Annotated in this window: 53 protein-coding genes and 1 tRNA gene (2 of these 54 running past the window's edge); 50 read left to right on the forward strand and 4 right to left on the reverse strand. The window is 43.4% G+C overall.

Annotation, left to right across the window (positions count from 1 at the left end; translation table 11 throughout):
* From RCH61_RS00530 to RCH61_RS00650, 25 genes are all read left to right on the forward strand, one after another.
* A protein-coding gene (locus RCH61_RS00530; protein ID WP_306479556.1) for a DNA internalization-related competence protein ComEC/Rec2 crosses the window boundary here: on the forward strand, nucleotides 1-550 show its end. 1,772 nt of this gene lie to the left of the window's left edge; the window shows 550 of its 2,322 coding nt (coding positions 1,773-2,322); its start codon lies beyond the left edge, outside the window; its stop codon occupies nucleotides 548-550.
* Between the two features lie 27 nt (nucleotides 551-577).
* A complete protein-coding gene (holA, locus tag RCH61_RS00535) occupies nucleotides 578-1,570 on the forward strand; it encodes a DNA polymerase III subunit delta (RefSeq protein WP_178006213.1) in 993 nt (330 codons plus the stop codon).
* A gap of 108 nt (nucleotides 1,571-1,678) precedes the next feature.
* On the forward strand, nucleotides 1,679-3,493 hold the full coding sequence (gene lepA, locus RCH61_RS00540) for a translation elongation factor 4 (RefSeq protein ID WP_306479557.1): 1,815 nt from the start codon (nucleotides 1,679-1,681) through the stop codon (nucleotides 3,491-3,493).
* An 18-nt stretch (nucleotides 3,494-3,511) separates the two neighbouring features.
* A complete protein-coding gene (hemW, locus tag RCH61_RS00545) occupies nucleotides 3,512-4,663 on the forward strand; it encodes a radical SAM family heme chaperone HemW (RefSeq protein ID WP_306479558.1) in 1,152 nt (383 codons plus the stop codon).
* 130 nt (nucleotides 4,664-4,793) lie between these two features.
* The gene (gene hrcA / locus RCH61_RS00550; protein WP_306479559.1) at nucleotides 4,794-5,843 is read left to right on the forward strand and encodes a heat-inducible transcriptional repressor HrcA; all 1,050 of its coding nucleotides are present in this window, start codon (nucleotides 4,794-4,796) and stop codon (nucleotides 5,841-5,843) included.
* 15 nt (nucleotides 5,844-5,858) lie between these two features.
* Nucleotides 5,859-6,530 (forward strand): nucleotide exchange factor GrpE, encoded by a 672-nt coding sequence (gene grpE / locus RCH61_RS00555; RefSeq protein ID WP_306479560.1) that lies wholly within the window; start codon nucleotides 5,859-5,861, stop codon nucleotides 6,528-6,530.
* A gap of 49 nt (nucleotides 6,531-6,579) precedes the next feature.
* Complete coding sequence (gene dnaK, locus RCH61_RS00560) at nucleotides 6,580-8,454, forward strand: molecular chaperone DnaK (protein WP_306479561.1); 1,875 nt, start codon at nucleotides 6,580-6,582, stop codon at nucleotides 8,452-8,454.
* Nucleotides 8,455-8,579: 125 nt separating this feature from the next.
* On the forward strand, nucleotides 8,580-9,764 hold the full coding sequence (gene dnaJ / locus RCH61_RS00565) for a molecular chaperone DnaJ (protein WP_306479562.1): 1,185 nt from the start codon (nucleotides 8,580-8,582) through the stop codon (nucleotides 9,762-9,764).
* Between the two features lie 209 nt (nucleotides 9,765-9,973).
* Entirely contained in the window at nucleotides 9,974-11,386 is a 1,413-nt protein-coding gene (locus RCH61_RS00570) for an amidophosphoribosyltransferase (protein WP_306479563.1), read from the forward strand.
* Between the two features lie 50 nt (nucleotides 11,387-11,436).
* Nucleotides 11,437-12,804 (forward strand): MATE family efflux transporter, encoded by a 1,368-nt coding sequence (locus RCH61_RS00575; protein WP_306479564.1) that lies wholly within the window; start codon nucleotides 11,437-11,439, stop codon nucleotides 12,802-12,804.
* Nucleotides 12,805-12,908: 104 nt separating this feature from the next.
* Entirely contained in the window at nucleotides 12,909-13,739 is an 831-nt protein-coding gene (locus RCH61_RS00580) for an Mrp/NBP35 family ATP-binding protein (protein WP_306479565.1), read from the forward strand.
* 75 nt (nucleotides 13,740-13,814) lie between these two features.
* Complete coding sequence (locus RCH61_RS00585) at nucleotides 13,815-14,762, forward strand: alpha/beta hydrolase (RefSeq protein WP_306479566.1); 948 nt, start codon at nucleotides 13,815-13,817, stop codon at nucleotides 14,760-14,762.
* Nucleotides 14,716-15,489: a histidine phosphatase family protein gene (locus tag RCH61_RS00590; RefSeq protein WP_178006907.1), complete on the forward strand. Its 774-nt coding sequence runs from the start codon at nucleotides 14,716-14,718 to the stop codon at nucleotides 15,487-15,489. Before RCH61_RS00585 ends, RCH61_RS00590 begins: the two co-directional genes overlap by 47 nt.
* Nucleotides 15,490-15,660: 171 nt before the next feature.
* A complete protein-coding gene (locus tag RCH61_RS00595) occupies nucleotides 15,661-17,295 on the forward strand; it encodes an ABC-F family ATP-binding cassette domain-containing protein (RefSeq protein ID WP_306479567.1) in 1,635 nt (544 codons plus the stop codon).
* Nucleotides 17,296-17,378: 83 nt separating this feature from the next.
* Nucleotides 17,379-17,464: transfer RNA gene (locus RCH61_RS00600), tRNA-Ser, on the forward strand.
* A 217-nt stretch (nucleotides 17,465-17,681) separates the two neighbouring features.
* Nucleotides 17,682-18,545 (forward strand): patatin-like phospholipase family protein, encoded by an 864-nt coding sequence (locus RCH61_RS00605; protein WP_306479568.1) that lies wholly within the window; start codon nucleotides 17,682-17,684, stop codon nucleotides 18,543-18,545.
* Between the two features lie 75 nt (nucleotides 18,546-18,620).
* Nucleotides 18,621-20,753, forward strand: a complete 2,133-nt coding sequence (gene ppk1 / locus RCH61_RS00610) for a polyphosphate kinase 1 (RefSeq protein WP_306479569.1) — start codon at nucleotides 18,621-18,623, stop codon at nucleotides 20,751-20,753.
* A 37-nt stretch (nucleotides 20,754-20,790) separates the two neighbouring features.
* A complete protein-coding gene (locus RCH61_RS00615) occupies nucleotides 20,791-22,803 on the forward strand; it encodes a DNA topoisomerase (RefSeq protein ID WP_178006474.1) in 2,013 nt (670 codons plus the stop codon).
* Nucleotides 22,804-22,826: 23 nt separating this feature from the next.
* Nucleotides 22,827-23,492 carry an acyltransferase gene (locus tag RCH61_RS00620; RefSeq protein WP_306479570.1) on the forward strand — a complete coding sequence of 222 codons (666 nt, stop codon included), beginning with the start codon at nucleotides 22,827-22,829 and terminating at the stop codon, nucleotides 23,490-23,492.
* A gap of 73 nt (nucleotides 23,493-23,565) precedes the next feature.
* A complete protein-coding gene (locus RCH61_RS00625; RefSeq protein WP_178006388.1) occupies nucleotides 23,566-24,426 on the forward strand; it encodes an NAD(P)-dependent oxidoreductase in 861 nt (286 codons plus the stop codon).
* Nucleotides 24,427-24,464: 38 nt separating this feature from the next.
* Nucleotides 24,465-25,163 (forward strand): ABC transporter ATP-binding protein, encoded by a 699-nt coding sequence (locus RCH61_RS00630; protein WP_178006387.1) that lies wholly within the window; start codon nucleotides 24,465-24,467, stop codon nucleotides 25,161-25,163.
* The gene (locus RCH61_RS00635) at nucleotides 25,160-26,734 is read left to right on the forward strand and encodes a putative ABC exporter domain-containing protein (RefSeq protein ID WP_178006386.1); all 1,575 of its coding nucleotides are present in this window, start codon (nucleotides 25,160-25,162) and stop codon (nucleotides 26,732-26,734) included. Before RCH61_RS00630 ends, RCH61_RS00635 begins: the two co-directional genes overlap by 4 nt.
* Nucleotides 26,735-26,773: 39 nt before the next feature.
* Nucleotides 26,774-27,253, forward strand: a complete 480-nt coding sequence (locus RCH61_RS00640; RefSeq protein WP_178006385.1) for a methylglyoxal synthase — start codon at nucleotides 26,774-26,776, stop codon at nucleotides 27,251-27,253.
* A gap of 141 nt (nucleotides 27,254-27,394) precedes the next feature.
* Nucleotides 27,395-28,924 (forward strand): sodium:solute symporter family protein, encoded by a 1,530-nt coding sequence (locus tag RCH61_RS00645; RefSeq protein ID WP_306479571.1) that lies wholly within the window; start codon nucleotides 27,395-27,397, stop codon nucleotides 28,922-28,924.
* A gap of 258 nt (nucleotides 28,925-29,182) precedes the next feature.
* A complete protein-coding gene (locus tag RCH61_RS00650; protein WP_178006383.1) occupies nucleotides 29,183-30,136 on the forward strand; it encodes an L-lactate dehydrogenase in 954 nt (317 codons plus the stop codon).
* A 6-nt stretch (nucleotides 30,137-30,142) separates the two neighbouring features.
* Here RCH61_RS00650 and RCH61_RS00655 read toward each other — a convergent pair whose 3' ends face one another.
* Nucleotides 30,143-30,502, reverse strand: coding sequence for a metal-dependent transcriptional regulator (locus RCH61_RS00655; RefSeq protein WP_178006382.1), 360 nt, complete (start codon nucleotides 30,500-30,502; stop codon nucleotides 30,143-30,145).
* Between the two features lie 367 nt (nucleotides 30,503-30,869).
* Between RCH61_RS00655 and RCH61_RS00660 the strand changes: the two genes are divergently transcribed.
* From RCH61_RS00660 to RCH61_RS00680, 5 genes are all read left to right on the forward strand, one after another.
* Nucleotides 30,870-31,079 carry a FeoA family protein gene (locus RCH61_RS00660; RefSeq protein ID WP_178006204.1) on the forward strand — a complete coding sequence of 70 codons (210 nt, stop codon included), beginning with the start codon at nucleotides 30,870-30,872 and terminating at the stop codon, nucleotides 31,077-31,079.
* 52 nt (nucleotides 31,080-31,131) lie between these two features.
* On the forward strand, nucleotides 31,132-31,362 hold the full coding sequence (locus RCH61_RS00665; protein WP_178006203.1) for a FeoA family protein: 231 nt from the start codon (nucleotides 31,132-31,134) through the stop codon (nucleotides 31,360-31,362).
* A 16-nt stretch (nucleotides 31,363-31,378) separates the two neighbouring features.
* Nucleotides 31,379-33,562 (forward strand): ferrous iron transport protein B, encoded by a 2,184-nt coding sequence (gene feoB / locus RCH61_RS00670; protein ID WP_306479572.1) that lies wholly within the window; start codon nucleotides 31,379-31,381, stop codon nucleotides 33,560-33,562.
* Between the two features lie 31 nt (nucleotides 33,563-33,593).
* Complete coding sequence (locus tag RCH61_RS00675; RefSeq protein WP_306479573.1) at nucleotides 33,594-33,773, forward strand: FeoB-associated Cys-rich membrane protein; 180 nt, start codon at nucleotides 33,594-33,596, stop codon at nucleotides 33,771-33,773.
* A gap of 184 nt (nucleotides 33,774-33,957) precedes the next feature.
* Nucleotides 33,958-35,268: an L-cysteine desulfidase family protein gene (locus RCH61_RS00680; protein WP_178006936.1), complete on the forward strand. Its 1,311-nt coding sequence runs from the start codon at nucleotides 33,958-33,960 to the stop codon at nucleotides 35,266-35,268.
* 133 nt (nucleotides 35,269-35,401) lie between these two features.
* Here RCH61_RS00680 and RCH61_RS00685 read toward each other — a convergent pair whose 3' ends face one another.
* Entirely contained in the window at nucleotides 35,402-35,941 is a 540-nt protein-coding gene (locus RCH61_RS00685; protein WP_178006938.1) for a DUF4854 domain-containing protein, read from the reverse strand.
* A gap of 274 nt (nucleotides 35,942-36,215) precedes the next feature.
* Between RCH61_RS00685 and RCH61_RS00690 the strand changes: the two genes are divergently transcribed.
* A complete protein-coding gene (locus RCH61_RS00690) occupies nucleotides 36,216-37,586 on the forward strand; it encodes an MATE family efflux transporter (RefSeq protein WP_306479574.1) in 1,371 nt (456 codons plus the stop codon).
* Between the two features lie 183 nt (nucleotides 37,587-37,769).
* Complete coding sequence (locus RCH61_RS00695) at nucleotides 37,770-38,057, forward strand: DUF2325 domain-containing protein (RefSeq protein ID WP_178006940.1); 288 nt, start codon at nucleotides 37,770-37,772, stop codon at nucleotides 38,055-38,057.
* A gap of 74 nt (nucleotides 38,058-38,131) precedes the next feature.
* Here the strand turns inward: RCH61_RS00695 and RCH61_RS00700 are convergent, their stop codons facing one another.
* On the reverse strand, nucleotides 38,132-38,851 hold the full coding sequence (locus RCH61_RS00700; RefSeq protein ID WP_178006942.1) for a S1 RNA-binding domain-containing protein: 720 nt from the start codon (nucleotides 38,849-38,851) through the stop codon (nucleotides 38,132-38,134).
* A gap of 245 nt (nucleotides 38,852-39,096) precedes the next feature.
* Between RCH61_RS00700 and RCH61_RS00705 the strand changes: the two genes are divergently transcribed.
* The 4 genes from RCH61_RS00705 to galE all read left to right on the forward strand — a co-directional run bounded on the left by RCH61_RS00705 (nucleotide 39,097) and on the right by galE (nucleotide 43,700).
* Nucleotides 39,097-40,743: a putative manganese-dependent inorganic diphosphatase gene (locus RCH61_RS00705; protein ID WP_178006944.1), complete on the forward strand. Its 1,647-nt coding sequence runs from the start codon at nucleotides 39,097-39,099 to the stop codon at nucleotides 40,741-40,743.
* A gap of 29 nt (nucleotides 40,744-40,772) precedes the next feature.
* Nucleotides 40,773-41,465 (forward strand): flavin reductase family protein, encoded by a 693-nt coding sequence (locus tag RCH61_RS00710; RefSeq protein WP_178006946.1) that lies wholly within the window; start codon nucleotides 40,773-40,775, stop codon nucleotides 41,463-41,465.
* A gap of 120 nt (nucleotides 41,466-41,585) precedes the next feature.
* The gene (locus tag RCH61_RS00715) at nucleotides 41,586-42,506 is read left to right on the forward strand and encodes a nucleotidyltransferase family protein (protein ID WP_178006948.1); all 921 of its coding nucleotides are present in this window, start codon (nucleotides 41,586-41,588) and stop codon (nucleotides 42,504-42,506) included.
* Between the two features lie 177 nt (nucleotides 42,507-42,683).
* On the forward strand, nucleotides 42,684-43,700 hold the full coding sequence (galE, locus tag RCH61_RS00720) for a UDP-glucose 4-epimerase GalE (RefSeq protein WP_178006950.1): 1,017 nt from the start codon (nucleotides 42,684-42,686) through the stop codon (nucleotides 43,698-43,700).
* Nucleotides 43,701-43,788: 88 nt separating this feature from the next.
* Here the strand turns inward: galE and RCH61_RS00725 are convergent, their stop codons facing one another.
* Nucleotides 43,789-44,436, reverse strand: coding sequence for a VanZ family protein (locus tag RCH61_RS00725; protein ID WP_178006952.1), 648 nt, complete (start codon nucleotides 44,434-44,436; stop codon nucleotides 43,789-43,791).
* Nucleotides 44,437-44,787: 351 nt separating this feature from the next.
* Here RCH61_RS00725 and brnQ point away from each other — a divergent pair, with 351 nt between their 5' ends.
* The 14 genes from brnQ to RCH61_RS00795 all read left to right on the forward strand — a co-directional run.
* Nucleotides 44,788-46,146 carry a branched-chain amino acid transport system II carrier protein gene (brnQ, locus tag RCH61_RS00730; RefSeq protein WP_178006954.1) on the forward strand — a complete coding sequence of 453 codons (1,359 nt, stop codon included), beginning with the start codon at nucleotides 44,788-44,790 and terminating at the stop codon, nucleotides 46,144-46,146.
* 172 nt (nucleotides 46,147-46,318) lie between these two features.
* On the forward strand, nucleotides 46,319-47,338 hold the full coding sequence (locus RCH61_RS00735) for a LacI family DNA-binding transcriptional regulator (protein ID WP_306479575.1): 1,020 nt from the start codon (nucleotides 46,319-46,321) through the stop codon (nucleotides 47,336-47,338).
* Between the two features lie 137 nt (nucleotides 47,339-47,475).
* Nucleotides 47,476-47,934: a PTS sugar transporter subunit IIB gene (locus RCH61_RS00740; RefSeq protein ID WP_306479576.1), complete on the forward strand. Its 459-nt coding sequence runs from the start codon at nucleotides 47,476-47,478 to the stop codon at nucleotides 47,932-47,934.
* A 38-nt stretch (nucleotides 47,935-47,972) separates the two neighbouring features.
* Nucleotides 47,973-48,761 (forward strand): PTS mannose/fructose/sorbose/N-acetylgalactosamine transporter subunit IIC, encoded by a 789-nt coding sequence (locus RCH61_RS00745; RefSeq protein ID WP_306479577.1) that lies wholly within the window; start codon nucleotides 47,973-47,975, stop codon nucleotides 48,759-48,761.
* Nucleotides 48,754-49,608, forward strand: a complete 855-nt coding sequence (locus tag RCH61_RS00750; RefSeq protein ID WP_178007746.1) for a PTS system mannose/fructose/sorbose family transporter subunit IID — start codon at nucleotides 48,754-48,756, stop codon at nucleotides 49,606-49,608. The genes RCH61_RS00745 and RCH61_RS00750 overlap by 8 nt, the downstream gene beginning before the upstream one ends.
* 29 nt (nucleotides 49,609-49,637) lie before the next feature.
* Nucleotides 49,638-50,060 (forward strand): PTS sugar transporter subunit IIA, encoded by a 423-nt coding sequence (locus tag RCH61_RS00755; RefSeq protein WP_306479578.1) that lies wholly within the window; start codon nucleotides 49,638-49,640, stop codon nucleotides 50,058-50,060.
* Nucleotides 50,053-51,744 carry a glycoside hydrolase family 13 protein gene (locus RCH61_RS00760; RefSeq protein ID WP_178007732.1) on the forward strand — a complete coding sequence of 564 codons (1,692 nt, stop codon included), beginning with the start codon at nucleotides 50,053-50,055 and terminating at the stop codon, nucleotides 51,742-51,744. The genes RCH61_RS00755 and RCH61_RS00760 overlap by 8 nt, the downstream gene beginning before the upstream one ends.
* 116 nt (nucleotides 51,745-51,860) lie before the next feature.
* Nucleotides 51,861-53,150, forward strand: a complete 1,290-nt coding sequence (locus tag RCH61_RS00765; protein ID WP_178007734.1) for an O-acetylhomoserine aminocarboxypropyltransferase/cysteine synthase family protein — start codon at nucleotides 51,861-51,863, stop codon at nucleotides 53,148-53,150.
* 72 nt (nucleotides 53,151-53,222) lie between these two features.
* Nucleotides 53,223-54,155, forward strand: coding sequence for a cysteine synthase A (gene cysK / locus RCH61_RS00770; protein WP_178007736.1), 933 nt, complete (start codon nucleotides 53,223-53,225; stop codon nucleotides 54,153-54,155).
* Nucleotides 54,156-54,205: 50 nt separating this feature from the next.
* On the forward strand, nucleotides 54,206-54,631 hold the full coding sequence (locus tag RCH61_RS00775) for an RrF2 family transcriptional regulator (protein WP_178007738.1): 426 nt from the start codon (nucleotides 54,206-54,208) through the stop codon (nucleotides 54,629-54,631).
* A 5-nt stretch (nucleotides 54,632-54,636) separates the two neighbouring features.
* Entirely contained in the window at nucleotides 54,637-55,320 is a 684-nt protein-coding gene (locus tag RCH61_RS00780) for a YkgJ family cysteine cluster protein (RefSeq protein WP_178007740.1), read from the forward strand.
* 121 nt (nucleotides 55,321-55,441) lie between these two features.
* Nucleotides 55,442-55,816, forward strand: a complete 375-nt coding sequence (locus RCH61_RS00785) for a YbaN family protein (RefSeq protein ID WP_178007742.1) — start codon at nucleotides 55,442-55,444, stop codon at nucleotides 55,814-55,816.
* 61 nt (nucleotides 55,817-55,877) lie between these two features.
* Nucleotides 55,878-57,614 (forward strand): ABC transporter ATP-binding protein/permease, encoded by a 1,737-nt coding sequence (locus RCH61_RS00790; RefSeq protein WP_178007744.1) that lies wholly within the window; start codon nucleotides 55,878-55,880, stop codon nucleotides 57,612-57,614.
* A 1-nt stretch (nucleotide 57,615) separates the two neighbouring features.
* Nucleotides 57,616-57,671, forward strand: the start of a protein-coding gene (locus RCH61_RS00795; RefSeq protein WP_306479579.1) for an amino acid ABC transporter ATP-binding/permease protein. The gene runs 1,714 nt beyond the window's last position; only the first 56 of its 1,770 coding nucleotides appear in the window; it begins with the start codon at nucleotides 57,616-57,618; its stop codon lies off the right edge, out of view.

Below are 57,671 nucleotides of genomic sequence, written 5' to 3' on the forward strand. Positions count from 1 at the left end.
GTTGGAAGAGCTGGCGCGAACGGCAGTCGAAAACGAAACCCGTGTTATTGTGATGAAAGCCGGAGCGAAGATCTGCCAAAATCAGAATGCAGAAGAAAAAAAGGAAAAAACAGGAGGCGTGATATGGAAATGTGTCGGCCCGCCTTCAGAAGGTGTGCCGAATCAGAGGAAGCCGAAAGCAGGAAATGAGGCTTCTCTTGTGCTTGCACTGTCTTACGGGGATTTTGATATGCTTTTTACCGGAGATGCAGAAGGAAAAGGAGAAGAGCTCCTCATTGAAAGCGGAGTCTTAAGGGAAAGCGAAGTTTTAAAATGTGCTCATCACGGCTCGAAAAATTCAGGGGCAGATGCATTTTTGGATCAAGTCAATCCAAAAGCCGCCGTGATCTCTGCCGGTGTGAATAATCGGTATGGGCATCCCCATGAAGAGACGGTGAAGAAGTTGAAAGACCGGAATATAAAAGTGTACAATACGCAGATCGGCGGGGCTGTCTGCATTCATTCTGATGGAAGGAAGATGAGGATTGATAGTTTTCTCTTGTCAAACTGATCTTTTTTCCTTTATAATACAAGAGTTATGAAAAGTTTAAATGAAGATTTAAAAACAGGACAATTTAAACAGATTTATCTTTTATACGGAGAGGAATCTTATTTGAAGCGGCAGTATAAAGAACGTTTCGTTAAAGCGCTGCTTCCGGAAGGGGACACAATGAATTATGCTTCTTATGACGGGAAGAATATTGACGTCAGGGAAGTGATCGATTTGGCAGAGACAATGCCGTTTCTCGCACAGCGTCGTCTTCTTGTGTTTGAAGACACCGGATTTTTTAAAAGTTCGGGAAGCGCCGGAGGGGAGCTGGCAGATTATATCGCTGAGATGTCCCCGTCAGCCTATTTTCTTTTTATTGAAAAAGAAGTAGATAAAAGGAGCAGGCTGTATAAGGCTGTCAAGGCGAAAGGTCATATTGTCGAATTGACAATTCAGGATGAAAATACGCTTCGGCGCTGGGTTCTCGGGCTTGTAAAGAAAGAGAAGAAACAGATGGAAGGTGCGGATGCGGCGTATTTTTTGAATAAAGTCGGGACAAATATGGAAAATATCATGCAGGAATTGGAAAAGCTGTTTTGTTATACAGAGGACAGAGAGAAGATAACAAGAGCGGATATTGACGCAATTTGTGTGACGCAGATTACGAACCATATTTTCGAGATGGTAAATGCTGTTGCGAATAAAGATCAAAAGAAGGCGCTTGACTTATACTATGAACTGCTCGCATTGGATGAACCGCCTATGCGGATTTTGTTCCTGATGACGAGGGAATACCGTCTTCTCTTTCATGTGAAAGGACTGATGAATCACGGGTATGGAAAGAAAGAGATCGCATCAAAAGCAGGGATTCATCCGTATGCAGCGGGAAGATATATGGACGAGGCAAGAAGGTATGAATTAGGAGAGCTTCGCAATGTAATGGAAGAAGGGGCGCAGTTTGAGCAAAATGTTAAGACAGGGGTCATGACGGATTCATTGGCTGTGGAACTTTTCATCGTGAAGCACTCAGCGCGTCAATGAGGGAACGATTTGTGCCCGCCCAAAAGGGGGATAACCGCATTTTAAGGGAAACGGTTTTTTAATAAGAAAGTATATGAAGTAAAGTATGGAAATAATGGAGGAATCAAATTGTCAGTTATAGATCAGAGTAAAATAAGAAATTTTTGTATCATTGCGCACATTGATCATGGTAAATCTACATTGGCAGACAGGATCATTGAGCAGACCGGACTTTTGACAAGCAGAGAGATGCAGTCGCAGGTACTTGATAATATGGAACTTGAAAGAGAACGTGGAATTACGATCAAGGCACAGACTGTTCGTACCGTATATAAGGCGGACGATGGGGAAGAATATATGTTTAATTTGATCGATACCCCAGGACATGTGGATTTTAATTATGAAGTTTCCCGAAGCTTGGCTGCCTGTGACGGGGCGATCCTCGTTGTCGATGCTGCGCAGGGTGTGGAAGCACAGACACTGGCAAATGTTTATTTGGCGCTGGATCATGATCTTGATGTGATTCCGGTTATTAATAAGATCGATCTCCCAAGTGCAGATCCGGAGAGAGTCAAGGAAGAGATCGAGGATGTGATCGGTATTGAGGCGGAAGATGCGCCGTTGATTTCTGCGAAGACAGGGCAGAATATCCATGATGTGTTGGAACAGATTGTAAAAAAAGTTCCGGCGCCGCAAGGAGATCCGAAAGCTCCGTTAAAAGCGCTGATTTTTGATTCTGTTTATGATTCTTATAAAGGAGTTATTGTATTTTGCCGGATCAAAGAAGGAACAGTAAGGAAAGGGACTCCGATGCTTATGATGGCAACCGGAGCACAGGCTGATGTGGTAGAAGTCGGAACATTCGGGGCGGGAAGATTCATCCCCTGTGAAGAACTAAGTGCAGGAATGGTAGGCTATATTACGGCGAGTCTGAAAAATGTGAAAGAGACGCGGGTAGGAGATACTGTGACCGATGCATCAAGACCGTGTGAGACTCCGCTTCCCGGATATAAGAAGGTAAATCCAATGGTATATTGCGGATTATATCCTGCGGATGGTGCAAAATACCCGGATCTTCGTGACGCACTTGAAAAACTTCAGCTTAACGATGCGGCGCTTCAGTTTGAGGCAGAGACGTCAGTGGCTCTCGGTTTCGGATTCCGCTGCGGATTCCTCGGACTTCTTCATCTTGAGATTATTCAGGAACGTTTGGAAAGAGAATATAATTTGGATCTCGTGACAACTGCGCCGAGTGTAATTTATAAGATCTATAAAACGAACGGAGAAGTGATCGAATTGACAAATCCGACGAATATGCCGGATCCGGCAGAAATTGATTACATGGAAGAACCGATGGTAAAAGCAGAGATTATGGTTACGTCAGAGTATATTGGTGCGATCATGGATCTTTGTCAGGAACGCCGCGGCATCTATCAGGGCATGGAATATATAGAAGAAAAGCGTGCAGTTCTTCATTATCACCTGCCGTTAAATGAGATTATCTATGACTTTTTCGACGCATTAAAGTCAAGATCAAGAGGCTATGCATCATTCGATTACGAAATGATGGGATATCAGAAATCAGAGCTTGTGAAGCTGGATATCCTTATTAATAAAGAAGAAGTAGATGCATTGTCATTTATTGTGTTTGCAGGAAGCGCTTACGATCGGGGAAGAAAAATGTGTGCGAAGCTTAAGGAAGAAATTCCGCGTCAGCTTTTTGAAATTCCGATTCAGGCGGCAGTCGGAAGCAAGATCATTGCCCGTGAGACAGTGAAAGCGATGCGCAAGGACGTTTTGGCAAAATGTTACGGCGGGGATATTTCCCGTAAGAGAAAACTGCTTGAAAAGCAGAAAGAAGGAAAGAAACGGATGCGTCAGGTCGGAAGCGTAGAGATTCCGCAGAAAGCATTTATGAGTGTTCTCAAATTGGATGATGAGTAAAAAGAGGTAAGAGCGGCAATGAAAAAAGAGTTAGAGCTGTATGTGCATATCCCTTTTTGTGTAAGGAAATGTGCATACTGTGATTTTCTTTCATTTCCTGTACGGAAAGAAAATATTTCTGCGTATGTGAAGGCTCTTGTCAGAGAGATAGAAGAAAAGAAGGAACAGTTTTCGCAGTATCGTGTGACGACGGTGTTTTTAGGCGGTGGAACTCCCTCTATATTAGAGGGAGAATACACTGCCTCTATTTTTCACGCTTTGCGGGAAAACTTTGACATTGCGGACAATGCAGAAATAACAATGGAAGTGAATCCCGGGACTGTATCAGAAGAAAAAGTAACGATGTGGAAAAAGTGCGGGGTGAATCGATTAAGTATCGGGCTTCAATCCGTCAATGACGAAGAATTGAAAATGCTTGGCCGAATCCATACTTATAAAGAATTTCTTTGTACATGGGAGCTGGTAAGAAGAGCAGGATTTCATAATATAAATATAGATCTGATCTCGGCGATTCCGGGACAGACGGAAAAGAGTTGGGAGAAAACACTTTGTACGGTGGCAAAATTACAGCCGGAACATATTTCCGCATACAGTCTGATCATAGAAGAAGGAACGCCTTTTGGTGAAATATATGCAGAGGGAGCGGTGCAAAAAGAGAAAACAGCGCTTCCTCTGCCGGATGAAGATGCGGAGCGGGCGATTTATGAGGCGACAGGAGAGATCCTTCGAAGATATGGATATGAGAGATATGAGATTTCGAATTATGCCAAACCGGGATATGAATGCAGGCATAATCTTGGTTACTGGCAGCGGAAAGAATATCTTGGGTTAGGTCTTGGCGCGGCATCTCTGATCGCAGAACATCGGTTTTGCAATACAGATAAAATGGACGTTTATCTGGAAGGCGGAAAAGACCGGACAGGAGAATCTCACCGATTGACGATTCAAGAGCAAATGGAAGAATTTATGTTTCTTGGATTACGAGAAACGAAGGGAGTATCGAAAAAGCATTTTTTCGATGTGTTTGGAGTGAAGATGGATTTGGTTTATGGTGAGACGATCAGAAAACTTGTAAAACAACAGCTTCTTGTAATAGAAAAAGAAAGAGTTCGTCTGACGGAACACGGAATTGATATCAGCAATTACGTAATGAGCGAGTTCCTATTTTAAAATAGGAATTAAGAATATAAAAAAATCAGAAACACTGTTGACAAAAGGAAAATGCAGTGCTATCTTAATATACGAAAGGTGTTAGCACTCAAAAGAAAGGAGTGCTAATAGCGAGAGAGGAGGAAAGGCTGTGGCGGTCGATACATCGTTAAGTGAAAGAAAACTTATTATATTAAAAGCGATCATACAGAATTACCTTGAGACCGGAGAGCCGGTCGGCTCGCGGACACTTTCCAAATATACCGATCTGAACCTCAGTTCTGCAACGATTCGCAATGAGATGGCAGACCTTGAAGATTTGGGTTATATTTTTCAGCCTCATACATCGGCGGGAAGAATTCCTTCGGATAAAGGATATCGGCTTTATGTCGATCTTCTGATGGAAGAGAAAGAGCAGGATATTGCGAAGCGGGAAAACGCGATGCTGGAGAAGACGGATAAGGTTGAGAAAGTATTACAGCAGGCGGCCAGAGTTTTGGCGACGAATACGAATTATGCAACGATGGTATCATCTCCGATCAATAATCGGAATACATTGAAATTCATTCAGCTTTCTCAGGTTGATGCGGAGCAGATCGTAGCAGTTATCGTACTTGGCGGGAACGTGATCAAGAATAAGATCATTGAAGTCGGGGAAATGTTAAGTAATGAAAATCTTCTGAAGCTGAATATGCTTCTGAATACGACGCTGAACGGACTTCCGATTGATCAGATCACGCTTGGACTGATCGCAAGACTGAAAGAGCAGGCAGGTATTCACAGTGAAGTTGTCGGTCATGTATTGGATGCGGTGGCAGATACGATCCATGTGGAAGATGACATGAAGATCTACACAAGCGGAGCTACAAACATCTTCAAATATCCAGAGTTAAGCGATAAGCAGAGTGCTCAGGAGATCATTAGTGCATTTGAAGAAAAGCAGCAGCTTGCCGACCTTGTGACAGAGACGCTGGCAAGCGAGGATAATCACGGGATACAGGTATATATCGGAGATGAGACTCCGGTTAAGACAATGAAAGACTGCAGTGTCGTGACAGCGACGTACGAACTTGGCGAAGGTATGAAAGGGACGATCGGCATTATCGGACCGAAACGGATGGATTATGAGCATGTCATGAAGACGCTGAAAATTCTTCAGGGAGAGTTGGATGCGATTTATAATAAAGATCCGAAAGGATAGAAAGGTGGAAAGCCGATGGGTGACAAGATGAGCAAAGAAGATATGATAAAAGAAGCCGTCGAGGAAGCAAAGGCAGAAGCTGCAAAGATGCAGGAAGAAGGAGATGCGGCTGACTCGGAAGAAACAGCGGCAGAAGAGACAGAAAACACTGCAAACGAAGATGCTTCGGAAGAGGCGGAGGAATCGCAGGAAACAAAAGATACAGATCCAAAGGAAAAGAAAAAGTTTTTTGGAAAGAAAGAAAAGAAAGATAAAAAAGACGAGAAGATCGAAGAATTGACTGATCGTCTGACTCGTCAAATGGCAGAGTTTGATAACTTTCGTAAACGTACGGAAAGAGAAAAATCTCAGATGTACGAGATTGGCGCGAAAGATATCATAGAGAAGATACTTCCGGTTATTGATAACTTTGAGCGCGGTCTTGCCGCCGTGCCGGAAGAGGGCAAGGACGATCCTTTCGTAGAAGGGATGGAGAAGATTTACAAACAGATCATGACAACACTGGAAGGAGTCGGAGTAAAACCGATCGAAGCAGTGGGTCAGGAATTTGATCCGGATTTTCATAATGCGGTAATGCATGTGGAAGATGAGGAAGCAGGTGAGAACATCATCACGGAAGAGTTCCAAAAAGGCTATCTGTATCATGACAGCGTCGTGAGACACAGTATGGTAAAAGTAGCAAATTAGTCAGAAAGTAACTTTATTTCAGAATAATAAAAATCAGGAGGAAAAAATCATGGGAAAAATAATCGGTATTGACCTCGGTACAACAAACAGTTGTGTAGCTGTTATGGAAGGCGGACAGCCGACAGTAATTGCAAATACAGAAGGCGCAAGAACAACACCGTCTGTTGTTGCATTTACAAAGACAGGAGAGCGTCTCGTAGGAGAGCCTGCAAAGCGTCAGGCAGTTACAAACGCAGACAAAACAATTTCTTCAATTAAAAGAGAGATGGGAAGCGACTTTAAAGTATCCATCGATGAGAAAAAATATTCTCCGCAGGAGATTTCTGCAATGATCCTTCAGAAATTGAAAGCAGATGCAGAAGGATACCTGGGAGAAAAAGTGACAGAAGCTGTTATTACAGTTCCGGCATACTTCAATGACGCACAGCGCCAGGCAACAAAAGATGCAGGTAAGATTGCAGGACTTGATGTAAAACGTATCATCAACGAGCCTACGGCAGCAGCGCTTGCTTACGGACTTGACAATGAAAAAGAGCAGAAGATCATGGTCTACGACCTTGGAGGCGGTACATTCGACGTTTCTATCATCGAGATCGGTGACGGCGTGATCGAAGTTCTCTCAACAGCAGGAAATAACCGTCTCGGCGGTGATGACTTTGACCAGAAGATCACAGATTATATGCTGGCAGATTTCAAAGCAAAAGAAGGCGTTGATCTCTCTACAGATAAGATGGCGCTTCAGAGATTAAAAGAAGCGGCAGAGAAAGCGAAAAAGGAACTTTCTTCAGCGACAACGACAAATATTAATCTTCCGTTCATCACAGCGACAGCTGAAGGACCGAAGCACTTTGATATGAACCTGACAAGAGCAAAATTCGATGAACTGACAAGAGATCTTGTAGATAAAACAGCAGAGCCGGTAAGACGCGCACTTTCAGATGCAGGACTTACAGCCGCAGATCTTGGTCAGGTACTGTTGGTAGGCGGATCTACACGTATTCCGGCTGTACAGGAAGAAGTGAAGAGACTGACAGGAAAAGAGCCGAGCAAATCATTGAACCCGGATGAATGCGTTGCTCTCGGAGCATCTGTTCAGGGAGGAAAACTTGCCGGAGACGCAGGTGCAGGAGATATCCTTCTTCTTGATGTTACACCGCTTTCTCTTTCCATCGAAACAATGGGCGGCGTTGCTACAAGACTGATCGAAAGAAATACAACGATCCCGACAAAGAAGAGCCAGATCTTCTCTACGGCTGCAGACAATCAGACAGCGGTAGATATCAACGTTGTACAGGGAGAAAGACAGTTTGCAAAAGACAATAAATCACTCGGACAGTTCCGACTGGATGGAATCCCGCCGGCTCCGCGTGGAATCCCGCAGATCGAAGTTACATTCGATATTGATGCAAACGGTATTGTAAATGTATCTGCAAAAGATCTTGGAACAGGAAAAGAACAGCACATTACGATTACAGCAGGATCAAATATGTCTGACTCAGACATTGATAAAGCAGTAAAAGAAGCTGCTGAGTTTGAAGCGCAGGATAAGAAACGTAAAGAGGCGATCGATACAAGAAACGAAGCTGACGCAATGGTATTCCAGACAGAGAAAGCAATCAAAGAAGTAGGCGATAAGCTGGACGCAAACGATAAAGCTGCTGTAGAAGCTGATATGCAGGCATTGAAAGATGTGCTGGCAAAATCAACTCCGGAAAATACATCAGAGGCTGATGTGGCTGAGATTAAAGCTGCAAAAGAGAAACTGATGGAAAGCGCACAGAAACTTTTTACAAAGATGTATGAGCAGGCAGGCGCTGCGGCAGGAGCTGGCGCGGCAGGTCCGAATCCGGGTCAGGATGCAGGTCCGGCTCCGGAAGGATTTAACGGCGATGATGTCGTAGACGGAGATTATAAAGAAGTTTAAAAAATCAGACGAAACAGTGATAAAAAGTCTGAGAATGTCAGGCAATGTGTAAAATAAAAATTCTACGGGATCGTGTAAAAGCGGTTTCGTAGAATTTTCTTGAGGAAAGGTAGAGTATTCGTATTATGGCAGAGTCAAAGAGAGATTATTACGAGGTGCTCGGCGTCGGCAAAGATGCTGATGAGGCGGCAATAAAAAAGGCATACCGCGGACTGGCAAAGAAGTACCATCCCGATATGAACCCGGGGGATGCCGAAGCAGAGAAGAAATTTAAAGAGGCATCCGAAGCATATGCTGTTCTAAGTGATCCTGAAAAACGTCAAAAATATGATCAGTTCGGTCATGCGGCATTTGACGGCGGCGCAGGCGGCGCGGGAGGTTTCGGAGGCTTTGACTTTAGCGGTGCGGATTTCAGTGATATTTTCGGTGATATTTTCGGCGATCTGTTCGGCGGAGGAAGACGCGGCGGCAGAAGTAATGGTCCGATGAGGGGCGCGAATGTCCGAAAGAGCATAAGAATTACATTTGAAGAAGCTGTGTTTGGCTGCGAGAAAGAATTAGATCTCGTATTGAAAGATCCGTGTGAAACGTGTGGCGGAACAGGAGCAAAACCGGGAACTTCTCCTGAAACTTGTCCGAAGTGCGGCGGCAGGGGGCAGGTCGTTTATACCTCTCAGTCCTTTTTTGGAACGGTTCAAAACGTACAGACATGTCCGAATTGCGGCGGTTCCGGCAAGGTGATCAAAGAGAAGTGTTCAAAATGTGCGGGAAGTGGATATATTGCAAACCGAAAGAAGATCAAAGTTTCTATTCCGGCAGGAATCGATAATGGTCAGAGCGTTCGTATCCGAGACAAAGGAGAACCGGGCGTAAACGGAGGACCAAGGGGAGATCTTCTTGTAGAAGTGAATGTTTCGTCACATTCGTCGTTTAAGAGACAGGATATTCATATCTTCTCTACGATTCCGATCTCATTTGCAGTGGCGGTGCTCGGAGGGGATATCCGTATACCTACAGTAGACGGAGATGTGATCTATAATGTGAAGCCCGGAACGAAGACGGATACGAAAGTACGTCTTAAAGGAAAAGGTGTGCCATCTCTTCGTAATCCGCAGGCAAGGGGAGATCATTATGTGACGCTTGTAATCCAAACACCGGAAAAATTAAGTTCAGAGGCGAAAGAAGCGCTTCGTAAATTTGATGAATTAACAGGAAATACGCTCCATGAGCATGATGAAGCGACAGCAAAAGGCGAAAAGAAGAAAAAGAAAAGCTTTATGGAGAAAATGAAAGAGGCTTTGGAAGATTAATGTATAAGAGGATGTCAAAAAGGGCATCCTCTTGTTTTGTTGTCCAAAAGGATCGGAATAGAACTTCTGCTTATATATATCTATAATAAACGATAATAGTAAGCATGTGAAAGAAAGTATTGACTTATTGTGAGGAACTCCGTATCCTTTATAGGGTGAAAGATAAATAGCAGAATGAATTTGATAAATTTACAGGAGGCACATAGAAAATGGGTGGATTTTTCGGAGTTGCATCAAAAAGAGACTGTGTATTGGAGTTGTTTTACGGCGTGGATTACCATTCCCACCTCGGAACGAGAAGAGGAGGAATGGCTGCGTATGGTAACGGAGAGTTCTGCCGTGCGATCCATAATATAGAAAATGCTCCTTTTCGTACAAAATTTGAACGGGATGTAGACGAGATGAGAGGAAATCTCGGAATCGGATGTATTTCGGATTATGAGCCGCAGCCACTTCTTATACAGTCACATCACGGAAGTTTTGCAATCGTTACAGTAGGAAAGATCAATAATGAAGAGGAACTCCTGAAGAAAGTATTTGAAGAAGGGCATTCCCATTTTCAGGAGATGAGCGGTGGAAAGATCAATGCGACGGAATTGGTAGCTTCTTTGATCTGCAAGAAAGGAACTCTTATAGAAGGAATCCGTTATGCGCAGGAGACAGTGAACGGTTCTCTGACCTTGCTTCTTATGACGAAAGACGGAATTTATGCGGCGCGCGACAGATATGGAAGAACGCCGATTGTTGTCGGAAAGAAAGAGGATGCGTACTGCGTTTCATTTGAAAACTCGGCATATATTAATCTCGGTTATGAAGCGTATAAAGAACTGGGACCCGGGGAGATTGATCTGATTACCCCGGAAGGAGTAGAACAGCTTGTTGCGCCGGGAAAAGAAATGAAGATCTGTTCTTTCCTGTGGGTTTATTATGGGTATCCGACATCTTCTTATGAAGGAGTTAATGTGGAAGAGATGCGTTATAAATGCGGAAGCATGCTTGCAAAACGCGACGGGGATTCGGTGCATCCTGATATTGTGGCAGGAGTTCCCGATTCCGGTATCGCTCATGCGATCGGATATTCGAATGAATCCGGAATACCATATGCAAGACCGTTTATTAAATATACGCCGACATGGCCGAGGTCGTTTATGCCTACAAGTCAAAGTCAGAGAAACCTGATCGCGAAGATGAAACTGATCCCGGTACAGTCTTTGATAGAAGATAAGAAGCTGCTTTTGATTGACGATTCCATCGTGCGGGGAACACAGCTTCGGGAGACGACGGAATTTCTCTATAAGAGCGGTGCAAAAGAAGTACATGTGCGTCCGGCATGTCCTCCGCTCGTATATGGCTGTAAATTCCTGAACTTTTCAAGATCAAAGTCAGATCTTGATCTGATCACACGCAGGATCATTCAGCAGGAAGAAGGCGAAAACTGTCCGGCAGAGGTGCTTGCAGAATATGCAGACCCAGATAGCTGCCGCTATGCAAAAATGGTGGAGGAGATCAGAAGAATCCAGAATTTTACAACTTTGCGATTCCACCGGTTGGACGATTTGATTGCTTCCATCGGCATTGACCCATGCAAGGTGTGCACATATTGCTTCAACGGAAAAGAATGATCAAAAAGAGAGGCAAAAGAATAATTAAAAGGTAGTTTGGCAGAAATAGTATGCTTAAGAGAGAGAATCATGTAGAAATTGACAGGAGAAAGTTTTATAAGACTGTGCTGGCGCTTGTTGTGCCGATGGCGCTACAAAATCTTATTAACGTAGGAGTTACGGCGGCGGACGTTATTATGCTTGGCGCTGTCGGAGAGAAGGCGCTGTCCGGCGCATCGCTGGCTGGGCAGATTCAGTATATTATGACGTTATTCCTGTTTGGACTGACTTCCGGGGCGACGGTGCTTACCGCTCAGTATTGGGGAAAAGGCGATCATGATGCGATTGAAAAAATATTAGGGATGGCGGTAAAAGCGGCGGTTTGCGTGACGGCGCTTTTTACAGTGGCAGCCCTTGCGATACCGGAACTTTTAATGCAGATTTTTACGAGTGATCCGGTCGTTATCTCAGAGGGTGTCAAGTATCTTAGGATCGTGGCATTTACCTATGTGATGATGGGTGTTACGCAGGCATATTTGTATATTATGCGGAGTGTGGAACGGGTTGTTGTGGCGACGGTTGTTTATCTGTTGTCACTTATCTGCAATATTATTATGAATGCAATTTTCATTTTCGGGCTGCTCGGTCTTCCGAAGATGGGAGTTGCCGGAGCGGCGCTTGGAACACTTTGCGCAAGGATTTTGGAAGTAGTGCTTGTTGCGGTATATGCCCGCCTGTTTAATCGGGAGATCAGGCTGCGGTTTAAGTATGTACTTCATACCGATAAGATACTCTTCCGTGATTTTATGCAATATGCCCTTCCGGTTGTAGTTAATGAAGTTTTATGGGGACTTGGCACTGCGGCAAATACGGCGATCCTCGGTCATATGGGAAGCGCTGCCGTAGCGGCAAATTCAGTGGCACAGGTGGCAAGGCAGCTTGCGACAGTTGTCTCCTTTGGATTGTCCAGCGCGGCGGCAATCTATCTCGGAAAGACGATCGGCGAGAGAAAGACGGAATATGCGAAAGCCTATGCAAAAAGGTTTCTCATACTGAGTGTTATTATGGGTGCGCTGGGAGGAGCCGTAATTCTTGCGGTTTCGCCTTTGGCTGCTGCGGCACTGACACTGACAGGCACAGCGAAGGAATATTTAAAGATCATGTTTTTTGTCATGTCTTATTTTGTTGTCGGACAGGCAATTAACACAACGCTCGTTGTTGGAGTATTCCGATCCGGCGGTGATACAAGATTCGGATTGATCCTTGATATGACAACGATGTGGTGCTGTTCGATTTTATTCGGTTTCCTTGCCGCCTTTGTATTTAAGTTAAGTGTTCCGGTCGTTTATGTTATCCTTATGAGTGATGAAATTATAAAAATACCGATCACATATAAGCGATACCGCAGTTATAAATGGCTCAATGATGTGACAAGATAAATGAGAAGAAAGTGACGAACGATATTCGGGCAAAATCAGTACAAGATTTTGCCCGAATGTGTTATACTGAAAAAAGAGTAAATTATAGAAAGAGGTAGTAAATCATGCCAGAGGAACAAAATACAAATGGATGTACAGAGGAATCTTGCGCCGGATGCGCGCACGCAGATTCATGCAGCAGTAAGAAAGAAGATTTTCGTGAGCCGGAGAATCAGTACTCTTCTATTAAGAGAGTCATCGGTGTAGTCAGTGGAAAAGGCGGCGTCGGTAAATCGCTTGTCACGGCTTCACTTGCAAGGATGATGCGGGAAAAAGGATATACGGTCGGAATTTTGGATGCGGATATTACCGGTCCGTCCATTCCGAAAATGTATGGAATTCATGAGAAAGCAAGGGGAACAGAAGAGGGGATCCTCCCGTGTATTGCAAAAGATGAGACAAGAATTATGTCGGTCAATCTTCTTTTGGAAGATGAGTCAGCTCCGGTTATTTGGAGAGGACCGATCATTGCAGGCGTTGTAAAACAGTTTTGGACAGATGTTATGTGGGGGGATATCGATTATTTGTTTGTTGATATGCCGCCGGGAACAGGAGATGTTCCGCTGACAGTATTTCAGTCGCTTCCGGTAGATGGTGTTGTCATCGTGACATCTCCTCAGGATCTTGTACAGATGATTGTGAAGAAGGCGGCAAACATGGCAGAGCAGATGAACATTCCGGTGCTTGGAATCGTAGAAAACTACAGCTATGTAAAATGTCCTGACTGCGGAAAAGAAATAAAAGTATTCGGGGAAAGCCATGTGGAAGAGGCTGCGCAGGAAATGAATGTTCCGGTGCTCGGACGCATGCCGATTGATATGAAACTGGCAGAAGCAGTTGAAAATGAGAAATTTTATGAAACAAAGAATCCGTATCTGGCGGATGTAGAATTATAAGGCTGTCAGCGCGAAGAGATCAGGATGGAGTGATCTGTATAACGTTTTCGCCGATCGTCAGAAAGAGGTGGAAAAATGATAGGAAAGAGAACGGCAATTTGGAAAAAGGAAGAATACTTGTATGAAAGGGAAGGCGGAGAGATTCCTTATCTGATTAGTTATATGCATGAGGATGATCAGATCCGTCCGGCGATGATCGTAGTGCCGGGAGGCGCCTATCGTCAAGTGTCATCGTCAGAAGGCGATATTGTTGCAAGGATGTTCTATGGGCAGGGCTACAATGTATTTGTACTCACATACAGCGTGAATCCCGAAGATGCAGAACCTCTGCATCTTCAGCCTCTGAAAGATCTGGCGAGAGCGGTAAGGATCGTACGTTATTATGCGAAGCAATGTCAGATTGATGCGGATAAAGTTGCGGTGTGTGGATTTTCAGCAGGAGGACATCTGTGCGGAAGTCTCGGTGTCCATTTCAAAGATATAGAGGAGGAAAGCCCTCTTCTGAAAGAAATTTCATGCAGACCGGACGCAGAGATACTTGCATATCCGGTTGTCACATCAGGAAAGTATAAAAATGAAGAGTCTTTTTTGGCGCTTTTAGGAGAAGAGCCTGCAAAAGAGGAATTGGAGTATATGTCGATTGAAAAGCATGTGACAAAAGAGACGCCGCCGTGTTTTTTGTGGCACACTTTGGAGGATCGAACCGTTTCGGTAGAAAATAGTTATCTTTTTGCCGAGGCATGCAGGAAGGCAGGTGTTCCGTACGCACATCATGTATTTACGGAAGGAGTGCATGGAATGTCAACAGCAGAGAAAGAGTGGTTTGAACAGAAATTAAAAGAGCGTCCGGGAAAATGGACTGAGGAAGAGCAGCGGTATATTTATGATGCATTAGATGCGGTCGGAATGTGGACAGAACTTGCAAAACGCTGGCTGAAAAAAACGCTCGATATTAAGGAAAGGCAGGAGATAGACAGTGAGGATTTTATTTATCAGACATGGAGATCCGGATTATATAAATGACACGCTGACAGAGAAAGGGCATCGGGAAGCGGCGCTGCTTGCAAAAAGAGCGGCTTCTTTGAATCTTGGGACATGTTATGTCTCTCCGCTGGGACGGGCGAAAGACACAGCGCAGTATTGTCTGGACAAAGTCGGGAAGACCGCACAGACGTTAGAATGGCTGAGAGAATTTCCGGCAAGGATCGATCTGAATCAGGCGGTGCATCTTCAGAAGGCATATCCGACTGCGGATAAAAAGGATGGGAAGTATGTGCCGAGGATCGTGTGGGATATCACCCCTTCTTATTGGATAGAACACGGTGAATGTATGGATAAGATCAAGTGGCGGGAATCTGATATATGCCGGAATTCAGATGCGGTAGAAGTGTACGACAGAGTGACTTCTGAGTTTGACAAATTTCTTGCAGATCACGGATATGTTCGTGAAGGAAGTTCTTATAGAGTGGAAAAGGAATGCACAGAGACGGTGACATTTTTCTGTCATTTTGGAATCACATGTGCATTGCTGTCCCATTTGTGGAATATGTCTCCTTTTGCGGCGTGGCAGTATTTTGCGTTTGCGCCGACATCGGTGACAGAGATAGTGACAGAGGAACGTGAGCAGGGAATTGCCTGTTTCCGGGGATTGAAGCTGGGAGATGTTTCTCATCTCTATGCAGGGGATGAGCCGGTTTCTTTGGCTGCGCGTTTCTGTGAAGTGTATAGCGATGAGAACGGCAGACATTGAGTGATCTTTTTCATATCCGGATATTGGGGAGCAGAAGGCAGGGATATAGGAAACGTACAGGTTTCCTATAAGTCCTTGCCTTTTTTATGGATTGTATGTTAATATAAGCGTTGGTGCGTGTTAAGCATCACATATCCCAAAAAACGAAGTTTCAAAAAAGGAGATATTGTAATGATCAGTGCAAATAATGTAACTCTGCGTGTAGGGAAAAAAGCGCTTTTTGAAGATGTCAATATTAAATTTACAGAAGGAAACTGCTATGGTCTGATCGGCGCCAATGGAGCCGGAAAGTCTACGTTTCTGAAGATTTTATCAGGTCAGCTTGAACCGACAAACGGTGAAGTTGCGATCACTCCGGGAGAGCGTCTTTCCTTTTTGCAGCAGGATCATTTTAAATATGATGAATACCCGGTTCTCGACACAGTAATCATGGGAAATGCCCGCCTGTATGAGATCATGAAAGAGAAGGAAGAGATTTACGCGAAAGAGGATTTCACAGACGAAGACGGAATCAAGGCAAGCGAGCTTGAAGGAGAATTTGCCACAATGAATGGCTGGGAAGCAGAATCCGATGCGGCGTCACTTTTGAACGGTCTTGGAATCGAGACAGAGCTTCATTATAAAACGATGAAAGATATGACAGGTCCGCAGAAAGTGAAGGTACTTCTTGCACAGGCGCTGTTCGGCAATCCTGATATCCTTCTTCTTGACGAGCCGACAAACCACCTTGACCTTGACGCGATCGCATGGCTGGAGGAGTTTTTGATCAATTTTGAAAATACGGTGATCGTCGTATCCCATGACCGTTATTTTCTGAATAAAGTATGTACACAGATTGCGGATATTGATTATGGAAAGATACAGCTTTACGCAGGAAACTATGATTTTTGGTATGAGTCAAGTCAGCTTCTGATCCGTCAGATGAAAGAGGCGAATAAGAAAAAAGAAGAGAAGATCAAAGAACTTCAGGACTTCATTTCCCGTTTCAGCGCCAATGCTTCAAAATCAAAACAGGCGACATCGAGAAAACGTGCTCTTGAGAAGATCCAGCTTGACGAAATCAAACCGTCCAGCAGAAAGTATCCGTATATTGATTTCCGTCCGAACCGTGAGATCGGAAATGAAGTGCTTACGGTAGAAGGTCTTTCCAAAACGATCGACGGGGTGAAAGTACTTGACAATATCAGCTTTACTCTCGGTCATGATGATAAAGTTGCTTTTGTCGGAAGCAACGAAGTTGCCAAAACAGTTCTTTTTAAGATCCTGATCGGAGAGATGGAGCCGGATGAAGGTACTTACAAATGGGGAGTGACGACTTCACAGGCGTATTTCCCGAAAGATTTCGGCGGAGAATTTGACAGTGATTATAATATTACAGAATGGCTGACACAGTATTCTGAAGAAAAGGATGTGACTTATGTCCGTGGATTCCTTGGAAGAATGCTTTTCTCAGGGGAAGACGGGGTGAAGAAACTGAAAGTTCTTTCAGGAGGAGAAAAAGTACGCTGCCTTCTTTCTAAGATGATGATTTCCGGAGCGAACGTCCTTCTTCTTGATGAGCCTACGAACCATCTTGACATGGAATCGATCACGGCGCTCAATAATGGATTGATCAAGTTTCCGGGAGTACTGCTCTTCACATCACGAGATCATCAGATCGTGCAGACAACGGCAAACCGCATTATGGAAATCGTTCCGGGCGGACAGTTGATCGACAAGATTACGACGTATGATGAGTATCTTGAGAGCGATGAGATGGCGAGAAAGAGACAGACATATACTGTAACAACTGAGGAAGACGACTAAAATTAAAATATCCTCTTCCTTTTTGGAAATAATTCTGTTATAATGTAAAAGCTGTGTGTGAAGTTCCTGCACAGCTTTCATATGGAGACGTATCGAAGTGGTCATAACGGGGCGCACTCGAAATGCGTTTGCCCTCCGGGGCACGAGGGTTCGAATCCCTCCGTCTCCGTTTTAACAAAGATACCGAGAGTCTGAAAGAAAGAGAAGGCTCTCGGTATTTTGATTTTTTCCTCTTTGTTGTTTTCTGTCAGAAAAATGAAGAATTTGAAAAGAATATGAAAAGATTTGTTTAAAAATCAACTTCCGGTTTCACAATAAGAAAAAAAGTTATATAATGGAGAAGTTAAAAGAGGGAAGTAGATTGTAGCAGAAAAGAGGTTATCAATATGACAATAAAGAAGGCAACACTCGTCCTTGAAGGCGGCGCAACACGCGGAATTTTTACGTCGGGAGCGCTGGATTATCTGATGGAGAAAGACTTGTATTTCTCAGATGTGATCGGCGTTTCGGCAGGTTCCTGCAATGCGGTGGATTATGTTTCACGGCAGCCGGGAAGAACGAGAGATTGTATGATACCGGCTGATAAAGAAGGAAACTACTATTACGGGATTAAAGATTTCGTGAAAGAGAAAAGCCTGATGAATATGGACTTGATCTTTGATAAATATCCGAAGGAATTACTTCCGTTTGATTTTGAGACCTATTTTAATTCGGAGATTAACTGTCAGATCGTTACGACAAACTGTCTGACAGGAAAGGCAGAATATATGACCGAGGATCATGACAGTGACCGTCTGATGCGGCTTTGCAGGGCGTCGTCAAGTATGCCGCTGCTCACTCCCATCGTGAATATTGATGACGTTCCGTATCTTGACGGAGGACTGGCAGATTCTGTTCCGATCAGACGAGCGCAGCAGATGGAAAATGAAAAGATTGTTGTCATCCTTACGAAGAATTCAGGATATAGGAAATCAGTTCTTTCACCGGCTATGCAGAGAGTATACAAAAGGGCATACAAATCATATCCGAATTTGATCCGAACGATTTTCAGGAGAAGTTTTGAGTACAATAAAACGATGAATTATTTGGATCAGCTTGAAAAGAAAGGAGAGATATTTATTCTCAGACCGCATGTAAAACCGGTTTCAAGGCTGGAGAGAAATAAAGAAACGCTGCATGCGTTTTATGAGCACGGATATAAATATACAGAACGAAAATTTGAGGATCTTATGGAATATCTAGAGAAATAGAAACTTTTCCCGGAAGGGCAGACGACAGTTTGCTTCGTGGGAAAATGACAGAAAATCAGAGAAGGAGAGAGTGGGATGGAAAAGACAGAAACGTTAGATTATACACAAAATCGAGAGTTATCATGGCTGCGTTTTAATCAGCGGGTGTTGGAAGAAGCTCAGGATGAGAGTGTTCCGCTTATGGAACGCATGAAATTTGTCGCAATTTTTACAAGTAATCTTGATGAATTTTTTATGATCCGTGTAGGAAGTCTGTATGATATGGCTGCGGCTGACAGTAAGAAGCAGGATATCAGATCAGGGATGACTCCTAAGCAGCAGCTTGACGCCATTTATAAAGCGGTCGCACCTCTCTATAAAGAAAGAGATAAAACGTATGCGGAAATAAAGAAACAGCTCCAGCCATATGGAGTATGCGGAATGGATTTTAAGGAGCTGGAGCAGCAGGAAAAGAAGTATGTTAAAAAATATTTTAAAGAGCAGGTGCTTCCGGTTTTGTCACCACAGATTGTTGATGCGAATCATCCGTTTCCGCATCTGCTGAATAAGGATATTTATGTTGTGGCGACGCTGAAGATGGGGAATAATGCTATGCTCGGCATTGTACCTGTTCCTCCGTATATTTCAGATGTTCTTTATCTTCCGGGTCATGATGTGCGCTACATCCGTATGGAAAAAGTGATCATGGAATATTTGGAACTTGTATTTGAACAGTATCAGGTGTCGGATAAAAACTATATTTGTGTGACAAGAAATGCGGACATTGCACCGGATGACGAGGCGCTGGCGGACAATGAAGATTTTCGGTATATCATGAAAGAAACGCTTCATAAAAGGCGCAGAATGGCTGTGGTAAGACTTGAGACAGCCGCGCCGCTTGGAAAAGAGATGGAAAAATATTTCTGCGACAAGTTTAAGATCGCGCCGGAATGTATTTTCAGGACGAAAATGCCAATGAAGCTTGGTTTTATTTTTGCGATCGCAGACAAGATACCGGAGTCAATGAAAAAAGCACTGACGGACGAACCGTTCACACCGCAGCCTGCTGCCGCTCTTGCGGAGGGAATGAGTGTGATGGAGCAGGTAAAGCGAAAAGACGTCCTTTTGTCCTATCCTTATGAGAGTATGGATCCGTTTTTGCAGCTTATTAAAGAAGCGGCATTTGATCCCGATGTTATGACGATCAAGATTACGATCTACCGTCTGGCGAAAAAGGCGCGTCTTGTGGAATATCTTTGTGCGGCGGCTGAAAATGGAAAAGAGGTAACGGTACTGATCGAACTGCGGGCTCGTTTTGACGAGCAGAACAATATCGATTGGTCTGAACGTCTGGAAGAGGCAGGATGTCGTGTGCTGTATGGATTTGACGGCTATAAAGTTCATTCAAAACTTTGCCTGATTACATATAGGAGCAGAAACGACATTCGTTATATTACGCAGGTAGGAACGGGAAATTATAACGAAAAGACAGCGAAGATGTATACAGATTATTCGCTTATGACGGCTCATCAGGGAATTGGCGAGGATGCGGCTGTATTTTTCAAAAACATGTCTATCGGAAACCTGGACGGAGAGTATCATCATCTGATTGTTTCTCCGTTCAGTCTGAAACGCAGCGTTTTGAAGCATATGGATGAGGAGATCCATAAAGGCGCGCAAGGGCGCATCATTATGAAAATGAATTCCGTAACAGATATGGATTTCATTCGGAAAGTAGAGGAAGCTTCCTGCGCAGGGGTAAAGGTAGATTTGATCGTGCGTGGAATCTGCTGTATTTTACCGGGTGTAAAAGGACATACGGAAAATCTGCGTGTTACAAGTATTGTAGGAAGATATTTGGAGCATCCGAGGGTATTTGTATTCGGAACAGGTGAAACGGCGAAAGTATATATCGGATCAGCGGATATGATGACGAGAAACACGGAGAAACGTGTAGAAGTTGCTTGTCCGATCTATGATGAGGGAATTAAGAAACATCTGATCCATGATCTGAAAGTAATGCTGGCAGATAATCTGAAAGCCCGCATTATGGCAGATGACGGTACATATAAGAAGAAGGAAAGAAAAGGGGAGGCAGTCAACGCACAGGCAGCCTTTATGAAGGCGGCGCTGAACGCAAGACCGCCGAAAGTGCTTCCGAAAGCAAAAAGAGAAAAAAGATCGATCTTTCAGAAGGTATTTCGTGCGATTGGAAAAAGAAAGGCATGATCCTTTGTGATCAGGAAAGGAACACAGAATACAGTATATGGCGAAATCAATCTATATTGCGGAGAAACCAAGTGTGGCTCAGGAGTTCGCAAAGGCATTAAAAGTAAAGGCAAGAAGAGCGGATGGATATTTGGAATCCGAGGAGGCGGTGATCACATGGTGCTACGGACATTTGGTTACAATGAGTTATCCGGAGGCATATGATCCGGCTTTGAAAAAATGGACTCTTCAGACACTCCCGTTTATTCCGGATGAATTTAAATACGAAGTCATTCCGTCAGCGGCGAAGCAGTTTCGGATTGTCAGTTCTCTTTTAAACAGAGAGGATATCGATACGATCTATGTATGCACCGACTCGGGAAGAGAAGGAGAGTATATATACCGGCTTGTAGAGCAGGAAGCTCATGTTTCGGGCAAAAGAAGACTTCGCGTATGGATTGATTCTCAGACAGAAGAAGAGATCCTTCGGGGAATCAGGGAAGCAAAAGATCTGTCAGAGTATGATAATCTGGGCGCCTCTGCCTATCTTCGTGCGAAAGAAGATTATTTGATGGGAATTAATTTTTCGCGGCTGCTTACATTGAAATATGGAAACAGTATTTCGAATTATTTAAATACGAAACACTCTGTCGTGTCGGTAGGACGGGTGATGACTTGTGTATTAGGAATGGTTGTGCGACGTGAAAGAGAAATTCGAGAGTTCGTAAAGACTCCGTTTTACCGTGTGATCAGTATTATTGACGGGTTTGGGCACAGCTTCGAGGGAGAATGGCGGGCAGTGAAAGGCTCAAGATATTTTGAATCATTTGATCTGTATAAGGAAAATGGATTTAAGACAGAGGAGAAAGCAAAAGAATTGATCGCATATCTGTCAGAGGAAGAGCCGCTGCAGTGTACGATCGAGTCTGTGGAGAAGAAAAAAGAAAAGAAAAATCCGCCTCTCCTCTATAATTTGGCGGAACTTCAGAATGATTGTTCAAAACGGTTTAAGATCAGTCCTGATGAAACGCTTCGGATCGTACAGGAATTATATGAAAAGAAACTGGTTACATATCCGCGAACAGATGCAAGGGTTCTGTCAACAGCAGTGGCAAAAGAGATTAGCCGAAACTTGAACGGACTTTCGAAATATCCTGCGGCACAGCCGTATCTGCAGGATATTCTCTCTTTTGGAAGTCACAAAAATCTGGCAAAGACAAGATATGTAAATGACAAGCAGATTACGGATCACTATGCGATCATTCCGACGGGACAAGGATTGGGAGCGCTGCAGGCACTTGCGTCAACGGCACATGAAGTGTATGATCTGATTGTAAAAAGGTTTTTGAGCATCTTCTATCCGCCTGCGGTATATCAGAAAGTTGCGATTATCTCACAGATTCGCGGAGAAAGATTTTTCTCGAATTTCAAAGTGCTGGCAGAGGAAGGTTATTTGAAAGTAGCGGGAGTTCCGCAGGGGAAACGCAACGGGAACAAAGAGAAAAACGAGGAGCAGACGGAAGAACAGGATCTTGACACTGCGCTGTTTGAGGCGATTAAAAAGTTGAAAAAAGGGAGTATTCTTCCGGTAAGCGCGCTGGACATAAAAGAGGGGGAGACTTCGCCTCCGAAACGGTACAATTCAGGTTCCATTATCCTTGCGATGGAGAATGCGGGGCAACTGATTGAGGATGAAGATCTTCGTGCTCAGATCAAAGGAAGTGGAATCGGAACAAGCGCAACCCGCGCGGAAATTTTAAAAAAACTGATCCATATCAAATATCTTGCCCTGAATAAAAAGACGCAGATCATTACACCGACATTGCAGGGAGAGATGGTATTTGACGTAGTGGATCATTCTATTAAATCCCTTTTGAATCCGGAACTTACCGCAAGCTGGGAAAAGGGACTTACTTATGTGGCGGAGGGAAGTATTACTCCGGATGAATATATGGTGAAGCTGGATCGTTTTATAACGAACAGGACAGTAGGAGTAAAAGGACTCAATAATCAATATCAGTTAAAAATCTGTTATGATAAAGCGGCAGGTTTTTATAAAAAGAGCCGATAAACGGCAGAAAAGGAGAAAGACACATGAAAGCATTGACAGTAAAGGAACTTTATACATTAGATGAAACAATCGCAAAAGATCTCTTTGACGGAGTAACATACCCGTGGGAAGTACTTCCGAAGATCAGTTCATTTATCGTAGAACTCGGAAATACGTTAAGCAGTGATGAATACGAAAAAAGAGGGGATAATGTTTGGATCGCAAAATCTGCTAAGGTGGCGCCTACCGCATTTATTAACGGGCCGGCGATCATCGGAAAAGAGGCGGAAGTGCGTCACTGCGCATTTATCCGCGGAAACGCGATCGTAGGAGAAGGCGCAGTTGTCGGCAATTCTACAGAACTTAAGAATGTCGTACTCTTTAATAAAGTACAGGTTCCTCATTATAATTATGTAGGCGATTCTGTTCTTGGTTATAAATCACATATGGGCGCAGGATCGATCACATCGAATGTAAAGTCGGATAAAAAGCTTGTTGTTGTGAAAACTCCTGAAGGAAATATTGAGACAGGAATGAAAAAATTCGGGGCAATGCTCGGCGATGAAGTAGAAGTCGGATGTGGAAGTGTTCTGAATCCGGGTACAGTCATAGGAAGTCACAGCAATATTTATCCGTTGTCTTCTGTAAGAGGATTTGTTCCGGCAAACAGTATCTATAAAAAGCAAGGTGAGATTGCAGAAAAATATTAATCAAAAAAGGATGTGAAGCCGGGCGGAAGAAAGGAAAAAGAAAGACGGCGCAATACAGGGGAAAGGAAGAAAAATGAAAAAGATCGGATTTATCGGTGTTGGGATCATGGGGAAATCTATGGTCAGAAACCTGATGAAAGCTGGGTATGAACTCCATATTTATGCCCGTACAAAATCAAAAGTTGAGGACGTCATCGGAGAAGGAGCTGTATTTTTCGAGTCCATCGCCGACTGTGTCAAAGGGTGTGAGGCTGTTATTACAATCGTAGGATTTCCGCAGGATGTAGAAGAAGTTTATTTTGACAGTGGGAATATATTGGACAGCGCGGAAAGAGGCGCTTATTTGATCGATATGACGACGACGAGTCCGCAGATCGCAGAAAAACTGTATGCAGAAGGAATGAAGCGCGGATTTCATGTACTGGATGCGCCGGTTACCGGAGGCGACGCAGGCGCCAGAGAAGGAACGCTCTCGATCCTTGTCGGAGGCGAGAAAGAAGATTATGAGAAATGTCGGGAATTGTTTGAGGCGATGGGAACAAATATAAATTATGAAGGGGAAGCAGGCTGCGGTCAGCACTGTAAACTGGCAAATCAGATTATGATCGCGGGAGCGCTTTCCGGCGTTTGTGAGGCGTTGGCATACGCAAAGGAAAAAGGACTTAATCTGAATGTGTTTGCAAAGTCTGTGGCGACAGGAGCGGCAGGAAGCAGACAGTTTGATCTGTTTGGACCGAAGATCATTGAAGGAGATTATGCGCCGGGATTTTTTATGAAACACTTTATTAAAGATATGAAACTGGCGTTGATCGAGGCTAACCGAAGCGGTTTGAATCTTGAAGTTTTAAGTCAGGTTCTTGCAAATTATGAGGAGCTGGAAGCAGAAGGTTACGGAGATCTTGGAACACAGGCTCTCATTAAGTACTATGAATAAAATTCCATCAGACGGTTTTAGGTTTTATAGGGGGAAATATGCTGGAAATTAAAGACTTGACAAAATATTATGGAAAAACATTGGCTGTGGATCAGGTGTCATTTACAGTTCCGAATGGACAGATCGGAGTTCTTCTTGGACCAAACGGATCCGGGAAATCGACAATTATAAAGAGTATTGCAGGACTGCTGCGATACAAAGGAACGATCAATATTAAAGGGATTCCGGCGCGGCAGATTGATGCGAAGAAAAAGTTCGCTTATGTACCGGAAATTCCGAATATGTTTGATGCACTGACCGTAAGAGAGCATATCGAATATGTGAGGATGGCGTATAACAGTGATATCACGGATGAAGAAGTTGAAGAGATCCTGAAGGCTTTTGAGATGGACGACAAGCAGGAGAAGCTTGGCAATGAATTGTCAAAAGGAATGATGCAGAAAGTGAGTATCTGCTGCGCTCTTGCAGTGAAGCCTGAAGTGATTCTGCTGGATGAACCGATGGTCGGGCTTGACCCGGCTGCTATTAAAAAACTCAAAGATGTAACGGCGCAGATGCGTGATCAAGGTGCGACGGTTCTTATTAGTACGCATATGCTGGAAATGGTGGAAAATCTGTGGGATGTCATGTTTGTTATGGAGAAAGGACATGTTGTCGGTTCTTACACGAAAACAGATGCGCAGGGGAAAGATCTTGACGAATTGTTCTTTGAGATGACAGGCGGTGAAAAATCATGAAAGCGCTGATCTATCTGACACAAAGGACTGTGGTAAATAACCTGAAAAGGGCATTGAAAAAACCAGCGACGCTTCTTGCTTTGATCTTTGGGATTGCTTATGGGATTTTTCTCATCGCGGTGCTTGGAACATTGGCAGTTTCTGTTCGGATCGATTCGGTGCAGGGACTTGTTATTCTAGTGACGGTGTGGACGATCTATATTACAGTCGGGAATTTTATGGCTTATGCTTCGCGAAAAGGAATCTTGTTCCGACCGGCTCATTCTCAGTTTGTCTTTCCTGCTCCTGTCAGTCCCAAACTTGTTTTAATACATGGAGCATGGCTGAATTATGTGATGTCATTTCTCATATGGATCGTGCTGGCAATCGGAGGATTGACGGTCTTTCATGTGGAATGGTGGAAGATGCTTCTTTTCTTTCTGATAGGATGCGGTGTAGAATGCGCGGTAGAACTCTCTGTTATGATCATCTTATATACGAATGACAGACTTCCGCAAAAACTGATAAAAGGAATCTGCCTTGGGATGAAAGTATTTTTGATCGCCTTTACTTTGCTGATCGTACTTTATTTCAAGGAAAAAGGCTTGTCGGCAGAAAGCGCCCTTTCGTTTATCGACTGGCCGGTTCTTCAGATGATTCCGGTAGTCGGATGGCAGATCGCAGTATCCCGGCTGATTTTGCTCGGTCCGACAACGCTGAATGTAATCTGCACTGCAATTTATGCGATGTTTACTCTGTTTATCGTTGCGGCGGCATTCAGAATGAAATGTGACGGCGGATATTATGAAGAGGCGGCAAAATTCGCAGATGATTATGCGGAACTAAAAAAAAGACAGAAAAGCGGAGAATTGGTAACCAATGCCGGAGGAAAAAAAAGAAAATTCCGGCGTGTAGACAGCACGATTACGGCAAAAGGCGCGAAGGCGATCTTTTACAGACAGTTTTTGGAATATAAGAAAGAAAAGTATTTTATTTTTACGAAAATGACGGTTCTTTCGGCGGCAGTTGCATTTATTTTTGCCTATGTCTTAAAGAAATCGGTATCAGACAGCAGGGCTGGAATTGCTCTGATGGGAGTTGTCGCGTATGTAGCGCTTATTATGAGCGGTTATACAGGAAAGTGGGAGAGTGAATTGAAAAATCCGTATATTTTTCTTATTCCTGACAGTCCGCTGAAAAAAATGTGGTATGCAACTCTTATGGAACATGTGAAAGCATTTGCAGACGGATGTATTATCTGTATTCCAATCGGGATTTTTTGGCGTGTATCGGTGGCAGAGATCATCTACTGTATTCTGATCTATACTGTTTTACAGGCAGATCGCTTATATACTATGGTGATCGTACAGAGTATCCTCGGGGAAGTGTTCGGGAAAACGGGACAAAGCCTGCTTCGAATGTTTATTCAGATGGCGCTTTTAGGCATCGGAGTCGGAGTCGGGGTATTAGCTGCAGTACTCATCAACAAGGCTTTGATTTTTCCGATTATACTGGTATATGGTTTGATGGTTACAGTTTCGATGGGAGCGGTCGCTTTGCTTAGATTTGATACGATGGAGCAGTTTGTGTAGAGCGCAAAGAAAGGTTTTGCTCAAAATGGAGGAAATGGAATGTTTGACGATAAGTTTGTGACAATGGAAATCGAAAAAGTGAAACATATTGCACTTGTGGCGCATGACGGCAAGAAAAAAGATCTCGTAGACTGGTGCGAGAAGAATAAAGACATTTTGAAGGGGCACTTTTTGTGCGGAACAGGAACAACGTCCCGTCTTATTGCAGAGAAGACAGGACTTCCTGTGAAAGGGTACTGCAGTGGTCCTCTTGGAGGGGATCAGCAGATCGGGGCGAAGATCGTAGAAGGTCAGATTGATTTTATGATCTTTTTGTGGGATCCGCTGGAAGCACAGCCGCATGATCCGGATGTAAAAGCGCTGCTTCGTATTGCTGTCGTATATGATATTCCGATTGCAAATAATCTTGCAACCGCAGATTTTATGCTTCATTCAAAATATATGAACGAGCCATACAGCAGACAGATCGAAAATTTTGATAAGAAGGTTCAAAATCGGGTTGAAATGATGAAGCAATAAATAAAGTGATAAATGAAGTAATCGTTAATAGTTGACACGGGTCATAGACCCGTGTTATTCTAAACAAAGGTACTTTAACACTTTAAAGCGTAACGCTTTAAAGTAAATAAAAGGAAGATGTGCCGGAGGAAGGGAGAAGAGATGGAAATTAAAATTATACTGCTTATTATTTTCTTTGCAGTGATGGTTGCAGTGGGGATTTATTCAAGGAGACATGTTACAAGTGTAGACGGTTTTGTGCTTGGCGGAAGATCGGTAGGTCCGTGGCTGACGGCGTTTGCATATGGAACGTCCTATTTTTCGGCGGTTGTGTTTGTAGGTTATGCCGGACAGTTCGGATGGAAATATGGAATTGCAAGTACATGGATCGGAATCGGTAATGCATTGATCGGAAGTCTGCTGGCATGGGTTGTACTCGGAAGAAGAACAAAAGTTATGACGCAGCATCTTGGGTCAAGAACGATGCCGGATTTTTTCGGAGAACGATACAAGAGCAAATCACTTAAGATTGTGGCATCTGTCATTGTGTTTGTATTTTTGATCCCGTATACAGCATCTGTTTATAACGGGTTATCGCGGTTGTTTGCGATGGCATTCAATATTCCGTATACATGGTGCGTAATAACGATGGCTGCCTTTACGGCGCTTTATGTTATATTGGGCGGGTATATGGCGACCGCAATCAATGATTTTATTCAGGGAATTATTATGCTTATCGGAATTGCAGCCGTTATTGCAGCGGTACTTAACGGTCAGGGCGGATTTATGAATGCAATATCGGAAATGGCGAAGATTCCAAGCGATATTCCTTTGACTCAGGGGCAGCCGGGAGCGTTTACTTCGTTCTTCGGACCTGATCCGCTGAATCTTCTCGGAGTTGTTATTCTTACCTCATTAGGAACTTGGGGACTCCCGCAGATGATTGGAAAATTTTATGCGATTAAAGATGAGAAATCGATTAATACAGGAACGGTGATCTCGACGATTTTTGCAATCGTTATTTCAGGAGGATGTTATTTCCTTGGCGGTTTCGGACGCTTATTCGACAGCCCTGCAATTTATGATGATGCAGGAGGGGCGGTTGTTTACGACAGTATTATACCGCATATGCTTTCTACACTTCCGGATCTGCTGATCGGAATTGTCGTTGTCCTTGTGCTCTCGGCTTCCATGTCAACTCTTTCGTCTCTCGTGTTGACATCCAGTTCCACATTGACGCTGGATCTGTTGAAGGATAATGTGATGAAAAAGATGAGTGAGAAAAAACAGATTGTGACAATGCAGATTTTAATTGTATTTTTTATTGTTGTTTCTGTTGTGATCGCTCTTGATCCGACGACGTTTATCGCGCAGCTTATGGGAATTTCGTGGGGGGCTCTTGCAGGAGCATTCCTTGCGCCGTTTTTATATGGATTATATTGGAAAGGTGTCACCAAAGCGGGCGTATGGGCAGGATTTTTGTCAGGCGTAGGTTTAACTGTGACAAATATGTTTGTCGGTTTTATAAAATCTCCGATTAATGCAGGTGCAATGGCAATGATAGCAGGACTTGTGATCGTTCCTCTTGTAAGTTTGATCACTCCGAAATTGAAAAAAGCCGAGATAGAACAGATATTTACTTGTTATGACGAAAAAGTAACGATTACAAAGAAGCATTCGCTGGAAGACTAAAAAGGTCTTTGAAAAAGCATTGGATTATGCCGCCGAAGATATATTTGATAATACTCTAAGAAAAAATCTTAATATTGTATGGAAAAAAATACCTGACAGGGGATTGATTTTTCGGGGAACTACTATATAATGAAGGTGTAATTAATCCCTAGCAAAACACTAGGGATTAAAACGAAAATGAGATTTGCAGAAGTCCCGGGAATAGAACAAGGGAGTGCAGACAGACGAAAGTTAGGGAAAAACAGGAGGTATTAAGATATGGTAAATATACAGAAGGCGGCAGTGATCGGATGTGGGTTTGTAGGTTCGACGATTGCATATACATTAATGCAGAAGGGATTGTTTTCAGAAATGGTTCTCCTTGATGCGAACAAAGCAAAAGCGGAAGGAGAGGCGATGGATATCAGTCATGGACTTCCCTTTGCCCATGCAATGGATATTTATGCAGGAGAATATGAAGATATCGCGGATGCGTCCGTTGTGATCATCACCGCAGGGGCAAATCAGAAACCGGGCGAGACGAGACTGGATCTTGTACAGAAAAATGCGGCGATCATGCGTTCGATCATAAAGGAGATCAAGAGGGTAAACTGTGAAGGCATTTTGCTTGTTGTATCAAATCCGGTGGATATTTTGACAGAAGTAGCTCTTAGAGAGTCAGGTTTCCCGAAGGAAAGAGTGATTGGTTCCGGTACGGTGCTTGATACGGCGAGATTGAAATATATTATCAGCGAGAAACTGGATGTAGACAGCAGAAATGTGCATGCATTTATTGTAGGAGAGCACGGAGACAGTGAGCTTGCCGCATGGAGCTGCGCAAATATTTACGGGATCAAATTAAAAGACTTTGCAAAAATGCGGGGATATGAACATTTTGATCAGGATGTAGATGAGATTTATAAAGGAGTCCGTGACAGCGCTTATGAGATCATCGAACGAAAAGGGGCAACCTATTATGGAATCGGAATGGCGACAGAAAAGATTGTAGAGGCAATCGTACGAAACAGTCATACCGTTGCCCCGATTTCAGTAGCTCTTGACGGAAAATATGGATTTGAAGGGTTGTGCTTAAGCATTCCGACGATTGTCGGAAGAGGAGGTGCAGAGCAGGTACTGGAAATTGATTTCAGTGAGGAAGAGATGGAAAAACTGCGTAAATCCGCGGAGGAATTAAACGCAGTTCTTGCTCAGATCAAAATGGAAGAAGAATAGAAGTTGTTATTTAATGTGTTTTTTGATCGCGTCAAAGCTTTCTGTACTGATGACATGCTCAATACGGCAGGCGTCATCTGCAGCGGTTTTCGGATCAACGCCGAGACGTTCTAACCAGGAACTAAGGAGCGTATGCCGTTCGTATATGCGCTCCGCAATTTCTTTCCCTGACGGAGTGAGGGAAATATAGCCTTCAGGTGAAACAGTAATATGACTGCTTTCACGTAATTTCTTCATTGCAACGCTGACGCTTGATTTTTTGAAGTTCAGTTCTGTTGCAATGTCTACAGAGCGGACAACAGGAAGTTGTCCGCTTAATATAAGAATTGTTTCTAAATAGTTTTCAGCAGATTCATTGATCATCATATCATTTTACCTCAAATAATTTTTCAGTTAAGTACGTTTATTTGTATATAAAAAAGTATGGTATATATGAAAGTATATCACATATGATAGAGTTCATCAACGGGACGCAAAAAAGAGATGCCCGCAGACGCATTTTTATTCGGGAGGCAGCGCAGCAGTCTGCGGGTCTCTCTTTTTTTGCTGTGGGAAATGCGGCGGAAGTGAGATGGAGAGGAGGAAAAGAGCGGAAGTAAGCTGGAGAAGGTTGAAAAATTGAAAAAATGCTTGACAATCCACCGTAGTTAGAGTAAACTAACTAAATGTAAATGAAAAGGATTATCAATTTCAAAATACGATAACTTTTAGACAGAGAAGGAAGGTGTTTTTTATGCCGCTTACAATGGCGAATATAGGTGAGGCGCTTGTGATCACCCGGGTGAGTGGGAATGAGGAAACAAGACGTTTTCTCGGTAATCTTGGGTTTGTGTCAGGAACGGAAGTGACTGTTTTGTCTGAGATGAGTGGAAATGTGATTGTAAATATTAAAAATTCCAGAATTGCCGTAAACGCGGAGATGGCAAGGCACATTATGATCTAGCGGGAAAGGCGGCAGTTCAGATAGAAAACTGTAACCGGGAAAGGAGAATGAGATGGGAAAGACATTAGGGAACGCGAAAGTAGGAAGTACGGTAGCTGTCATAAAAATTGAGGGAGACGGGGCGTATAAGCGGCGGATCATGGATATGGGGATCACGAAGGGAAGTCAGATCTATATCCGAAAAGTGGCGCCTCTTGGTGATCCGGTGGAGATTACCGTTCGCGGATATGAGTTGTCTGTAAGAAAAGAAGATGCGAAGTGCGTCTTAGTAGAGTCAATATAGCAGGAGGTTGAGGGAAATGGAAGTCAGAGCTGCACTAGCCGGAAATCCAAACTGTGGAAAAACAACGATGTTTAATGCACTTACAGGTGCAAATCAGTATGTCGGAAACTGGCCGGGAGTCACGGTGGAGAAAAAAGAAGGAAAAGTAAAAAGCAAAAAGTCAAAAGGGACCCAGATCACGGTAACGGATCTGCCGGGAGTTTATTCCCTTTCTCCGTATACACTTGAGGAGGTTGTAAGCCGGGATTATATTTTAAAGGAAGATCCAGATGTGATCATCAATCTTGTAGATGCGACGAATATTGAGCGTAATTTGTATTTGACGACACAGCTGACTGAGACAGGAGTTCCGGTTGTAATCGCGCTGAATATGGCTGATCTGCTTGAAAAACGGGGGATAAAGATCAATAAGAAACAGTTATCCGAACTTCTCGGCTGCCCGGTAATCGAAACGTCAGCTTTGAAAAAGTCGGGATTGAAAGAACTGATTGATGAGGCTGTTCAAACGGCGAAACAGAAGAAAGAAAACCTTCCTGATGGAATTTTTTCCGAAGAACTGGAAGATATGATACAGCAGACGACGGCTCTTCTTCCGGCAGGAATTGAACAGAGCAAGAAACGCTGGTATGCGGTAAAGCTTCTCGAAAATGACAGTAAAGCAGCCGGCTCTTTAAACTTGCCGGAAAAGTCTCTGTCAGTTGTGTCAAAACTGCGCGAGGCAATGGAAGAAAAACGGGACGATGACATGGAAAGTATTGTCACTGATGAACGGTATCGGTATATTCAGAAAATTGTTTCGCAGACGGTTAGAAAAGGAAGAGAGAAACTGACAACTTCGGACAAAATTGACCGTATTGTAACAAACCGTATATTAGGGCTTCCGATATTTATATTAGTGATGTGGGCGGTATATTATGTTTCGGTGACAACAGTCGGTACATGGATGACGGATTGGACGAATGACGTATTTGTTGTTGAAATTCAAAATATAGCCGGCACGTTTTTAGGAAACATCGGAGCGGGAAATCTTGTGACAGGACTTGTTGTCGACGGGATCATCGGCGGCTTGGGCGCAGTTCTGGGATTCGTTCCGCAAATGGCGGTGTTGTTCCTCTTCCTGTCTTTGCTTGAAGACTGTGGGTACATGGTTCGGATTGCCTTTGTTATGGATCGATTGTTCCGCCATTTCGGATTATCAGGAAAGAGCTTTATTCCGCTTCTTATTTCTTCGGGTTGTGGAATACCCGGAATTATGGCGTCAAGAACGATTGAGCAGGACAATGACAGACGGCTTACGATTATGACCGCTACATTTATTCCATGCGGAGCGAAACTTCCGGTTATTGCGCTTATGGGCGGGGTGATCGCCGGAGAAGCGACAGGATATACAGAAAGTTCTTTCATCGCGCCGCTGATGTATTTTATAGGGATTGCAGCGGTGCTTGTATCTGCTATAATATTAAAGAAGACAAAACCTTTTTCAGGAAAACCGGCTCCTTTTGTAATGGAACTGCCGCAGTATCATATCCCGCAGGCGAAGACCGTTCTTCTCCATGTATGGGAGAGACTGAAAGGATTTATTATAAAAGCCGGTACGATCCTTTTTCTTGCCTGTGTAATCATGTGGTTCTTAGGCGGATTCGGATTCACAGACGGAAGATTCGGACTTGTACAAGACAGTGCGGACAGTCTGTTGGCAATGATCGGCGGAGCGCTTGCGGTGATCTTTCGTCCTCTTGGGTTTGGAGAGTGGCAGCCGGTTGCGGCGGCTCTTTCGGGATTTACGGCAAAAGAAGCGATCGTATCTACGATGGGAGTGCTTGCAAATGTATCCGGTGATGTGGAAGATGCGGTAAATGTGGCAGGCGGAGTGTCAGCATGGTTCCCATCGGCAATGGCAGCATTTTCGTTCTTGCTGTTTAACCTTTTGGATTCTCCATGCCTGGCGGCGATCGCAACGATGGCGCAGCAGCTGCAGTCAAGAAAATGGTTTTGGTTTGCGATCTTATTCCAAAATATATTTGCATATATCGTATCTCTAAGCGTATACCAGATTGGTACTTTTGTGCTCGGCGGAGCATTTACGGTCGGAACAGCTGTCGGTATTGCAGCGGCGGCAGTCCTTTTGATCTTGTTGTTCAGACCGGATCCGTATAAAAACAGAAAAGAATATTCGAAACGATCAGTTCAGACTGCGTAGAGAAAATTTTATTTAGAAAGAAGGCGATGCTATGGCGGCAGATATTTTAATCTTATTTTTGATCGCAGCATATTGTATTTTCCTTATTTATCGTGCGCGCAAAAATGCAAAAGAAGGAAAATCATCAGGCTGTGCGGGATGCGGCGGAAGCTGCGGATCATGTGCGGGATGTACGACAAATGTGGGAAAGGCAAAAAAGGAAACTCACTAGGGCATCGTATGGAAATAAACAGTGTGAGATTGTGAAGAAAGACATGTATAAAGAAGACATGTAAAAGAAAGAGATTGCTATAAAAACCTCCTGATAGTATAATCGATAAAGATGGTGCAACATTGAAATGGCTGTAACTTGCAGATATAATCCATCAGAAGATCGAGAAATCAGGAGGTTTTTTATGGATCGGAAAATATATGCTGATTATGTGAGAATTTTAGAAGATGAGCTTGTTCCGGCGCTCGGCTGTACGGAGCCGATTGCACTTGCTTATGCTGCGGCAAAGGCAAAAGAAGTGTTGGGGGCAATGCCGACTCATCTTACGATAAGGTGCAGCGGCAATATTATTAAAAATGTAAAAGGGGTAACAGTGCCCAACTCCGGTGGAATGAAGGGAGTAGAAGCGGCTGCGGTACTCGGAATAACAGGCGGAGATCCGTCTCAGGCGCTTGAAGTCTTAGAACATGTTTCGGACAAAGAGATCGGAAAAGCAAAGAATCTTTTAGAGAGTGGATTTTGTGATTGCGTATTAAAAGACGGTGTGGCAAATTTATATATCGAAGCACATGCGATATGTGAAAAGACATTGCGGCAGGAAGCGGTTGTCATAATTGAAGAAGAGCATACGAATATTACGCATATTGAAAAAGACGGGAAGGTCATTTTTCATAAAGAAAAAGAACACCTCAGTCAGGAGAAGGAGCAGACGCCGGATAAGAGTCTTTTAAATCTGGAAGATATTATTGCGTTTGCAGATGAAGTTCAGATCGCAGATGTGGAGAAAGTTCTTGAACGTCAGGTGAAATATAATACAAAGATTGCAGAAGAAGGATTGAAAAATCCGTGGGGTGCGCAGGTCGGAAGGGTTGTGCTCGAAGAGTTCGGAAACGATGTGAAGTGGCGCGCGGTGGCGAAAGCGGCAGCAGGATCGGATGCAAGAATGAGCGGCTGTGCCCTTCCGGTGATCATCAATTCGGGTTCCGGGAATCAGGGGATGACTTGTTCTCTTCCGGTGATCGAGTTTGGGAAAGAGCTTGAGAAATCCAAAGAGGAAATCTATCGGGCATTATGTGTATCGAATCTTGTAGCTTTGAATCAGAAAAAGTACATCGGTTCTTTGTCTGCTTACTGTGGGGCGGTATGCGCCGCAGCAGGAGCAGGGGCAGGAATTACATATTTATGCGGCGGAACATTGGAACAGATAGAAAATACTGTTGTCAATACGATCGCAGATGCAGGCGGTATTGTCTGTGACGGTGCAAAACCAAGCTGTGCTGCCAAAATATCTACGGCGCTTCAGGCTGCGGTGTTAAGTCATAAGATGGCAATGAGAGGACTGACATTTGCAAAAGGCGAAGGTCTTGTCATGGACTGCCCTGAAGATACGATTAAGGCAGTTGGATATGTGGGCCGTGCGGGAATGAAACAGACGGATGTGGAGATTTTGAATCTCATGATCGGGAAGACGAAACTGGAAGATATCGATAAATAGAGTCTGTTAAAAGAAGACTGATTACAGTTCGAATGGAGCAATGTTTTTCAGGCAGAAAGGAAGACAGCGCAAAAGATTTTGGCTTTTGCGCTGTCTTGTTTGTACGGTATTTGTGTGTAATCAGTTTTTTGTTTTAACCTGCAAATTCCTGAGATACGATCTCTGTTCCTGCATTGTCAAGGTAACGAACAACGACAACCGGATTGTCTACTTCTACTGCAGCTTTCAGAGAAGATGCAACAGCTTCAAATGTAGAAGCCTGAGACTGGAGAGAGGACTGTAAAGTAGACGGATCTGCTGCGAGAGCTGCTGCGAGATCTGCGTCCTCAATCGTGAAGTTATAGATCAGTTTGTTGTCTTCTGCTGTAAGAGCCAGTGCGATTCCGCTTCCTTCAAGGGATGAGAGCTGTTCTTCAAGCTGCTGCTGCATGATATCGGAGTTTACAAAATCTTCGAGTGTTTTAAATTTGCCTGTAATAGTGCTGTTGTCTTCGTCGTCTGCATCAGCATCATCAGTATCATCAGCATCATCTTTTGTCGTGTCTTTTGCTGTGTCTTCTGTTTTCGTATCTTCTTTCTTTGTGTCATCGTTAGATTTTCCACATGCGCTTACTGCCAATGTGAGCATAACTACGCACATAATGAGTGAGATTTTACGGATTAAATTTTTCATAACTTTTTCCTCCTGGGTCATATTTATATTTTTTATAACCGTACGCTCAGTGCATAGGGAAAATGATACTTTTCGATTGTGCTTCCCTATGTACACTGAACATATTATACCATAAGAAAGAGAAGCGGCATATCTGACATATGTACCAATTTTAGTATAGTAATTTTGTACATAAACATCATTGATTTAATACTTTACAATGGTAAAATTCAGTGTATAATAGAGTGTTGGATTATTATCAGAAGTCAAACGTATGAAATGGGAGGGGCATACGATGGGAGTAGAAAAAGCAAAAAGTACCATAAATGATATGACATCAGGAAAGCCTGCAAAACTGATTCTTCAGTTTATGATTCCAGTGTTTTTGGGCAATGTATTTCAGCAGTTTTATAATATTGCGGATTCGATCATAGCAGGGCAGTTTATCGGTGTGACGGCATTGGCGGCGATTGGAAGTACCGGTTCATTGATGTTTTTTGTGACTGGATGGCTTAACGGATTGAGCAGTGGATTCGCGATTCTTGTTTCGCAGTGGTTTGGCGCAAAGCAGTATGACCGGATGCGTCATTATGTAGCGATGTCGGTGTATTTGGCAAGTGGGTGCGCTGTACTTATGACTGCGGGATTATTGTTTGCGAATGAACCGATTCTGCAGATGATGAATTATTCGGCAGATATTATGCCTGATGTGAAGCATTATATGGGGATTATTTATGCCGGATTGATCGTGACTGCGGCATATAATTCGCTGGCGGCTTTTTTGCGGGCTCTTGGCGATTCAAAATCACCGCTTTATTTTCTGATCATATCCGCAGTGATCAATGTAGCTTTGGATATTGTGTTTATTGTTGTGTTTGGCATGGGAGTTGAGGGATGTGCATATGCCACGGTCATTGCGCAGGCAATCTCGGCGTTGTTATGTTTCGTTTATATTGTGAAGAAATTCCCGATTCTTCATTTGACAAAAAACGATTGGAAGATTTCTCTTCAAAGTTTCGGACATCTTCTTGCGCTCGGCATCCCGATGGGACTGCAGTTTTCGATCACGGCGATCGGAACGATCATCGTACAGGGGGCTGTAAATGTATATGGAGAAACTTATATGGCAGGTTTTTCGGCGGCGGGAAAACTTCAGAATATGATTATGACAGTATTTGTTGCGTTTGGTGCGACTGTTGCAACTTATGTCGGACAAAACCGTGGGGCCGGCAGGATGGACAGAGTGAAGTCCGGTGTGAGATGTACGCAGATTATGATTTTAGTCTGGAGTGTGATCGCGATGGCGGCGGTTTATTTTGGAGGAAAATATATGACATGGTTGTTTATCAGTCCCTCTGAGACAGACGTTGTCAATGTATCAGTATTATATTTTCGCACTGTATTTTGGTGTTATCCGTTTTTGGGAAGTATATTTTTATACCGCAATACGCTGCAAGGAATGGGGTATGGTCTTGTGCCTATGTTAGGCGGTGTTTTTGAACTTGCGGCGAGAAGTGCGATTGTTATGGTAGTTGCAGGAAGAACTACTTTTCAGGGGGTATGTCTTGCAGATCCGGCAGCCTGGATCGCAGCGCTCATCCCTCTCGTACCATATTACTTGTATACGATGCGAAAATGGGAAAAAAGAGAAGTCACAACAGTTTGATCAGCAGTTTAAAATGAGAAAAATTATCAAAAACACTTGAAATACTGACCGGTTTCATGTATGATATGTAAAAAGAGTTAGTTAAAACTAACTATCGAAGAAGCGGGGACTGACAGACCGGACTGTTTCTTTGAGCAGAGATCTTATGTGAAAAACAGACAGAATGTTTCAGGGAGGTTTACGATGAGTGTTGTGATTATAGGCGGACATGACCGGATGGTATGTCAGTACAAGAAGATATGTAAGCAGTTTAAATGTAAGGCGAAAGTGTTTACTCAGATGTCGGCGGGTATGAGTAAGCAGATCGGCAGTCCGGATCTGATTGTTCTTTTTACGAATACGGTATCACATAAAATGGTTCGCTGCGCGGTAGAAGAGGCAGGCAGATGTAATGCAGAGATCGTCAGATGTCATACGAGCAGTAAAAATGCTTTGGAAGAAATATTGGGAAATGCATGTGTGCAGATGTGATGAACAGTACAGGCGGCAGGAAACTCGTGAGAGCTTCTTTGCCGCCTGTCTGTGTTAAGAAAGGGAGATCCGTTTTATAATTTGATATTTTTGAAAAGATCGCCGAGATTTGTTCCGATATTTTCACTTTTGGGGATTACAACCTTTTCTGCAGGTTCTTCTTTGACTTCCTCAAGAGCCTTCATGCTCAGACTGATCTTTCCATCTTTGATTCCGATCACTTTTACAGTAACTTTATCTCCGGCATTTAAAACATCAGAAGGTGTTTTCACACGTTTCTGTGAAATCTGTGAAACATGAACAAGACCGGACAGACCGTTGTCGAGTTTAATAAACGCGCCGTAGTTTTGCAGAGTCTCAACCGTTCCTTCTAAAACTGTTCCGACTTTCAGGCTGGCAATCTGGTCTTCCCTGGCTTTCTTTTCTTTCGCTTTGAGAATTTCTCTTGCGGAAAGGACGAGACGGTTATTTGCCTGATCCACGTCGATCACCTGTACTTCAATGTCTTTCAGAAGATACGTTTCCAGATCTTCGATGTAGGAAAGAGAAAGTTTGGAAGCGGGAACGAATCCGCGCAGTCCTTCGATCATAACAATTACACCGCCGTTTACAACGCCTTCTACCTTTACCGGAAGGACGGTTTTTTCTTCCATATATTTTGTGACGAGATTCCACGGATTGGCATCATCGAAATGATCTTCGTAGTCAGCCATCGTTTCTGTTGCGGAAGCAGCAGCTTCCTCTGTTGTGCAGTCATTGTCTGTCTGCATTGTTTCTTTCATTTCTTCGCTCATTGTGCAGCACCTCTGTTTCTTTTTTATATAGAAAGAGTATACCACAGATGCGGAATAAAAAACAACATTTTGGGAATAGAGAAGTAAAAGAATATAAGAGAATGGAAAAGACGATGCAGCTTTTTTACTCTTGCGAAAGCGTAAGATTTGTGTGTATAATAATTCAGTTATAGACAGAAGTGAGTTGATCTGAGTGAGAAAAACGATTCTGTTTTATGAAAAGAAGAAAGTGGGATTGAAAATATATGAGCAGACAGAAAGAGAAAATATATGTTGTCGGTCATAAGAATCCGGATACAGATTCGATCTGTTCCGCGATCGCGTACGCCGCGCTGAAAACAAAATTGACAGGACATATTTACGAACCGCGCAGGGCGGGACAACTGAATGAAGAGACGCAGTATGTTTTGGAAAAATTCGCGGTAAAAACGCCGAAGCTGCTGTCTGATCTGAGAGAACAGATCAAGGATGTTGAGTTAAAAGAAGTGGAAGGGCTGAAAAGCAGCGCTTCGATCCGAACGGCATGGGAAACGATGCGGGAACTGAATATTCATACGCTTCCGGTCGTAAGGGAAGGGAAACTGGAAGGAATCATTACGATCGGTGATATTGCCAAAACATATATGGATGTTTATGACAGTATGATCTTATCAAAGGCAAGGACACAGTATCGGAATATTGCCCGCGCTGTGGACGGAGAAGTGATTACCGGAAATGAGCACAGTTATCTTCTGAATGGAAAAGTTGCCATTGCGGCGTCAAGCAGGATCCTTATGTCGGATTTTATAAGCAGGGACGATCTTGTGATCATGGGAGACAGAAAGGACGCTCAGCAGTGCGCGGTAGATATGGAAGCAAGCTGTATGGTTGTCTGCCAGAATGCCGCGATATCGGATGAGATTATCCGACAGGCAAAAGAGAAGCAGATCGTGATCATCAGAACTCCTCATGATACTTTTACTGCGGCGCAGCATATTAATCAAAGTATTCCGGTCAAATATTTTATGACGCGGACGAATCTTGTGACATTTAAAATGAAAGATTATGTAGATGATGTAAAAGAAGTAATGGCGCGCAAACGGTTCAGAGATTTTCCGATCGTTGATGCGCATGGAAAACTGTTGGGATTGATCTCAAGACGGCGTTTGCTGAACGTAAGAAAGAAGCAGGTCATCCTTGTCGATCATAACGAAAAAAATCAGGCTGTCGATGGTGTGGAAGAGGCTGAGGTACTCGAAATTATTGACCACCACAGACTAAGCAGTATCCAGACGATGGGACCGGTCTTTTTCAGAAATCAGCCGGTAGGATGTACGGCAACGATCGTCAGTCAGATGTATGAGGAAAATGGTGTTGAAATTGATTCTACAAACGCGGCGCTTCTTTGCTCTGCGATCATTTCCGATACTTTGATGTTCCGTTCGCCGACTTGTACGCCTCTTGACGAGAGCACGGCGAGAAAACTGGCGCAGATTGCAGGCGTTGAGATAGAGATCTTGGCGCAGGAGATGTTCCGCGCAGGAAGCAATCTGAAAGGAAAGAGCGCGCATGAGATCTGTTTCCTTGATTTCAAACAATTTACAGTTAATGATACGGTGTTTGGAGTAGGTCAGGTGAATTCAATGAGTTCGGATGAACTGGAAGAGATTAAGAAAATTGTAGAACCTTATCTTGAGAAAGCCCGTGCAGACAGCGGCTTGAATATGATCTTTTTTATGCTGACAAATATTTTAGCAGAGTCATCAGAACTTCTGTGCGTCGGACCGGAAGCCAAGGAGAAGATATTGAACGCATATGATCTTCCCGAAGATACAGATGAGATTATGCTGCGCGGAGTTGTGTCAAGAAAGAAACAGCTTGTTCCGACCCTTGTCGGCGCTTTGCAGCAGTAATCGGCAGACAGGCAAAGGAGGAAAATGAGATGTCCAAACAAGTGTGGAAACCGGGAAATATGCTGTACCCTCTTCCGGCAGTGATGGTCAGTACTGCAGACAGGGAAGGAAACAGCAATATATTGACAGTCGCATGGACCGGAACGGTCTGTACGAATCCGGCAATGGTATATATTTCTGTCCGCCCGGAGCGGTATTCTTATCATATGATAAAAGACAGCGGAGAGTTTGTGATCAATCTGACAACAGAAAAACTGACGAAAGCCACAGATTATTGCGGAGTCCGTTCAGGAGAAAAGGTGAATAAGTGGAAGGAATGTCATCTTACGGAAGGAAAAGCTTCCTCTCTTGCTTTTGCTCCGATTATAGAGGAAAGTCCGGTTAATATTGAATGTAAAGTGAAACGGATCGAAGAACTTGGAAGTCATCATATGTTTTTGGCGGAAGTGACGGCGGTTCAGACGGACGAGGCTTATATGGATGCAAACGGGAAGTTTGATCTGAATCATACAGGTCTGATCGCTTATTCTCATGGAGAATATTTATCTCTCGGAGAAAAGCTTGGACAATTTGGATACAGTGTGAGAAAAAAAGCTGGACAGACAAAGAAAAAAGCAGACCGAATAAAGGGAAAAGACGTATCGAATAAAGCGGGAACCAAAGAAAGAAAAAATGTACCGAATAAAAAACAGAACGGAAGAAAGAAAAAGCGTATCGAATAAAAAGCAGAACCGAACAGAGAAAAAAGTGTACTGAATAACGTCAGGTGGACGTTTTTCAAGGAATGTGGTATTCTTATTTCAGAATGAAAAATCAAGATTTTAGTATGAGGTGATTTGAAAATGAAAAAACCGGTATTAGTGATTATGGCGGCAGGAATGGGCAGCAGATATGGCGGATTGAAGCAGATCGATCCGATTGACAAAGAAGGACATATTATTATGGACTTTTCAATCTATGATGCGAAACGCGCCGGATTTGAAAAAGTTGTTTTTATCATTAAGAAAGAAAATGAAGCGGATTTCAAGGAAGCAGTCGGAAAACGGATCGAGAAAGTAATGGATGTAGCTTATGTATATCAGGAACTTGCGAATATTCCGGACGGATTTGAGATCCCGGAAGATCGCGTGAAACCATGGGGAACAGCTCATGCAGTATTGAGCGCGATCGATGAGATCGACGGACCTTTTGCAGTGATCAATGCAGATGATTACTATGGACGTCACGCATTTCAGACAATTTACGATTATCTGACAACGCATGAGGATGATGAGAAATATCGGTATACAATGGTTGCATACCGCCTGAAAAATACAGTGACAGATAACGGACATGTGGCGAGAGGGGTCTGCGGATTAAACGAGGCGAAGGAACTTGTAAGTGTGACAGAAAGAACACGCATCGAGAAGAGGAACGGCGGAATTGAGTACTCAGAAGATGACGGTCAGACATGGAATCCGATTGACGCGGACACGCTTGTATCTATGAATATGTGGGGATTTACAAGAAGCATTCTCGATGAGATCAAAGAAGGATTTCCGGCGTTCTTAGAGAAAGGTATGAAAGAGAATCCGTTAAAATGCGAGTATTTCCTTCCGGCAGTAGTGAGCGGACTTTTGGCAGAAAACAGAGCGGCGGTAAAAGTACTTGAGTCAGAAGACAAATGGTACGGTGTTACATATAAAGAGGACAAACCGATTGTCGTAGAGGCGATGCAGTCATTAAAAGATTCAGGATTGTATCCGCAGAATTTGTGGGATTAATTCGGAGAAAGAAGAAAGGTATGCAACATTTTTACTATAAGATGATTGAAAAATATAAAGATATTTTATGTCGTGCGTGGTAAGATGTGCATGTAAAAAGTAAATGGCGGTGAGAAAAGCCGCTGATTAACGGAACCTTGAAAAGGTATCTGAAATATTTACGAGGAGGCAACAGATATGTCAATCTTAGTAACAGGCGGAGCTGGATTTATCGGCAGCCACACATGTGTAGAGTTGTTAAACGCGGGATATGATGTGGTGATCGTAGACAATTTGTATAATGCATCAGAAAAAGCAGTAGAGCGCGTAAAAGAGATTACAGGGAAAGATCTGAAGTTTTATAAAGTCGATATTCGCGACAGAGAAGGTCTGAATGAAGTTTTTGACAAAGAAGACGTTGAGTCGGTCATTCATTTTGCAGGTTTAAAAGCAGTAGGAGAGTCTGTGCAGAAACCTTTGGAATATTATGAGAATAATATCGGCGGCACGATCACTCTCTGTGATGTAATGAGAAATCATGGAGTAAAAGACATCATTTTCAGTTCTTCGGCAACCGTATATGGAGATCCGGCGTTTATTCCGATCACAGAGGAGTGCCCGAAGGGAACATGTACGAATCCGTACGGTTGGACGAAGTGGATGCTGGAGCAGATTTTGACAGATCTTCATACGGCAGATCCTGAGTGGAATGTCGTGCTCCTTCGTTACTTTAATCCGATCGGAGCGCACAAAAGCGGCATGATCGGGGAAGATCCAAAGGGAATTCCGAACAATTTGATGCCATATATTACACAGGTAGCGATTGGAAAACTTGAGCGTCTCGGTGTGTTCGGGGATGATTATGATACACATGACGGAACAGGAGTGCGCGATTATATTCATGTAGTTGATCTTGCAGTCGGTCATGTACGGGCGGTTGAAAAATTGAGAGAAAAAGAAGGGGTTTCCGTATATAATCTCGGAACAGGAAACGGATACTCTGTACTGGATATGGTGAAAGCATTCGGCAAAGCATGCGGAAAAGAAATCCCGTATGAGATTAAGCCGCGCCGTGCAGGAGATATCGCAACTTGCTACTGCGATGCTTCAAAAGCAAAGGAAGAGCTTCATTGGGAAGCAGAACGCGGACTGGAAGAAATGTGTGAAGATTCATGGAGATGGCAGAGTCAGAATCCAAACGGATACGCAGATTAAGACAAAACAAATACAGCATCATAAATACAATCACCGGAAACGCCTTGTATAGATTTTAACATTCTATGCAAGGCGTTTCTGTTTGCTGTCAGTTTCCTGCAAAACGAAAGAACAATTTTACAAATCCCATCTCGTAAAAGAAGAAAAAGCGTCCTGTAAAGAGGATGAGCAGATAGAGCGGACATTCAAAAACCGGAGAAGCGGAGTCGTTTAATTTGTTATGCAATTTGGTCGGTATGAGCTTTTTGAATATTTTATAGATCAGGAATCCGATCAGTGCTCCTAAAGTGTTCATAATAAGATCGTCGATGTCTGTTCGTCGGTTGTTTAACAGCTGACTCAGTTCGATCAGAAGGGAAAAGGAGAAACCGGCAATGACTGTGCGGTATGACGCTCTCATTTTCTTCCAGATCATCGGAACCAAAAATCCAAAGGGGAGAAACAGAATGATATTTAAGATATATCCGACTGTGTGAATCCCGGTGGAAAAAGGAATCAGATTAACATAGGAAGTTCTTATTTGAAATTGATAGGTCAGTCCGTCCCATAAGGTACCGCTTCCGGTCACATCATATACGCATATGACGTAGGCGGCGAAAAGGAAAAGAAGGAGCGTATGCAGAAGTTCGGTTTTTTGTCCGTTCTTTTTGCGTGTATGGGCAAAGATAAGAAAGACTGATAAAAAGGGGATGAAGGATGCCAAAAATTCATAAGTATAAAAAAGTAATAGTTTCATAGAGATACTCCTTTTCCGGTATGTAGTCTGAAATGTTCCTTCCGGTATAAAATACGGAAGCGGAACGCGTAAATGTATAAAGAAGTATAACATTGAAAAATGGAAGATTGGGTGAATTCTGCGAATATTAAGGAGGACTTAAATAAAACATAAGATTTTGGAATCGGCTGTACAGTTTCCACAAAAAACTTACGATATAATCCGGCAATATGACAAGTAAATAGAGCTGGCAGATCTACAGTACATATGGTACACTGGGTATATTGTTGATAAGATTGGTATAATAAAAATTTGTTTGGACGGCGAGGGATGAACAGACGTTGTATCAAGGAAATAAGGCAGGTGGAACATATGAAAAAGAATCTTACGTTTAAGGAATTGATTTTTGTCGCAAGTATGTTGTTTGGAATGTTTTTTGGGGCAGGCAATCTGATCTTCCCGATTTTTATGGGACAGCTTGCAGGCAATCATGTATGGATGGCGTCAGCTGGTTTTCTGATTACCGGAGTCGGACTTCCGCTTCTTGGCGTGGCTGCGCTTGGCGTTAGTCAGAAAGAGGGGCTTTTGGAGTTGAGCAGCCAGGTTGGCAGAAAATACGGAGTGTTTTTTACATGTCTTCTCTATCTGACGATCGGACCATTCTTTGCGATTCCCAGATGTGCGACTGTTTCATTTACAGTAGGGATAGAACCATTTCTTTCGGAAGGTCAGAAGACAGCCGGATTGGGTGTGTTTTCCTTTTTGTTTTTTGTGGTTGTATTATTTTTCTCTTTGAGACCCGGGCAAATCTTAACCTGGATCGGGAAGATCCTGAATCCGTTGTTTCTCGTGCTGCTTAGTATTTTTGTGATTCGGGCGCTTTTGTCTCCGGCCGGAAGGATCGGAGAGATTGAGGCGTCAGGCGTGTATGCCTCCGGCGCTTTTTCGACAGGACTGCTGGAAGGGTATAATACAATGGATGCTTTGGCAGGACTGGCGTTTGGGATTATTGTTGTCAACGTTATTCGAAGTCTTGGGATAAAAGAGTCTGGAGCTGTTGCGAAAAATACTGTAAAAGCAGGTCTTTTCAGTTCTGTGCTGATGGCGTTGATCTATGTTTTAGTAGCAGTCGTGGGCGCACAGAGCAGAGGGGTATTTCCGGCTGCGGCAAACGGTGGAGAAGCGTTTGCAATTATTTCAGAGTATTATTTCGGGAAAACGGGACAGATTATTTTGGCGCTGATCTTTGCGGTGGCATGTTTAAAAACTGCCATAGGCCTTGTTACGAGCTGCGGAGAGACATTTGAAAAAATATTTCCGAAAGGACCTTCTTACCGCGTGTGGGCAGTGGTCTTTTCGATAGTTTCGTTCCTTATTGCTAATATAGGACTTGATGCGATTATCGCATATTCGGTTCCGGTGCTGATGTTTTTATATCCGCTTGCAGTGACATTGATCTTCCTGACTTTATTTGGCAGGCTGTTTGGGAACGACAGGAGAGTGTATGGATGGGTAACTGCCTTTACGGGCGCGGCCGCGGTATTTGATTTTGTGAAGGCGCTTCCGAAAGGTACGGATCTGATCGTACGAATTCAGGAAATGTTCGGAACGGTATCAAATCTTCTTCCGATGTCAGCGTATGGTTTTGGCTGGGTCTGTCCGGCATTGACAGGTTTAATCATCGGACTGATCGTTTGCAGATGCTCTGGAAGGAAAAGAAAAAGAGACTAAAAAGGAAGGAACAGAAAAGGAAATAAAGAAAAGGTTCGTGAAAACCACCAAATTCCGATTGCGGATTTTGGTGGTTTTTCTGAATATGAAAACGATACCAAAAATGCGATTGACAAATTATAAAATCAGGTATATTGTAAGGTCATAACAAGAAAACAAATGGAAAAGTGAGGTGGGAAAAGAATTGGCAACGATATCAGATGTTGCTCGACTGTCAGGAATGTCAGTTTCGACTGTCTCAAGAGTGATCAATAATAAGCCTCATGTTTCAGAGGAAAAGAGACAGAAGATATTAGAAGCGATGGACGCGCTCGGTTACAGTCCGCTCCAGGCAGCAAGGCAGTTGAGAGGTTCTGGCTCTGGAAATATCGCAGTTGTTGTTCCGACGATCACAAATAATTTTTTCGCACAGTTGGTTGATTCGATTGAGAAGACCTGCAGACGATACCACTACCGGACATTGATCGTACAGACCTATGGTGAAAAAGAAAGTGAAGAAAGCGCAATGAATCTTTTGAAGATGCATCATGCTGACGGAGTGATCCTGTGTGCGATTGAAAATGACTGGGATAAGCTGAAAGCCTATAGAGAATACGGAAAGCTTGTTGTCTGCAATGAATACAATGAGGATAATGAGATCTCGATGGTGTGCGGCAGACAGTATGAAGGCTTTTATAAAGCAGCCGAATATCTTTTGGAAAAAGGATATCAAAAGATCGCATACTGTACCGGAACAAGAGCAGTGACACTGCAGGATAAAGGGATCAATATTGACAGCGACCGTTACAGGGGATATATGGACGCGCTTGCGGGACATGGGTTTGCAGCGAATGCAAATTGGCTGTTTTCCGGTGTGAGAAATCTGGAAGACGGACGAAGAATTATGCAGAAGATATTGACGCTTTCCGAAAAACCGGACGCAGTGATCGCAGGGAGCGACGAAGTTGCTGCCGGAATGGTAATGGAAGCGCTGGAGAAAGGAGTCAGAATTCCGGAAGATTTTGCAATTATGGGAGTGGATGACCAGCCGCTGGCATCTTATCTGCAAGTTCCGCTGACAACGATATGGCAGCCTGTGCAGGATCAAGGGAAATATGCGGCGAAAGAGATGGTTCGTCAGTTAAGAGGCGAGTCAGAAGAAGCAATAAGAAAAGAGTTAGATTTGAAGCTGATTGTCAGACAGTCGGCGTAAACAGAAACCGGTAAAATCTAAGACCGGTTTTTAAAACAAAAAAATTGGTAACGATACCAAAAATGAAAATGCAGAAAGATTTTCAATATAAAAATAAATAAAAGTGAAAAAATATTCAAAAAACAGGAGGAAGAAAAATGGTAGTATTGGCAAGAATTGATCAACGTTTGATTCACGGACTGATTGTAAATCAGTGGGCTCCGGCGCTTCAGGTGAAAAGATTTATGGTTGTGGACGATGTGCTTTGCAGCAACGAAGAAGTGAAAGCGAGTATGCGTATGGCAAAACCGGCAGGTACGGGGGTGTCGGTCATTTCGACAGAGACAGCGATCACGAATTTTAAAGCCGGAAAATATGATGGTCAAAGAGTGTTTGTCCTTGTAAAAGAACCGGAGACATTGATTCGTCTGATTGAAGGTGGAGTTGAAATACCGAAAGTTGATCTCGGAATTATTTTTAATGAAGATGGAAGAACTCCGGTTTCTAAATTTATTGCATTAAATGAAAAAGAAAAAGAAGATCTTGAAATAATTAAGGCAAAGGGAATTCCGGTTGTGATCCAGTACGTTCCGACAGATGCAGAAGAGGCGTATTAAGTGAGATGATTTTCGAAGAGAGATTGAGGTGAAAGGATATGGAAGTAATACAGAATATTTTGATCGTAGTTTTGGCAGGGTATATGACGGTCGATCAGAACGGACCGGTCGTTATGTCATGGTTTTCAGTAATTGTAGGAATGATTTCAGGTCTGATTATGGGAGATATGAACACCGGTCTTATGATCGGAGGAACTTTCCAGTTGATGTCTCTTGGAGTTGCAGCTTTGGGAGGAGCCTCTGCTCCGAACTACGGACTGGCGACGATCATTGGAACATTTATCGCAGTGCGGACAGGAACAGGAATTGATGCGGCGGTTGCAGTCGGACTTCCGGTTGGACTTTTGGCAATCCAGTTGGAAGTTGTCGTAAGAATTATTTTGAACTTTGTTGCTCATAAAATGCAGACAGATAATAATGCAGGAAAATGGAAAGCGATGAATAGGGAAGCTTGGCTTGGACCGATCCTTTGTTCTTTGCAGACTGTGATCCCTACGGTGATTGTAGTATGTTTCGGCGCAAGCGTTGTGGAATTGATCCTGAAAGTAATTCCGGAATGGGTGACAAATGGTCTTTCTATCGCGGCAGGAATGCTTCCTGTAGTCGGTATCGGAATGCTGATGAGATATATGCCGGTTAAAAAATTCCTTCCGTTTATCTTAGTTGGATTTGTATTGTCTGCATATTTGGGAGTTCCGGTACTTGGAATTGCAATCGTAGGATTTGCGGCGGCATTTTGGTATTTTACAACAGAAATGAATAAAGCAGATACAGCAGCGGCGGCAGTCGGACAGGCTGATGAGATGGGAGATGATTTTGATGAATAATGAGGTACAAAAAGAAATAAATCAGGGAATCGATGTACAGACGGAAGAACGTTATAAAGTGACGAAGCGTGATCTGAGAAAAACAGCCGCCAGATACAACTTTATGGCATGCAACATTTTTAATTACGAATCGCAAATGGGTCCGGCAATCGCGTGGGCAATGGCGCCGGTACTGAGAAAGATTTATAAAAAAGACGATGAGTATAAGATGGCATTAAATAATCACTTTAATTACTTTAATTCTACCACTGTTATGTCCAGTATGATCCTTGGGGCAACGCTTGCAGTGGAGGAAAAAGACGGTATAGCGGCAAAAGACACAGTTCAATCTTTGAAGACAAGTTTGATGGGACCATTCGCAGGAGTTGGCGATACTCTCGTGTGGGTACTGTGGCCGACAATCATCGGATCTATATCCGGTTATATGGCACAGCAGGGAAATCCTCTCGGCGCGATTATTTGGCTTTTGTGCAATATTGCATTTTGGTTTGTGAAATCGAAGATGTTTCAGATCGGATATACTTCGGGAACAAAATTGATCACTAATTTAGGAAAACGTCTGACTGCATTTACAGAGGCGGCATCCATTATGGGATTAAGCGTAGTAGGTGCGTTGATCGCTACGTCTGTAAAAGTAACGACGGCATTGAATTTTAAAGTCGGCGAAGTGGCGCTGAATTTGCAGACGGATATTTTGGATAAGATCATGCCGTCGCTTCTTCCGGTTCTTTTGACTCTTCTCGTTTACAAGCTGCTGGGGAATAAGAAATGGACGGCTACAAAACTGATCCTTCTTATTATTGTGATCTCGCTGGTATGTGCATTTTTCGGAATTCTTACTGTATAGGAAACAGACAGGAAAGGGGAACAGGTAATATGAGTATGAAACGAATTTTAGTAATTGCGTCTCATGAGAAGATGGCGGACGGTATGAAAGATACGCTGAATTTTATTTCGGGAGGAATACAGGAGACGATCGCATTGTCAGCATATGTAGACAATCGTTCCGCAGAGGAGACGATTGAAGAAGTGATGGATGGATTCGAGGAGGAAGATGAAGTTGTTGTACTGACAGATCTGATGGCAGGAAGTGTGAATCAAAAGTTTTTTAAATACCGTACAAGACCGCATACACATATTGTAAGCGGTATGAATCTTCCTCTTGCATTTCAGATTGCGATGGAACCGCAGGGAGAATATATTACAGAAGAACGTATGAAAGAAATGATCGAAGCGGCAAGAGAAGAAATGAAGTATATCAATGAGATTGCAGATGATGAGGACGAGGAAGATGAGTAAGAAGACGGCATGGTGGAAAAACAGTGTAGTATATCAAATTTATCCGAAAAGTTTCTACGATTCAGATGGAGACGGTTTTGGAGATCTGAACGGAATCAGGGCGAAACTGTCTTATCTTAAAAAGCTGGGGATCGATGTGATCTGGCTGAATCCGATCTATGAATCACCGCAGGTCGATAATGGGTATGATATTTCGAATTACAGAAAGATCGAGCCGGAGCTTGGAACAATGGAAGAGTTTGAGCTGCTGTTAAAAGAAGCGCATGAAAAAGGTATGAGGATTATTTTGGACCTTGTTGTTAATCATACGTCAGACAAACATCCGTGGTTTGAAGAAGCAAAGAAAGGGAAAGAAAACCCATATCATGATTATTACATATGGAAAGATACGATCCCGAATAACTGGGGATCAAGCTTTGGCGGATCTACATGGGAGTATGTGGATGAGACAGCGCAGTATTATCTTCATCTGTTTGCAAAAGAACAGCCAGATCTGAACTGGGAAAACCCGAAAGTAAGAGCAGAGGTATATGAGATTCTTCGATTTTGGCTGGAAAAAGGGATCGATGGATTTCGGATGGATGTGATCACTTTGATTTCGAAAGACCCGGCTTATCCTGATGGTCCGGTAATCCAAAACAAAGAATATGGAAGTTATTATGCAGGTTGTGCAAGCGGTCCGCGTGTCCATGAATATTTGCAGGAAATGAATCGGGAAGTGCTGAGCAAATATGACATCATGACTGTAGGAGAAGCGCCCCATACAAGTGCAGACGAGGCAGTTCCGTATACGGCGGCAGACCGTCATGAACTGAATATGGTTTTTCATTTTGATCATATGCATCTTGATTATGATGAAAACGGAAAGTATGCGAAAAACCGTGTGAAATTGACGGACCTAAAAAAAGTGATGACGAGATGGCAGGATGCGATGCGTGAATGTAACGGATGGAACAGTCTTTACTGGAGCAATCATGATCAGGCAAGGGCGGTGTCCCGTTTTGGAAATGAATCGACGCCGTATCGCGTCAAGTCTGCAAAAATGCTTGGAACGATCCTCCATATGATGCAGGGAACTCCGTATATTTATGAGGGGGAAGAGCTGGGGATGACAAATGCTCATTTCGAGTCTATAGAAGAATATAAAGATGTGGAGGCGCTTGACATTTTCCGGGATTTCACGGAACGGAAAGGTTTTTCCGAAAAGGATACGCTGGAGCTTCTTAGCCTGAAATCACGGGATAACGCGAGAACTCCTATGCAGTGGGATGATACAGCAAATGCCGGATTCACAGAGGGAACTCCGTGGATCGGAGTGAATAAAAACTATAAAGAGATCAATGCAGAACAATGTCTTGCAGATCCGGATTCAATCTTTTACTATTATCAAGAACTGATCCGGCTTCGTCATGAGATGCCGATCATCACAGACGGGGTATATGAGCTTTTGGATCAGGAAAATGAAAGCGTATATGCGTATCTTAGAAAAGGAGAGAAGGAGACGCTTCTTGTAGTCGGTAACTTTACGGATGAGCCGATCAATTATCATGTAGACGAAAATGTGCAGGCGGCAAAGAGCAGACTTCTGATTTCGAACTATAACGCGGCGGAAACACTTGAAAGAGATTTTGCATTAGAGCCGTATGGAGCGTGTGTATATTTACTGGAAACAGAGATTGAATAAGGAAATTCTCGGAAAAATAAAAAAAATTAAAAAACCTATTGACGCGGTTGGTATTAAGTGCTATCTTAATACCAACCTTTTTAGTAGGTAAAGAAAAACAGGGAGGAGAATATTTTATGGCAGATTATAAATTCGATACACTTCAGTTACATGTAGGGCAGGAGCAGCCGGATCCGGCGACAGATGCAAGGGCAGTTCCGATCTATGCGACAACTTCATATGTTTTTCATGATTGTGCCGACGCGGCAGCGAGATTTGGTCTTCAGGCGGCAGGTAATATTTACGGAAGGCTGACGAATTCGACGCAGGATGTGTTTGAAAAAAGGATTGCAGCTTTGGAAGGCGGCACAGCGGCGCTGGCGGTTGCGTCCGGAGCTGCGGCGATTACATATACTCTTCAGGCGTTGGCGCAGAACGGCGGTCACATTGTTTCACAGAAAACGATTTACGGAGGAAGTTATAATTTGCTGGCGCACACGTTTCCGGGTCTGGGAATTACGGCAAGTTTCGTGAACATCCATGATTTGGCGGAAGTAGAAGATGCGATTACAGAACAGACAAAAGCAATCTATATAGAGACGCTTGGTAATCCGAACAGCGATATACCGGATATCGATGCGCTGGCTGAACTGGCGCACAAACATCAGATCCCGCTTGTTGTAGATAATACGTTTGGAACTCCATACTGGATCCGTCCGATTGAACATGGCGCAGATATTGTTGTACATTCTGCCACAAAGTTTATCGGAGGGCACGGAACAACACTTGGAGGAGTTATTGTTGATTCCGGTAAGTTTGACTGGGAAGCATCAGGAAAATATCCGGCTTTTGCAGAACCGAATGCCAGTTATCATGGAGTTGTATTTTCACAGGCGGCCCCGAATGCGGCGTTTGTGACATATATCCGGGCGGTGATCCTGCGCGATATGGGGGCGACGATCTCTCCTTTTGCGGCATTTCTTTTGCTGCAGGGAACAGAAACACTTTCTCTTCGGCTGGAACGTCATGCAGAGAATACGAAGAAAGTAGTCGAATATTTAAATGGGCATCCGCTTGTTGAAAAAGTAAATCATCCTCTTCTTGAAGATCATCCTGATCACGAGCTGTATAAGCAATATTTTCAGAATGGAGGAGCATCTATCTTTACGTTTGAAATTAAGGGCGGAGAAAAAGAAGCGCATACGTTTATCGATCATTTAGATATTTTTTCTCTTCTGGCAAATGTTGCAGATGTAAAAAGTCTTGTGATCCATCCGGCGACAACAACGCATTCTCAGCTTAATGCGCAGGAACTGCAGGAGCAGGGAATCCGTCAGAACACGATTCGTCTTTCGATCGGAACAGAGCATATTGATGATCTGATAGCTGATTTGGAAAAGGGGTTTGCATCTGTTCAAGAACTGTGAGAGAATAAAAAATAAGAAAAAAGCAATAACAGAGTGAATAGAACAAAATTAAAAAATAAAGGAGAACAGAATATGTCTAAAATTTATACATCTGCCGATCAGTTGATCGGGAAAACACCTCTTATGGAGTTGACCCATATAGAGGAACAATATGGATTAAAAGCGAAGGTTTTAGCAAAACTGGAATATTTTAATCCGGCGGGGTCAGTAAAGGACAGAGTGGCGAAAGCAATGATCGATGAAGCGCAAAAGAGCGGAAAGTTGACGAAGGATTCTGTCATTATCGAACCGACAAGCGGAAATACCGGAATCGGGCTGGCGGCTGTTGCCGCGGCGAGAGGCTATCGCATTATTATCGTAATGCCGGAAACGATGTCCATCGAACGCCGGCAGATTATGAAAGCATACGGGGCAGAACTCGTGTTAAGCGACGGAACGAAAGGAATGAAAGGCGCGATTGAGAAAGCGGAAGAACTGGCGAGAGAGATTCCGGGAAGTTTTATTCCGGGGCAGTTTGTAAATCCGGCGAATCCACAGGCACATCTGAATACGACAGGACCGGAGATCTATGAAGATACAGATGGAGATGTGGACATCTTTGTGGCCGGAGTAGGGACAGGCGGTACATTGACAGGAGTAGGAGAATATCTGAAATCGAAAAAAGAAGATGTGCAGATCGTAGCCGTTGAGCCGAGATCATCGGCAGTTCTTTCAGAGGGAACGCCCGGACCGCATAAAATTCAAGGAATCGGGGCAGGATTTGTTCCTGAAATTTTGAATAGAGAAATATACGATGAAATTATCACTGTAGCTGATGAGGATGCGTTTGCCACAGGGAAAATGATCGGACAGAAAGAAGGCGTCCTTGTCGGGATTTCTTCAGGTGCGGCAGTGTGGGCTGCGGTAGAACTTGCGAAGCGCAGTGAGAATGAAGGGAAAACAATCGTAGTCCTTCTTCCGGACACAGGAGACCGATATTTGTCTACCCCGTTGTTTGCCGATTGATTTGAAAAATCGGAAGAAGGCAGGAGAAGAGCAGAAAGGAGAAGGATCGAATGTTGATCTCAACAAAGGGAAGGTACGCCCTGAGAGTGATGATCGATCTTGCAGAGAGCAGAGAAGGCGGGCATGTCGCGATGAAGACCGTGGCAGCCCGTCAAGGCATTTCTCTGAAGTATTTGGAGCGAATATTACCGGTGCTTACAAAAAACGGACTGATAGAAGGGATTCACGGAAAAGGGGGCGGATATCGTCTCTGCCGCGAACCGAAGGAATATAAAGTTGGGGAGATCCTTCGTCTTACAGAAGGAAATCTTGCTCCGGTATCATGTTTGGAATGTCATGCGGCTGTCTGTGAGAGAAGGCAGGAGTGTCGTACGATCGGAATGTGGACAGAATTTCATAAGATGATCAACGATTATTTTGACGGCATCACATTGGAAGATTTAATGAAGAAGGAAAGAAGAGAGGAAGAGGATTAGGAATCATGAAACGGGAGATCGATTTGAAGGAAATATCAGACGGGCGTCTTTACTCATCGGGAGATATGGTGAAAGCAGACTGCCATGATTGTCAGGGCTGCTCTGCCTGCTGCCGTAACATGGGAGATACCGTAAAGTTAGATCCTATGGATCTGTGGCGTCTTAAGAAAGGCACGGGAAAAGGATTTGCTGAACTGATGGAACGGGAGATTGAGTTAGGGATTGCGGATGGGATGATCCTGCCGAATCTGCGGATGACATCAGAAGGAGACGCCTGTCCGTTTTTGAATATGCAGGGACGATGCAGTATCCATGAATACAGACCGGGACTTTGCCGCTTATTTCCCCTTGGCAGATATTATGAGGAAAAGGGATTTAAGTATTTTCTTCAAATCCATGAATGTGCGAAGAAGGAACGAGGCAAAGTGAAGATTAAAAAATGGCTCGGTATTCCTGATTTAAAATCATATGAAGACTATATATGGAACTGGCATGGCTTTCTGAATGACTGTGAACGTGTCATTGATCATTTAGATGATAAAAACAGAAATATTTTAACATTGTATGTACTTCGATGTTTCTTTGAATCGCCTTATTTGGCAGAAGAGGAAAAAGAATTTTATAATGAATTTTCTGAGAGACTGAAAGAAGTGTACGAAAAGCTGGAAGGTCTAAAAGAAATTTCTTAAACAATGAAAAAAATATTGAAAATAATTCTCACTTGTGTTATTATCTGCAATGGTTAGTTGCGACTTACAAAAATAAGTTTAGACTAATACATTACAGTTGACATAGAAGGAGAGAAAATTTATGAAAACAAATCTGTTAAAATCGCTTTGGCTTATTTTGGCGTTTGTCTGTTTCGGATTTGGCGCGGCCGGAGTAATTCTTCCGGTGCTTCCGACAACTCCGTTTCTTTTACTTGCTTCCTTTTGTTTTGCAAAAGGGTCGAAGAAATTTCATCTGTGGTTTCAATCTACAAAGTTATATCAAAAACATTTGGACGGGTTCGTGAAAGAACGCACGATGCTTTTAAAGACGAAGGTATGTATTTTGCTCCCTGTGTCGGTGATGCTTATCTGTGCCATGGTTCTGATGGAAAATGTCTTTGGACGAATGTTTCTTATTTTTTTGATTCTGTTTAAATATACTTATTTTTTCACGAGGATAAAGACAGTTCGATAAAGGGAAAATAAAATGTTTCAGAGAATTTTCAGGAAACACGAAAAAGAAAAGGAAAGAATTTATGATTAAAACAAGGTTAGTGGGAATGTTATCCCATGCAAAAAAATATATTGTCTTTACGGTTCTGTGGCAATGGGCAGCGCTTCTGTCACAGATAGCGGCGGTGTTTTCAATCGCAGATCTGCTTGAGAGGGTAGTATACCATACGGTAACAGAGCAGGCGATTGTACGCGTAGTAACAGTTTTGGTGTTGACTGTATTTATCCGCTTTCTTTGCGAGAAGATGGGAGCGCGGTCTTCCTATTTGGCATGTGTGGATGTGAAACGGGTCTTAAGAGAAAAGATTTATGAGAAAATGTTGAAATTAGGCGCGTCCTATAGTGACAGCGTGTCTTCTTCTGAAGTTGTGCAGGTTTCTACGGAAGGCGTGGAGCAATTAGAGACTTATTTCGGAAAATATCTTCCTCAGTTATTTTACAGTTTGCTTGCACCGCTGACGTTGTTTGCAGTTCTTTCGGCAGTGAGTTTGAAAGCAAGCATGATTCTTCTGATCTGTGTGCCGCTGATCCCGGTTTCTATCGTGGCAGTACAAAAAATTGCGAAAAAATTGCTGAATAAATATTGGAGTATTTACACCGGATTAGGAGATTCTTTTTTGGAAAATCTGCAAGGGCTGACAACACTGAAAATTTATCAGGCAGATGGACTGAAAGCGGAAGAGATGGATGTGGAATCACAGAATTTCCGTAAGATTACAATGAAGGTGCTGACTATGCAGCTGAATTCCACGAGTGTGATGGATATTGTAGCTTACGGCGGTGCGGCGCTTGGTATGGCTGCTGCTGTATCTGAGTTTTTAAAAGGAAATATCAGTGTGGCGGGAGCATTGTGCGTGATTCTGCTTGCAAGTGAGTTTTTCTTGCCGCTTCGTCTTCTCGGCTCCTTTTTTCATATTGCAATGAACGGGATGGCGGCAAGCGATAAGATTTTTAAGATTTTAGATTTACCGGAACCACAAGTCCAACAGAAAACTTTGCCGGACGGTGGGATGGACGTTTCTTTTCGGGAAGTCCATTTCTCATATGAGGAAGACCGGGAAATATTAAAAGGGATCAGTTTGGATTTGCCGTCAGGAAGTTTTGTATCACTGGTAGGAGAATCCGGGTGCGGGAAGAGTACGATTGCCGGAATTTTATGTGCAAAAAACAGAGGATTTGCAGGGGAGATCATGATGGGAGGAGTTTCTCTTTCAGAAGTAAATGAATCTGATCTGAAGAAACATATCGTATTAGTCCGTCATAACAGTTACTTGTTTAAAGGAACGGTAGAAGAAAATCTTAAGATGGCGAAGCCGGATGCAACAAGGGAAGAGATGGAAGCAGTTCTTAAGAAAGTAAATCTGTTTGGATTTCTGCAGGCACAGGAAGGATTACAGACAAAATTAATGGAAAAGGCGAGTAATCTGTCCGGCGGACAGTGCCAGCGGCTGGCAATCGCAAGAGCGCTGCTTCGAACAGAGAGCGCCATCTATATTTTTGACGAGGCGGCGTCCAATATAGATATGGAAAGTGAAGCGCTGATTATGGAAGTGATTCATGAACTGGCAAAGACGAAGACGGTGCTTTTGATTTCTCATCGCCTGGCAAATGTTGTAAATTCTGATCAGATTTATTTTATGAAAGACGGGAAGATTACAGAAAAAGGGAAACATGAAGAATTGATGCAGAAAAAAGGCGCGTACAGACAGCTGTATGACAGTCAGATGGCATTGGAAAATTATGGGAAGGAGAGCGCGTGAAATGAGTGCAGAAAAAAAGAAGATACAGATTACCGGGCCGACTGAGGTGAAGAAGCG

This window comes from Mediterraneibacter sp. (assembly GCF_030825015.1).
Lineage (GTDB): Bacteria > Bacillota > Clostridia > Lachnospirales > Lachnospiraceae > Mediterraneibacter.

Bases quoted from the DNA above. Each gene is read 5' to 3' on its own strand.
- RCH61_RS00645 (WP_306479571.1), top strand. From the start codon at position 27,395: ATGGAAATTAAAATTATACTGCTTATTATTTTCTTTGCAGTGATGGTT.
- brnQ (WP_178006954.1), top strand. From the start codon at position 44,788: ATGAAAAAGAATCTTACGTTTAAGGAATTGATTTTTGTCGCAAGTATG.
- RCH61_RS00750 (WP_178007746.1), top strand. From the start codon at position 48,754: ATGAATAATGAGGTACAAAAAGAAATAAATCAGGGAATCGATGTACAG.
- RCH61_RS00780 (WP_178007740.1), top strand. From the start codon at position 54,637: ATGAAACGGGAGATCGATTTGAAGGAAATATCAGACGGGCGTCTTTAC.
- RCH61_RS00775 (WP_178007738.1), top strand. From the start codon at position 54,206: ATGTTGATCTCAACAAAGGGAAGGTACGCCCTGAGAGTGATGATCGAT.
- cysK (WP_178007736.1), top strand. From the start codon at position 53,223: ATGTCTAAAATTTATACATCTGCCGATCAGTTGATCGGGAAAACACCT.
- RCH61_RS00650 (WP_178006383.1), top strand. From the start codon at position 29,183: ATGGTAAATATACAGAAGGCGGCAGTGATCGGATGTGGGTTTGTAGGT.
- RCH61_RS00580 (WP_306479565.1), top strand. From the start codon at position 12,909: ATGCCAGAGGAACAAAATACAAATGGATGTACAGAGGAATCTTGCGCC.
- RCH61_RS00595 (WP_306479567.1), top strand. From the start codon at position 15,661: ATGATCAGTGCAAATAATGTAACTCTGCGTGTAGGGAAAAAAGCGCTT.
- RCH61_RS00740 (WP_306479576.1), top strand. From the start codon at position 47,476: ATGGTAGTATTGGCAAGAATTGATCAACGTTTGATTCACGGACTGATT.
- RCH61_RS00630 (WP_178006387.1), top strand. From the start codon at position 24,465: ATGCTGGAAATTAAAGACTTGACAAAATATTATGGAAAAACATTGGCT.
- RCH61_RS00585 (WP_306479566.1), top strand. From the start codon at position 13,815: ATGATAGGAAAGAGAACGGCAATTTGGAAAAAGGAAGAATACTTGTAT.
- RCH61_RS00700 (WP_178006942.1), bottom strand. From the start codon at position 38,851: ATGAGCGAAGAAATGAAAGAAACAATGCAGACAGACAATGACTGCACA.
- ppk1 (WP_306479569.1), top strand. From the start codon at position 18,621: ATGGAAAAGACAGAAACGTTAGATTATACACAAAATCGAGAGTTATCA.
- RCH61_RS00755 (WP_306479578.1), top strand. From the start codon at position 49,638: ATGAGTATGAAACGAATTTTAGTAATTGCGTCTCATGAGAAGATGGCG.
- RCH61_RS00760 (WP_178007732.1), top strand. From the start codon at position 50,053: ATGAGTAAGAAGACGGCATGGTGGAAAAACAGTGTAGTATATCAAATT.
- RCH61_RS00660 (WP_178006204.1), top strand. From the start codon at position 30,870: ATGCCGCTTACAATGGCGAATATAGGTGAGGCGCTTGTGATCACCCGG.
- RCH61_RS00605 (WP_306479568.1), top strand. From the start codon at position 17,682: ATGACAATAAAGAAGGCAACACTCGTCCTTGAAGGCGGCGCAACACGC.
- RCH61_RS00690 (WP_306479574.1), top strand. From the start codon at position 36,216: ATGGGAGTAGAAAAAGCAAAAAGTACCATAAATGATATGACATCAGGA.
- feoB (WP_306479572.1), top strand. From the start codon at position 31,379: ATGGAAGTCAGAGCTGCACTAGCCGGAAATCCAAACTGTGGAAAAACA.
- RCH61_RS00620 (WP_306479570.1), top strand. From the start codon at position 22,827: ATGAAAGCATTGACAGTAAAGGAACTTTATACATTAGATGAAACAATC.
- RCH61_RS00790 (WP_178007744.1), top strand. From the start codon at position 55,878: ATGATTAAAACAAGGTTAGTGGGAATGTTATCCCATGCAAAAAAATAT.
- holA (WP_178006213.1), top strand. From the start codon at position 578: ATGAAAAGTTTAAATGAAGATTTAAAAACAGGACAATTTAAACAGATT.
- RCH61_RS00665 (WP_178006203.1), top strand. From the start codon at position 31,132: ATGGGAAAGACATTAGGGAACGCGAAAGTAGGAAGTACGGTAGCTGTC.
- RCH61_RS00695 (WP_178006940.1), top strand. From the start codon at position 37,770: ATGAGTGTTGTGATTATAGGCGGACATGACCGGATGGTATGTCAGTAC.
- RCH61_RS00615 (WP_178006474.1), top strand. From the start codon at position 20,791: ATGGCGAAATCAATCTATATTGCGGAGAAACCAAGTGTGGCTCAGGAG.
- RCH61_RS00785 (WP_178007742.1), top strand. From the start codon at position 55,442: ATGAAAACAAATCTGTTAAAATCGCTTTGGCTTATTTTGGCGTTTGTC.
- RCH61_RS00655 (WP_178006382.1), bottom strand. From the start codon at position 30,502: ATGATGATCAATGAATCTGCTGAAAACTATTTAGAAACAATTCTTATA.
- RCH61_RS00710 (WP_178006946.1), top strand. From the start codon at position 40,773: ATGTCCAAACAAGTGTGGAAACCGGGAAATATGCTGTACCCTCTTCCG.
- RCH61_RS00765 (WP_178007734.1), top strand. From the start codon at position 51,861: ATGGCAGATTATAAATTCGATACACTTCAGTTACATGTAGGGCAGGAG.
- galE (WP_178006950.1), top strand. From the start codon at position 42,684: ATGTCAATCTTAGTAACAGGCGGAGCTGGATTTATCGGCAGCCACACA.
- dnaJ (WP_306479562.1), top strand. From the start codon at position 8,580: ATGGCAGAGTCAAAGAGAGATTATTACGAGGTGCTCGGCGTCGGCAAA.
- RCH61_RS00725 (WP_178006952.1), bottom strand. From the start codon at position 44,436: ATGAAACTATTACTTTTTTATACTTATGAATTTTTGGCATCCTTCATC.
- RCH61_RS00685 (WP_178006938.1), bottom strand. From the start codon at position 35,941: ATGAAAAATTTAATCCGTAAAATCTCACTCATTATGTGCGTAGTTATG.
- hemW (WP_306479558.1), top strand. From the start codon at position 3,512: ATGAAAAAAGAGTTAGAGCTGTATGTGCATATCCCTTTTTGTGTAAGG.
- grpE (WP_306479560.1), top strand. From the start codon at position 5,859: ATGGGTGACAAGATGAGCAAAGAAGATATGATAAAAGAAGCCGTCGAG.
- dnaK (WP_306479561.1), top strand. From the start codon at position 6,580: ATGGGAAAAATAATCGGTATTGACCTCGGTACAACAAACAGTTGTGTA.
- RCH61_RS00705 (WP_178006944.1), top strand. From the start codon at position 39,097: ATGAGCAGACAGAAAGAGAAAATATATGTTGTCGGTCATAAGAATCCG.
- RCH61_RS00570 (WP_306479563.1), top strand. From the start codon at position 9,974: ATGGGTGGATTTTTCGGAGTTGCATCAAAAAGAGACTGTGTATTGGAG.
- RCH61_RS00745 (WP_306479577.1), top strand. From the start codon at position 47,973: ATGGAAGTAATACAGAATATTTTGATCGTAGTTTTGGCAGGGTATATG.
- RCH61_RS00635 (WP_178006386.1), top strand. From the start codon at position 25,160: ATGAAAGCGCTGATCTATCTGACACAAAGGACTGTGGTAAATAACCTG.
- RCH61_RS00675 (WP_306479573.1), top strand. From the start codon at position 33,594: ATGGCGGCAGATATTTTAATCTTATTTTTGATCGCAGCATATTGTATT.
- RCH61_RS00680 (WP_178006936.1), top strand. From the start codon at position 33,958: ATGGATCGGAAAATATATGCTGATTATGTGAGAATTTTAGAAGATGAG.
- RCH61_RS00625 (WP_178006388.1), top strand. From the start codon at position 23,566: ATGAAAAAGATCGGATTTATCGGTGTTGGGATCATGGGGAAATCTATG.
- RCH61_RS00715 (WP_178006948.1), top strand. From the start codon at position 41,586: ATGAAAAAACCGGTATTAGTGATTATGGCGGCAGGAATGGGCAGCAGA.
- RCH61_RS00640 (WP_178006385.1), top strand. From the start codon at position 26,774: ATGTTTGACGATAAGTTTGTGACAATGGAAATCGAAAAAGTGAAACAT.
- RCH61_RS00575 (WP_306479564.1), top strand. From the start codon at position 11,437: ATGCTTAAGAGAGAGAATCATGTAGAAATTGACAGGAGAAAGTTTTAT.